General features: G+C 71.3%; 50 protein-coding genes, 9 tRNA genes, 1 other RNA gene and 3 pseudogenes (2 of these 63 running past the window's edge). 34 read left to right on the plus strand and 29 right to left on the minus strand.

The genetic code is table 11. The features are described from left to right. From ACWCQS_RS14655 to ACWCQS_RS14670, 4 genes are all read right to left on the minus strand, one after another. Positions 1 to 2506, minus strand: partial view of an FG-GAP repeat domain-containing protein gene (locus ACWCQS_RS14655; RefSeq protein WP_451004785.1) — the 5' portion only. It extends 272 nt beyond the left edge of the window; only the first 2506 of its 2778 coding nucleotides appear in the window; the start codon lies at positions 2504 to 2506; its stop codon lies off the left edge, out of view. Between the two features lie 213 nt (positions 2507 to 2719). Next, complete coding sequence (locus ACWCQS_RS14660; RefSeq protein ID WP_451004786.1) at positions 2720 to 4915, minus strand: DEAD/DEAH box helicase; 2196 nt, start codon at positions 4913 to 4915, stop codon at positions 2720 to 2722. A gap of 235 nt (positions 4916 to 5150) precedes the next feature. After that, positions 5151 to 5684 (minus strand): hypothetical protein, encoded by a 534-nt coding sequence (locus tag ACWCQS_RS14665; protein WP_451004787.1) that lies wholly within the window; start codon positions 5682 to 5684, stop codon positions 5151 to 5153. 162 nt (positions 5685 to 5846) lie between these two features. Further along, a complete protein-coding gene (locus ACWCQS_RS14670; protein WP_388622413.1) occupies positions 5847 to 6197 on the minus strand; it encodes a metallopeptidase family protein in 351 nt (116 codons plus the stop codon). Between the two features lie 127 nt (positions 6198 to 6324). On the opposite strand from ACWCQS_RS14670, the gene ACWCQS_RS14675 reads away from it, so the two are divergent. The 4 genes from ACWCQS_RS14675 (at position 6325) to ACWCQS_RS14690 (ending at position 8228) form a co-directional block, all read left to right on the plus strand. Further along, a complete protein-coding gene (locus ACWCQS_RS14675; RefSeq protein ID WP_451004788.1) occupies positions 6325 to 7866 on the plus strand; it encodes a metallophosphoesterase family protein in 1542 nt (513 codons plus the stop codon). Between the two features lie 80 nt (positions 7867 to 7946). Further along, a tRNA-Glu gene (locus tag ACWCQS_RS14680) sits at positions 7947 to 8019 on the plus strand. Positions 8020 to 8055: 36 nt separating this feature from the next. After that, positions 8056 to 8130: transfer RNA gene (locus ACWCQS_RS14685), tRNA-Asp, on the plus strand. Positions 8131 to 8154: 24 nt separating this feature from the next. After that, positions 8155 to 8228 (plus strand) — tRNA-Phe (locus ACWCQS_RS14690). Positions 8229 to 8370: 142 nt separating this feature from the next. Here the strand turns inward: ACWCQS_RS14690 and ACWCQS_RS14695 are convergent. Beyond that, positions 8371 to 10290, minus strand: a complete 1920-nt coding sequence (locus ACWCQS_RS14695) for a hypothetical protein (RefSeq protein WP_451004789.1) — start codon at positions 10288 to 10290, stop codon at positions 8371 to 8373. Positions 10291 to 10843: 553 nt separating this feature from the next. Here ACWCQS_RS14695 and ACWCQS_RS14700 point away from each other — a divergent pair. From ACWCQS_RS14700 to ACWCQS_RS14715, 4 genes are all read left to right on the plus strand, one after another. Beyond that, positions 10844 to 11152 carry a hypothetical protein gene (locus tag ACWCQS_RS14700; RefSeq protein ID WP_451004790.1) on the plus strand — a complete coding sequence of 103 codons (309 nt, stop codon included), beginning with the start codon at positions 10844 to 10846 and terminating at the stop codon, positions 11150 to 11152. A gap of 141 nt (positions 11153 to 11293) precedes the next feature. Beyond that, positions 11294 to 15250 (plus strand): ATP-dependent RNA helicase HrpA, encoded by a 3957-nt coding sequence (gene hrpA, locus ACWCQS_RS14705; RefSeq protein WP_451004791.1) that lies wholly within the window; start codon positions 11294 to 11296, stop codon positions 15248 to 15250. A 96-nt stretch (positions 15251 to 15346) separates the two neighbouring features. Beyond that, a tRNA-Asp gene (locus ACWCQS_RS14710) sits at positions 15347 to 15421 on the plus strand. A 494-nt stretch (positions 15422 to 15915) separates the two neighbouring features. Further along, entirely contained in the window at positions 15916 to 16107 is a 192-nt protein-coding gene (locus ACWCQS_RS14715; protein ID WP_450984711.1) for a DUF6274 family protein, read from the plus strand. Positions 16108 to 16567: 460 nt separating this feature from the next. Here the strand turns inward: ACWCQS_RS14715 and bldC are convergent, their stop codons facing one another. Together bldC and ACWCQS_RS14725 are read right to left on the minus strand one after the other, a co-directional pair. Beyond that, positions 16568 to 16774: a developmental transcriptional regulator BldC gene (gene bldC, locus ACWCQS_RS14720; protein ID WP_003949541.1), complete on the minus strand. Its 207-nt coding sequence runs from the start codon at positions 16772 to 16774 to the stop codon at positions 16568 to 16570. Positions 16775 to 17313: 539 nt separating this feature from the next. Next, positions 17314 to 18156 carry a hypothetical protein gene (locus ACWCQS_RS14725; protein ID WP_451004792.1) on the minus strand — a complete coding sequence of 281 codons (843 nt, stop codon included), beginning with the start codon at positions 18154 to 18156 and terminating at the stop codon, positions 17314 to 17316. Between the two features lie 200 nt (positions 18157 to 18356). Between ACWCQS_RS14725 and ACWCQS_RS14730 the strand changes: the two genes are divergently transcribed. After that, positions 18357 to 19463, plus strand: coding sequence for a Leu/Phe/Val dehydrogenase (locus tag ACWCQS_RS14730; RefSeq protein ID WP_451004793.1), 1107 nt, complete (start codon positions 18357 to 18359; stop codon positions 19461 to 19463). Positions 19464 to 19753: 290 nt separating this feature from the next. Beyond that, entirely contained in the window at positions 19754 to 20008 is a 255-nt protein-coding gene (locus tag ACWCQS_RS14735) for a DUF3073 domain-containing protein (protein ID WP_388622429.1), read from the plus strand. 206 nt (positions 20009 to 20214) lie between these two features. Here ACWCQS_RS14735 and purM read toward each other — a convergent pair whose 3' ends face one another. The 7 genes from purM to purS form a co-directional block, all read right to left on the minus strand. Next, positions 20215 to 21282 carry a phosphoribosylformylglycinamidine cyclo-ligase gene (gene purM / locus ACWCQS_RS14740; RefSeq protein WP_451004794.1) on the minus strand — a complete coding sequence of 356 codons (1068 nt, stop codon included), beginning with the start codon at positions 21280 to 21282 and terminating at the stop codon, positions 20215 to 20217. A 32-nt stretch (positions 21283 to 21314) separates the two neighbouring features. Then, positions 21315 to 22844 (minus strand): amidophosphoribosyltransferase, encoded by a 1530-nt coding sequence (purF, locus tag ACWCQS_RS14745; RefSeq protein WP_450984715.1) that lies wholly within the window; start codon positions 22842 to 22844, stop codon positions 21315 to 21317. A 200-nt stretch (positions 22845 to 23044) separates the two neighbouring features. Continuing rightward, complete coding sequence (locus ACWCQS_RS14750) at positions 23045 to 23503, minus strand: META domain-containing protein (RefSeq protein ID WP_451004795.1); 459 nt, start codon at positions 23501 to 23503, stop codon at positions 23045 to 23047. A gap of 35 nt (positions 23504 to 23538) precedes the next feature. Further along, positions 23539 to 24336: a sterol carrier family protein gene (locus ACWCQS_RS14755; protein ID WP_451004796.1), complete on the minus strand. Its 798-nt coding sequence runs from the start codon at positions 24334 to 24336 to the stop codon at positions 23539 to 23541. 105 nt (positions 24337 to 24441) lie between these two features. Next, positions 24442 to 26718 carry a phosphoribosylformylglycinamidine synthase subunit PurL gene (gene purL, locus ACWCQS_RS14760; protein WP_451004797.1) on the minus strand — a complete coding sequence of 759 codons (2277 nt, stop codon included), beginning with the start codon at positions 26716 to 26718 and terminating at the stop codon, positions 24442 to 24444. Next, complete coding sequence (gene purQ, locus ACWCQS_RS14765) at positions 26715 to 27395, minus strand: phosphoribosylformylglycinamidine synthase subunit PurQ (RefSeq protein ID WP_451004798.1); 681 nt, start codon at positions 27393 to 27395, stop codon at positions 26715 to 26717. The genes purL and purQ overlap by 4 nt, the downstream gene beginning before the upstream one ends. Further along, positions 27392 to 27664 carry a phosphoribosylformylglycinamidine synthase subunit PurS gene (purS, locus tag ACWCQS_RS14770; protein ID WP_351600702.1) on the minus strand — a complete coding sequence of 91 codons (273 nt, stop codon included), beginning with the start codon at positions 27662 to 27664 and terminating at the stop codon, positions 27392 to 27394. Before purS ends, purQ begins: the two co-directional genes overlap by 4 nt. 310 nt (positions 27665 to 27974) lie before the next feature. Between purS and ACWCQS_RS14775 the strand changes: the two genes are divergently transcribed. The 8 genes from ACWCQS_RS14775 to ACWCQS_RS14810 all read left to right on the plus strand — a co-directional run bounded on the left by ACWCQS_RS14775 (position 27975) and on the right by ACWCQS_RS14810 (position 32658). Continuing rightward, positions 27975 to 28292: a histone-like nucleoid-structuring protein Lsr2 gene (locus ACWCQS_RS14775; protein ID WP_031164632.1), complete on the plus strand. Its 318-nt coding sequence runs from the start codon at positions 27975 to 27977 to the stop codon at positions 28290 to 28292. 204 nt (positions 28293 to 28496) lie between these two features. Then, positions 28497 to 28568, plus strand: a tRNA-Gly gene (locus ACWCQS_RS14780). 82 nt (positions 28569 to 28650) lie between these two features. Further along, positions 28651 to 28723 (plus strand) — tRNA-Gly (locus tag ACWCQS_RS14785). 127 nt (positions 28724 to 28850) lie between these two features. Further along, positions 28851 to 29789, plus strand: a complete 939-nt coding sequence (locus tag ACWCQS_RS14790; protein WP_451004799.1) for an ABC transporter ATP-binding protein — start codon at positions 28851 to 28853, stop codon at positions 29787 to 29789. Positions 29790 to 29944: 155 nt separating this feature from the next. After that, positions 29945 to 30688 carry an ABC transporter permease gene (locus ACWCQS_RS14795; protein ID WP_451005072.1) on the plus strand — a complete coding sequence of 248 codons (744 nt, stop codon included), beginning with the start codon at positions 29945 to 29947 and terminating at the stop codon, positions 30686 to 30688. Positions 30689 to 30706: 18 nt separating this feature from the next. Continuing rightward, positions 30707 to 31951: a sensor histidine kinase gene (locus ACWCQS_RS14800; RefSeq protein WP_451004800.1), complete on the plus strand. Its 1245-nt coding sequence runs from the start codon at positions 30707 to 30709 to the stop codon at positions 31949 to 31951. Further along, positions 31948 to 32562, plus strand: a complete 615-nt coding sequence (locus ACWCQS_RS14805) for a response regulator (RefSeq protein ID WP_451004801.1) — start codon at positions 31948 to 31950, stop codon at positions 32560 to 32562. Before ACWCQS_RS14800 ends, ACWCQS_RS14805 begins: the two co-directional genes overlap by 4 nt. A gap of 23 nt (positions 32563 to 32585) precedes the next feature. Further along, positions 32586 to 32658 (plus strand) — tRNA-Gly (locus ACWCQS_RS14810). A 45-nt stretch (positions 32659 to 32703) separates the two neighbouring features. Here ACWCQS_RS14810 and ACWCQS_RS14815 read toward each other — a convergent pair. From ACWCQS_RS14815 to ffs, 6 genes are all read right to left on the minus strand, one after another. Next, positions 32704 to 33603: a phosphoribosylaminoimidazolesuccinocarboxamide synthase gene (locus tag ACWCQS_RS14815; RefSeq protein WP_388622446.1), complete on the minus strand. Its 900-nt coding sequence runs from the start codon at positions 33601 to 33603 to the stop codon at positions 32704 to 32706. Between the two features lie 93 nt (positions 33604 to 33696). After that, on the minus strand, positions 33697 to 35178 hold the full coding sequence (locus ACWCQS_RS14820; RefSeq protein ID WP_451004802.1) for a N,N-dimethylformamidase beta subunit family domain-containing protein: 1482 nt from the start codon (positions 35176 to 35178) through the stop codon (positions 33697 to 33699). Positions 35179 to 35402: 224 nt separating this feature from the next. Further along, positions 35403 to 37373, minus strand: coding sequence for a hypothetical protein (locus ACWCQS_RS14825; protein ID WP_451004803.1), 1971 nt, complete (start codon positions 37371 to 37373; stop codon positions 35403 to 35405). Positions 37374 to 37636: 263 nt separating this feature from the next. After that, a complete protein-coding gene (gene purD, locus ACWCQS_RS14830; protein ID WP_451004804.1) occupies positions 37637 to 38905 on the minus strand; it encodes a phosphoribosylamine--glycine ligase in 1269 nt (422 codons plus the stop codon). Positions 38906 to 39024: 119 nt separating this feature from the next. Further along, positions 39025 to 41343, minus strand: a complete 2319-nt coding sequence (locus ACWCQS_RS14835; protein WP_451004805.1) for a DNA polymerase III subunit gamma and tau — start codon at positions 41341 to 41343, stop codon at positions 39025 to 39027. 79 nt (positions 41344 to 41422) lie between these two features. Continuing rightward, positions 41423 to 41517: signal recognition particle sRNA small type (ffs, locus tag ACWCQS_RS14840), an RNA gene on the minus strand. Between the two features lie 121 nt (positions 41518 to 41638). Between ffs and ACWCQS_RS14845 the strand changes: the two genes are divergently transcribed. Further along, positions 41639 to 41726 (plus strand) — tRNA-Ser (locus tag ACWCQS_RS14845). 64 nt (positions 41727 to 41790) lie between these two features. Here the strand turns inward: ACWCQS_RS14845 and ACWCQS_RS14850 are convergent. After that, positions 41791 to 42050 (minus strand): annotated as a pseudogene (locus tag ACWCQS_RS14850) (site-specific integrase); the annotation flags it as partial. A 272-nt stretch (positions 42051 to 42322) separates the two neighbouring features. Between ACWCQS_RS14850 and ACWCQS_RS14855 the strand changes: the two are divergent. Beyond that, positions 42323 to 42574 carry a hypothetical protein gene (locus ACWCQS_RS14855; RefSeq protein WP_451004806.1) on the plus strand — a complete coding sequence of 84 codons (252 nt, stop codon included), beginning with the start codon at positions 42323 to 42325 and terminating at the stop codon, positions 42572 to 42574. Between the two features lie 43 nt (positions 42575 to 42617). Here the strand turns inward: ACWCQS_RS14855 and ACWCQS_RS14860 are convergent, their stop codons facing one another. The 7 genes and pseudogenes from ACWCQS_RS14860 to ACWCQS_RS14890 form a co-directional block, all read right to left on the minus strand. Further along, positions 42618 to 43676 (minus strand): zinc-dependent alcohol dehydrogenase family protein, encoded by a 1059-nt coding sequence (locus tag ACWCQS_RS14860; RefSeq protein WP_451004807.1) that lies wholly within the window; start codon positions 43674 to 43676, stop codon positions 42618 to 42620. 167 nt (positions 43677 to 43843) lie between these two features. Beyond that, the gene (locus ACWCQS_RS14865) at positions 43844 to 45625 is read right to left on the minus strand and encodes a copper resistance CopC/CopD family protein (protein WP_451004808.1); all 1782 of its coding nucleotides are present in this window, start codon (positions 45623 to 45625) and stop codon (positions 43844 to 43846) included. Between the two features lie 92 nt (positions 45626 to 45717). Next, positions 45718 to 46494 (minus strand): SDR family NAD(P)-dependent oxidoreductase, encoded by a 777-nt coding sequence (locus ACWCQS_RS14870; RefSeq protein ID WP_451004809.1) that lies wholly within the window; start codon positions 46492 to 46494, stop codon positions 45718 to 45720. Continuing rightward, complete coding sequence (locus ACWCQS_RS14875; RefSeq protein WP_451005073.1) at positions 46491 to 46964, minus strand: cupin domain-containing protein; 474 nt, start codon at positions 46962 to 46964, stop codon at positions 46491 to 46493. Before ACWCQS_RS14875 ends, ACWCQS_RS14870 begins: the two co-directional genes overlap by 4 nt. A gap of 2 nt (positions 46965 to 46966) precedes the next feature. Then, a pseudogene (locus tag ACWCQS_RS14880) lies at positions 46967 to 47233 on the minus strand (GNAT family N-acetyltransferase); the annotation flags it as partial. Then, positions 47188 to 47337: a hypothetical protein gene (locus ACWCQS_RS14885; RefSeq protein ID WP_451004810.1), complete on the minus strand. Its 150-nt coding sequence runs from the start codon at positions 47335 to 47337 to the stop codon at positions 47188 to 47190. The gene ACWCQS_RS14885 and the pseudogene ACWCQS_RS14880, both read right to left, overlap by 46 nt. Before the next feature lie 71 nt (positions 47338 to 47408). Then, positions 47409 to 47619, minus strand: a pseudogene (locus ACWCQS_RS14890) (penicillin acylase family protein); the annotation flags it as partial. Between the two features lie 53 nt (positions 47620 to 47672). On the opposite strand from ACWCQS_RS14890, the gene ACWCQS_RS14895 reads away from it, so the two are divergent. The 6 genes from ACWCQS_RS14895 to ACWCQS_RS14920 all read left to right on the plus strand — a co-directional run bounded on the left by ACWCQS_RS14895 (position 47673) and on the right by ACWCQS_RS14920 (position 50984). Beyond that, a complete protein-coding gene (locus ACWCQS_RS14895) occupies positions 47673 to 48275 on the plus strand; it encodes an HhH-GPD-type base excision DNA repair protein (RefSeq protein WP_451004811.1) in 603 nt (200 codons plus the stop codon). 78 nt (positions 48276 to 48353) lie between these two features. Beyond that, positions 48354 to 49022, plus strand: a complete 669-nt coding sequence (locus tag ACWCQS_RS14900) for an HdeD family acid-resistance protein (RefSeq protein ID WP_451004812.1) — start codon at positions 48354 to 48356, stop codon at positions 49020 to 49022. Between the two features lie 97 nt (positions 49023 to 49119). Next, positions 49120 to 49440 (plus strand): hypothetical protein, encoded by a 321-nt coding sequence (locus ACWCQS_RS14905; RefSeq protein WP_451004813.1) that lies wholly within the window; start codon positions 49120 to 49122, stop codon positions 49438 to 49440. 73 nt (positions 49441 to 49513) lie between these two features. After that, positions 49514 to 49642, plus strand: a complete 129-nt coding sequence (locus tag ACWCQS_RS14910) for a hypothetical protein (protein WP_451004814.1) — start codon at positions 49514 to 49516, stop codon at positions 49640 to 49642. A gap of 312 nt (positions 49643 to 49954) precedes the next feature. Further along, a complete protein-coding gene (locus tag ACWCQS_RS14915; RefSeq protein WP_004943146.1) occupies positions 49955 to 50251 on the plus strand; it encodes a type II toxin-antitoxin system VapB family antitoxin in 297 nt (98 codons plus the stop codon). A 97-nt stretch (positions 50252 to 50348) separates the two neighbouring features. Next, a complete protein-coding gene (locus ACWCQS_RS14920) occupies positions 50349 to 50984 on the plus strand; it encodes a LytR C-terminal domain-containing protein (protein WP_451004815.1) in 636 nt (211 codons plus the stop codon). A gap of 54 nt (positions 50985 to 51038) precedes the next feature. On the opposite strand, the gene upp is transcribed toward ACWCQS_RS14920, so the two are convergent. Then, a complete protein-coding gene (gene upp, locus ACWCQS_RS14925; RefSeq protein ID WP_399172964.1) occupies positions 51039 to 51674 on the minus strand; it encodes a uracil phosphoribosyltransferase in 636 nt (211 codons plus the stop codon). 159 nt (positions 51675 to 51833) lie between these two features. Here upp and ACWCQS_RS14930 point away from each other — a divergent pair, with 159 nt between their 5' ends. The 8 genes from ACWCQS_RS14930 to ACWCQS_RS14965 all read left to right on the plus strand — a co-directional run. Beyond that, positions 51834 to 52049: a hypothetical protein gene (locus ACWCQS_RS14930; protein ID WP_451005074.1), complete on the plus strand. Its 216-nt coding sequence runs from the start codon at positions 51834 to 51836 to the stop codon at positions 52047 to 52049. A gap of 312 nt (positions 52050 to 52361) precedes the next feature. Then, positions 52362 to 52898: a tRNA adenosine deaminase-associated protein gene (locus ACWCQS_RS14935; protein ID WP_451005075.1), complete on the plus strand. Its 537-nt coding sequence runs from the start codon at positions 52362 to 52364 to the stop codon at positions 52896 to 52898. 56 nt (positions 52899 to 52954) lie between these two features. Further along, positions 52955 to 53386, plus strand: coding sequence for a tRNA adenosine(34) deaminase TadA (gene tadA, locus ACWCQS_RS14940; RefSeq protein WP_388622481.1), 432 nt, complete (start codon positions 52955 to 52957; stop codon positions 53384 to 53386). 45 nt (positions 53387 to 53431) lie between these two features. Next, positions 53432 to 53516: transfer RNA gene (locus tag ACWCQS_RS14945), tRNA-Ser, on the plus strand. A 163-nt stretch (positions 53517 to 53679) separates the two neighbouring features. Beyond that, positions 53680 to 53859 carry a hypothetical protein gene (locus ACWCQS_RS14950; protein WP_055708362.1) on the plus strand — a complete coding sequence of 60 codons (180 nt, stop codon included), beginning with the start codon at positions 53680 to 53682 and terminating at the stop codon, positions 53857 to 53859. Between the two features lie 10 nt (positions 53860 to 53869). Next, positions 53870 to 54163 (plus strand): Dabb family protein, encoded by a 294-nt coding sequence (locus ACWCQS_RS14955; protein WP_451004816.1) that lies wholly within the window; start codon positions 53870 to 53872, stop codon positions 54161 to 54163. A gap of 132 nt (positions 54164 to 54295) precedes the next feature. Continuing rightward, a complete protein-coding gene (locus ACWCQS_RS14960; RefSeq protein ID WP_451004817.1) occupies positions 54296 to 55186 on the plus strand; it encodes an RNA polymerase sigma factor SigF in 891 nt (296 codons plus the stop codon). Between the two features lie 327 nt (positions 55187 to 55513). Next, positions 55514 to 55894: the 5' portion of an RNA polymerase sigma factor SigF gene (locus ACWCQS_RS14965; protein ID WP_451004818.1), read on the plus strand. Its footprint extends 558 nt past the window's final position; 381 of the gene's 939 nt are visible here — the first part of the coding sequence; the start codon lies at positions 55514 to 55516; the stop codon falls past the right edge of the window.

Raw genomic sequence — 55894 nt, forward strand, 5'->3', positions numbered from 1 at the left:
CTCCGATCCCGTCGCCGTTCAGGTCCCCGGCACCGACGATCTTCGTGTAGCCCTGCCAGGCCGAGGCGATCTTCTTCCCGGCCGCGAGCGTGCCGTCGCTCTTCGCGGCGAACAGGTACACATCCCCGGTGGACGCCTTGCGCGCCAGCAGGTCGGCCCGCCCGTCGCCGGTGAGGTCGCCCGGCGAGGTGAGCACGTTGTACGCGTTCCAGCCGGTGCCGAGCTTCGTGTACGGCGTGGACGTGCCCGGCGCCGCGCCGCAGGGGACCTTGTAGCCGCGCAACGAACCGTCGGTCATGCGCACCAGCACGTCGTTGCAGCGGTCCCCGTTCAGGTCGCCGAAGGGCACCGCGACCGCCTTCGTCGACCAGCCCCCGGCCGAGACCTTCCCGGTGAATCCGCCCTTGCCGTCGCCCTGCTGGAAGGTCAGGGTGCCGGAGGAGCCGAGGGTGAGGAGGTCGGCGAGGCCGTCCCGCCCGACGTGGTCCCGCCGCACCGGCGCGGCGAGGGTTCCGGCGGGCAGGATGTGGATGCGTTCGGCCGCGTCCACGTACGCCACCCGGTTCCCGTTCGCTTCGAGCGTCCAGCGGATGCCCCGGTCGGAGGCGACGCGCCCGTCCAGGTTCGGCGTCGCGGGCAGGTCGGCCACGTCGGCGGTGACCGCCTTGCCGGAGCGGACATCGGTGCGGACCAGCTTGCCGCGGGCGGTGTCGTGCCGGATCAGGAAGCCGTCGGCCAGCAGGGCGTCACCGGTCGGCACGGCCACCGAGCGGCCCCGGGAGCGGTCGAACACACCGGCCGTCCCCCGCGCCGTACAGGCCCAGTAGACCCAGCGGCCGACGGCCTGCACCTCGTCGGGCACACAGCCCGAGCCGACGTTGACGTCCACGGCCGGGTTGCTCGTCCCGAGCCGGGTCAGGGTCAGGTGGCCGGCGGTGGACGCGGTGGTCCACAGCTGGCCGGCCCAGACGGTGGCGGCCGTCGCCGTACGCGTCGCGACGACCTTCATCTGCGTCCAGTCGTAGACGTACTGCTTGGTGTCGTCGGACACGACCGTGTACCGGCCGTCCGCCGCCACCACGTGGGAGTAGGGCCCGCCGACCGTCACGGTGTCCACCAGGCCGGAGGGCCGGCGACGGTAGAACGCTCCGCCGGTGCCTCCCGGGGTGTCGTCGTACACGACGGAGCCGTCCCCGAGGCCGAAGAGACGCACACAGGCCCACTGCGTGGGGCACGGCTTGACCCAGCCGCCGCCCTGACGCACCGGGCCGACCTGCGCCGGTGAACCCGCCGAGACCGTACGGGAGTTCCACATGACGTCGTACGACGGAGGTGCGGTCTGGTCGGTGTAGGTGAGCGTGCCGCCCGCGAGGGACACCCCGTCGACGGGCGCCGGCACCGGTGGAAGGTCGACGATCTTCGTGACCGTCAGCTCGCCCCCGGACGACTGGGCCAACCGCCGCACGCCCCAGTCCTCCGGTCCCGAGCCGCCCTCGACGACGGCCGACCCGTCCGGCGCCGCCTGGAGGGAGATCTGCGCCCGGGGCACCAGCTGCTGCCAGTCGCCCCCGCTCAGAGGCATCGTCAGCAGCGCACGGGTGCTGTCGTCGACGGCGACCAGGTGGTCCCCGACGACGGTCAGCGCGATCTTTCCGGCCGTGGCGGACGCCGGGATCTCGACGGCCGGTCCCTGCGGGTCGTCCCGGCGGACCAGCCGGGCGCCCAGGCTGGGCTTCCACCAGCCCACGTAGTCGTGGGTGAGCAGCGGATTCCAGGCCAGACTCGGCTTGTACGGCTCGAAGACGGGGGTGACCGTCGCGTTCCGGACGTCGACGAGGGCGAGTTGGGTGAGGAAGATGTTCGGGTCGTCCGTGGGCACGCGGTAGTGCAGCAGCAGCGAACGCGCGTCCCGCGGACCCGGCGTCTGGATCTTCGCGCCCTCGGGGAAGCCGCTCACGACCGTGTCGGACGTGCCGCCGTCGGCCGTGGGTCTGAGCACGTGCACCGCACGCATGTCCAAGAGGCCGCTGCCCTCGTAACCGACGACCGCCACGCCCGCCACTCCGGCCGAGTGCAGGGTGCCGGGCAGGGTGACCGTGCCCCGGTCCGCGCCGGTGGCAATGTCCCGGAACCGGGCGGCGTACGGGCTCCGCCCCAGCACCTCGACCGCCGTGTCGGACTGCGCCAGACCGAGCTGCCCCTGCGTCCCGTCCCAGCGCGAGAACTCGGTCAGGTCCCGCGACTGGCCCGTCGCGTAGTCGGTCCACTGCTGATGGGCCACGCCCTCCGGCTGCGACAGCAGCCCGGTGTCGCCGTACCCCTCCAGCCCCGCATAGCGCGGGGCGGTCCTGACCCCGGCGGGCAGCATGGTCTCGCCCACCGCACCGGCGGCCGTCGCCGCCCCAGCTGCCCCGACAACCCCTGGTGAACCCACGGCAAGCGCGAGAACGGCGGCCATCGCCGCGCCCCCGAGCAGCCGCCGTCGTACGAACGTGCGGCCCTTCACGGAACCCCCCGGTCCCTCGACCCGTGACTGTGAATGAAATGTGCATGTCCTAAGTGGGCGACGGGAGCGTATCAGTGAGTGGTCCTGGTGCCCGCCGGGGATTTCGGAACACGCCGAAGTCCCGGGCCGGCCGGGTTTCCGGGGCATGCGAAAGGGCCCGTACGAACGGTGTCGTACGGGCCCTTGTCAGGTCATGCAGGGTGAGGCGTGGCGTCAGCCGTTGCGCTTCCAGCGCGGCTTGTCCTCGCGGCGGCCGAAGGAGGAGCCGTTGCCGCGGTGGTCGTCACGGCGGCCGTAGGGACGCTCGTGGCCGCCGGTGCGGAAGCCCGGACGGTCGTCGCGGCGGTCACGGTTGAACGGACGGTCGCTGCCCCGGTGCCCACCGCGCTCGTCGCGGCGGAAGCCGCCACGGTCGTCACGACGCTCGAAACCACGGCCACCCCGGTCGTCACGGCGCTCGAAGCCACGGTCGGCGCGGTCGTCGCGACGGTCACGGTCGAACGGACGACGGTCGTCGCGACGCTCGGCGCGGTCGCGGTCGAAGCCACGGCCGCCACGGTCGTCACGGCGCTCGAAGCCACGGCCACCGCGGTCGTCACGGCGGTCACGGTCGAACGGACGACGGTCGTCGCGACGCTCGAAGCCACGGCCGCCACGGTCGTCACGACGCTCGAAGCCACGGTCGTCACGGCGGTCACGGTCGAAGGGGCGGCGGTCGTCACGACGGTCGCGGTCGAAGCCACGGCCGCCACGGTCCTCACGACGCTCGAAGCCTCGGTCGCCGCGCTGCTCACCCCGGTCCCGGTCGAAGCCGCGCCGCTCCCGGCGCTCGTACGGCGCCGAAGCCGCCGGACGCTCCTCGCGCTCGGTCTCCCGCTGCGCCGGCACCTCGGCCACGGCCGCGAGTTCCTCCGCCGCCGTCGCCTGAGCCTCGGCCACCGCGGCCTCCGGGTCCTCGCCGCGCTCGCGGGCGACCCGGGCGACCAGCCGGTCGGCCTCCTCGCGCAGCTCGGTCGCACGGCGCTGGGCGCGCTCCAGCTGCTTGGTGAGCTGGGCGACCTCGCGCTCGGCCTGCTGGGCGGCGTTGGCGGCGGACTCGGCCTGGACCTCGGTCATGGAGCGGGCGCCGGTGATCTCGGCGACCTCCGGGTCGAAGGCGGCGCCGCCCTGGATGATGTGGCGGGCCGCGTCGACGCCGGCGTCCTCCATCAGGCGGAAGATCTGGCGCCGCTGGTGCGGCAGGGAGAGGGAGACGACCGTGCCGGTGCGGCCCGCGCGGGCCGTACGGCCGGCGCGGTGCAGGTAGTCCTTGTGGTCGCCCGCCGGGTCGACGTTCAGGACGAGGTCGATGCCGTCGACGTGGATGCCGCGGGCGGCGACGTCGGTGGCGACCAGGACGTTGACGTACCCGTCCTTGAAGTCGGCCAGGGTGCGGGTGCGGGCGCCCTGGGTCATGCCGCCGTGCAGCGCGTCGGCCTTCACGCCCGCCTCGCGCAGCTGCTCGGCGACGCGGTCGGCGCCCAGCTGGGTGCGGACGAAGATGATCGTGCGGCCCTTGCGGGAGGCGATCGCGGCCGTGACCGGCGCCTTGTCCTTGGGCTTCACGATGAGGATGTGGTGCGACATGGTCGTCACCGCGCCCTGGGCCGCGTCCACCTCGTGGGAGACGGGGCTGTTCAGGTAACGGTCGACCAGGGTCTGGATCTCGTTCTCCATGGTGGCGGAGAAGAGCATGCGCTGGCCGCCGGCCGGGACCTGGTCGAGCAGCTCGGTGACCTCGGGCAGGAAGCCCAGGTCGGACATCTGGTCGGCCTCGTCGAGGACGGCGATCTGGACGTCCTGGAGGGAGCAGGCGCCGCGGTTGATGATGTCGCGCAGGCGGCCCGGGGTGGCGACCAGGATGTCGACGCCGCGCTCCAGGGCGTAGATCTGGTTGCCCATCGAGGTGCCGCCGCAGACGACCTTCATCTTCAGGCCGACGACGTCGCCGTACGGCTGGAGGGCGTCGGCGACCTGCATGGCCAGCTCGCGGGTCGGGGTGAGGATGACGGCGCGGGGCCGCTTCTTCTCGGTGCGGCCGCCGGCCAGCTGGGCCAGGGTCGGCAGACCGAAGGAGAGGGTCTTGCCGGAGCCGGTGCGGCCACGGCCGAGGATGTCCTTGCCGGCCAGGGCGTCCGGGATGGTCGCGGCCTGGATCGGGAAGGGGGTCGTCACGCCGTTCTGCGCGAGCTTGCGCACAACGCCCTCGGGCAGGCCGAGGTCGGCGAAGGTGGTCTGGGGGGTGGTGTCAGCGGCCTCGGGGGCCTCGGTGATCTCGGCCGTCGCGTCGGTGAGCTCCTTGTCGAGCTCATCGAGCTCGTTGAGCTCGTTCTCGGACACGACGAACTGATCAGTACTGGACACGGACATGCGAATGCGAAACCTTCCGGAGTCTCGTCGGCACGCGCCCGTCAACTCCGTGATTCGCTCACGACCGCCTCGATGCGGTCCGCCACGGCAAAGGAGAGTACGCGCCACACGGCGCGCTCTGTGGTGGCGCCGGGCAAATGGGATCAAACGATCTGCCACCATACGCACTCACTGCCCCTGATGGCAAACCGGCTCCATATCCGCAGGTGAGCCGCACCTTTGGTGCGTCCGGAGATCACGCCGCGACGTTCGCCCCGGGCTCCGGTGCCGGTTCGCGCTCGACGAGCTGTGTCCCCGGCCCCTCATGGGCCGAGGAGGACGGCTCGGCCGACGGGGGCTCGGAGGTCGCCGGTGGCGGGGTGGAGGCGGGCGGCGGGGGCGGGGCGGAGGTGACCGGAGGCGTCGGCGGGGCGTTGGTCGGCGCCGGGCCGCCGGGGTCGGCGGTCCCGCCGGGCTTGCCGGGCTTCGCCGGGACCGCGGGCGAGCTGCCCTCGCCGGACGAGGCGGTGGCCGACGAAGAGGCCGATTCCTCTCCCGGCTTCTTCTTGCCGCCGTGCTCGTGCTCGCCGTCACCCCTCGCGCCGTCGTGCCCGCCGGGGCCGCCGGCGTCGTCCACCGGGCCGCCGTCGGACCCCCCGCCCCCGTGCCGCCCCACGGAGTGCGAGGGCCTGGTCCGGCCCGCGTCGTCGCCCACGTTCACACAGCCGGCGGCAGCGGCGAGGGTCAGCACCGTGACGGTGAGCCGGACGGGTACGGACAAGGGGCGCACGGCGGCCACCTCCGGAGGCAAGGAAAGGAGTCAACCTCCCCAACTCCCGCCGCCCACAAGAGGACACGCGCCCCGCACGCATCCCCGCGCGACCACACGCCCCTCACGGCCGCCCGGCCGCGCCCGCGTCACCCCCGGCGCCCACCGATACCCGGGGCTGTCTCACCCATACCCAAGGGTGTGCAGCCGGGCATCGTCGATGCCGAAGTGGTGGGCGATCTCGTGCACCACGGTCACCTCGGTCTCCACGACGACGTCCTCGCGCGACTCGCACATCCGCAGCGTCGGCCCGCGGTAGATGGTGATCCGGTCGGGCAGCACCCCCGCGTACCACTCGCCCCGGTCGGTCAGCGGCGTGCCCTCGTACAGTCCGAGCAGCCCGGGGTCGTCGGCGGGCGGTTCGTCCTCCACGAACACCGCCACGTTGTCCATGAGCCGCATCAGCTCCGGCGGGATCCGGTCGAGCGCCTCGGCGACCAGTTCCTCGAACTCCTCGCGCGTCATCTCCAGCACAGGGTCATTGTCCGGTACGAGGGCCCGTACGAGAGCGGTGCGCCACCGCATATCCGCCCGGGTACATGGGCATACGGCACCAATGGTCCGCGTCTCCGTCGCAGCCCTCCGCACGATGACGAACCGCATGCGCAGCACGACCATCCCGCTGCGCCCCCACCGCCGCGGCACCCACCGGCTCCCCGCGCTGGAACTCGCCGCCCGCCCCCGCCCCTGGCTCCGCGCGCTCGGCCTCACGGCTGTCGTCCTCGTCGGCGCCTGGCTGGGCCTGCTGATCGTCGGAAACGTACGGGCCCCGGTCGGCCCGATGAACACGACGATGGCGCTGCGCCCCTCGCTCACCGGCGGTACGAAGATCAACGTCTCGCCGCTGGGCGCGCTCACCCTGGACAGCCATGTGGCCCCGCTCCGCCTGGACGTCAACGTGGACCAGCTGGATCCGCTCCGCGCGCAGGCCCTCGTCGACCACCCCGAACGGATCTCCGGCCTCCAGGACGAGGTCGCCAGGGACGTCGAGCACGACACGCTGGACCTGGCCCTGCGCTCTTGTGTCGCCGTGGTGGCCGGCGCCTCGGCCCTCGGGCTCGCCGTCTACCGCAGCCCCCGCCGCGCCCTGGCCGCGGGCGGCCTCGCCCTGGCCCTGCTGGCCGCGTCCGGGGCGAGCGCGTACGCCACCTGGAACCCGAAGTCGGTCCTGGAACCGAAGTTCTCCGGGCTGCTCACCTCGGCACCGGCGGTGGTCGGCAACGCGCGCAGCATCGTCACCGAGTTCGATGTCTACCAGAAGGAGCTGGCCCGCCTGGTGACGAATGTGACGAAGCTCTACGACGTCACCTCCACACTCCCGGCCTACCAGCCGGACCCCTCCACCATCCGGGTCCTGCATGTGTCGGACATCCACCTCAACCCGGCGAGCTGGAAGATCATCGCCTCGCTGGTGGAGCAGTACAAGGTGAGCGTGATCGTCGACTCCGGCGACACGATGGACCACGGTACGGCGGCGGAGAACGGCTTCCTGGACCCGATCCGGGACCTGGGAGCGCCGTACGTCTGGGTGCGGGGCAACCACGACTCCCGGACCACCCAGCGCTATCTGGAGCGGATGAAGAACGTGCACGTTCTGGACGACGGCCGGGCGCAGACGGTCGCGGGCCTGCGTTTCGCGGGCATCGGGGACCCGCAGTTCACCCCCGACCGCTCGGTGGTGCCCGGCGGCAACGCGGCCGAGCAACTGGCCGGCGACCGGCTGGCCAGCGCCCTGCGCGACCAGCGGGTGGCCGGCACCCCGGTCGATGTCGCGATCGCCCATGAGCCGTCGGCGGCCCGTGAGACGGACGGCGCGGTGCCCCTGGTGCTGTGCGGCCATCTGCACCACGAGGGGGACGAGATGCTGCCCTACGGCACCCGGCTGCGCATGGAGGGTTCCACGGGCGGAAGCGGGCTGCGGGCGCTGGAGCGCACGTACCCCGCGCCCATCGAGGCCTCGATCCTCTATTTCGACCGCGACAGCCACCGTCTCCAGGCCTGGGACGCGATCAAACTGGGCGGGCTGGGCGAGACGACGGCCGAGGTCAGCCGCCATCTGGCGGACGAGAACCGACCGAGGACCACACCTTCCCCGGGCACCCCGTCCCCCTCCTCCCCCGCCTCGTCGGCCCCCTCGCCGTAAACCGTTTTGGCGATACTCCCCGCCATCCCATATGCTTCTCACGTCCCCGACGCGCTGAGAAGCGCCCAGGCGGGCCGATAGCCCTCATCGTCTAGCGGCCTAGGACGCCGCCCTTTCAAGGCGGTAGCACGGGTTCGAATCCCGTTGGGGGCACGCAATACCGTGTGCGACACTGTTGCACGCAAGCTTGGTCCTGTGGAGCAGTTTGGAGTGCTCGCCACCCTGTCAAGGTGGAGGCCGCGGGTTCAAATCCCGTCAGGACCGCTGGTGTTTCACGTGAAACACCGTGGCTGGGTAGCTCAGTTGGTACGAGCGTCCGCCTGAAAAGCGGAAGGTCGCCGGTTCGACCCCGGCCCCAGCCACAACCGCCCTGACCAGGGCTTGAGCCCCTCCCCGATTCCACCGGGGAGGGGCTCTTTCGTGTCGCCCACCACCTAGGGGGCGAGCCAAGCGGCGATGACCTGGGCTTTCCCAGGTCATCGCCGTTTTTTCAAGAACGTACGCTCAGGGCACGTACGACCGAGTGTTGCTGGCCCACAGGGCGCCGCCCTTACCGGGACCGCCGGTGCTCGTGTAGACGACGAAGTTGCCGTCCGTCTGCAGCAGGGCGTACGCGCCGCTGTGGCCGTTGGTGTGGGTGGACCAAAGCGCGCTGCCGGTGCTCGAGTAGACGACGAGGTTGCCGTCGGTCTGCATGTAGGCGTAGGCGCCGGAGTGGCCGGAAGTGCCGGTGGACCAGATCGCCTTGCCGTCGTGCTTGCGGTAGATCACGAAGTTGCCGTCCGGCTGCATCACCAGGCGGGTGTACTGAGTCTGGGCCCACCAGCCGCCCTGGAGCTTCTGACCCGAGCCGATCTTCGTCGACCGCGTGTAGGTGCCGTCCGACCACAGCGAGCCGCCGGTGCCGGGCCCACCGCCGGAGCCGTAGACCACCATGTTGCCGTCGTCCTGCACCAGGAAGTAGGCGCCGCTGTGGCCGTTGGTGTGGGTGGACCAGAGCGCGCTGCCGGTGCTCGAGTAGACGACGAGGTTGCCGTCGGTCTGCATGTAGGCGTAGGCGCCGGAGTGGCCGGAGGTGTGGCTGGACCAGATCGCCGGGCCACTGCTACTCGTTCCGTTCGTCTTGAGGTAGGCGACCAGGTTGCCGTCGCTGCCCATCGCAAGCGTGATGTTCGCGCTGCTCAGACGGTGGCCGGTGGTGAGCTTCTGGCCTGGCTGCAGCGAGTTGACCGTGCCCGCGCCGCCGGCGAAGGCGGTGGTGCCGTTGGGGGTGCCGAGGCCGGTCGGGCCGTCGTAGCCGTTGCCGGCGGTGCACAGGTAGCTCGGTGAGCAGGTGCCGTCGCTGCCCGAGGTGACGTCGTTCAGCGCCGACGTGTGGCCGTAGAGGTACGAGGACGGGTAGCTGTTCGCGGTCGGGGTGCCGGCGAGCGCGTAGGTGGCCGCGATGAGGGGCGAGGAGGCGCTGGTGCCGCCGTAGACGTCCCAGCCGGAGGCGCCGTAGGTGTCGTAGACGGCGACGCCGGTGGCCGGGTCGGCAACCGCGGAGACGTCGGCGACGGTGCGCTTGCTGCAGCCGGTGTCGGACTGCCAGGTGGGCTTGGCCTCGTCGGCGGAGCAGCCGGATCCGGTGCCGTCGGTGCTGTCGCTGGACCAGACCGACTCGCTCCACCCGCGGGTGTTGCTCGCGCGGCTGAGGGAGGTGCCGCCGACGGCCGTGACATACGGGGAGGAGGCCGGGTACTCGGCGCCGTAGCCGTTGTCTCCGGCGCTGACGGTGATGGCGACGCCGGGATGGTTGAAGTACTGGACGTCAGCGGTGGTCTCGGTCGGATCCTCGGGGCCGCCGAAGGAGTTGGAGACGTACTTCGCGCCGAGGGCGACGGCCTCGTTCTCGGCCTTGCCGATGTCGGTCATGTCGGTGGAGGAGGCCTCGACGAGCAGGATGTGGCACTGCGGGCAGGCGGCGCTGACCATGTCGAGGTCGAGCGAGATCTCGCCGGCCCAGCCGGAGTCCGCGCTCGGGTAGGTGGTGCCGCCGGTCTGGTTCACCTTCTTGAAGCAGCCGTTGGCCGTGGTGCAGGCGGAAAGGCCGTACTGGGACCGGTAGGCGGCGAGGTCGGACTCGGCGTTGGGGTCGTCCATGGCGTCGACGACCGCGACGGTGCGGCCCGAACCGGCGGTGGCGGACGGCAGGTTGTAGGCGCTCTGCAGGTCCGAGGGGCCGTAACCGGACGGAGTGGTGTTCGGGCTGACGCTCAGGTGCTGGACGACGTCGGTGCGAGCCTCGGCGAGGCACGCCACGTGGCCCGGCGTGGTGGCGTGGGCGCACAGGTGTTTGACGTGGGACGCCCCGGTGGCCGACGGTGCGGCGGACGCGGTAGCCGTGAGCCATCCGGTCGATATGAGTGCCGTGGTGGACAGCAAGGCGGCGGTGGATGCCGCCCGACGTCTCCTTGAGAGCAAGGAAATGCCCTTCTTGTGGTGGTGACGATGGGGACCGAGTGGTCTGCCCATGCCAATCGGATGCCGCCGATCAATGCCGATGCGAGATCCGCAGGTGGGGGCGCAGGAACGCTAGCCACACGGCCGACCACGAACAACGCGGAACAGGTAAATCCTTGATCTGAGTTGCCTACGCAGCCGACGGGGTTCAGCCCTATGATCAAGGCGCGCCCCACCTGGACGCGGCCCGAAAAGCGGAAGGTCGCCGGTTCGACCCCGGCCCCAGCCACAGCCGGAAGGCCTCGTTCGGCGAACGGGGCCTTCGTCGTAGGGGGACATTCATGGCAGGCGATTTCCGGGGCTTCGACATCGCTCGGCGTGGTTACGGCCGTGCCCAGGTGGGCGCCTATCTGACCCGGCTGGCCGAAGGCACGGCACGCGGAGCGCCGCCACTGTTCGACATCGTCCGGCGTGGGTATGACCGGGCTCAGGTGGACGCACGGGTCACAGAGCTGCTGAATGGAGGAACGGGGAGATGAGCCAGGACCAGGCCGCCGCCGTGACGGGGGACACCCAGCTGGAGAAGGTCCGGGCGCGGTACGGACTGCTCGCGATCGTCATCAGCAATCTCGCGATCGTCACAGTCGCGATCATCGGGGTGTGGCGGCTCGACGGGGACAAGTCCGTGATCGTCGGCATCCTGACCGCCGCGTTCACCGCCGTGAGCAGCATGACGACCGCCTACCTGGGCATCAAGGCCATCTCCAACACGGCGAAGTCGATCGCGCTGGGCCAGCAGAGCGGTGCGCAGGCCTCCGCGCCGCCGGCCCAGCGCACGTCCTAGGGAAACCGGCCCAGCGCACGCCCTGGGGAAAGCGCCGGCTTCTCGCCGCGGGGGTGTCCCGCACCCCTTCGGGGCGCTCCCCCGTACCCCGCGTCAAATCGTTCGCGTGTTTTTCGGACGGGATGAGATCCTGGACCGCGTATGTCTACGCATCCCGCCCCCGCTCTCGGCACCCTCGCCCCCCGCCTGACCGAGCTGTCGCTGCGCGACGCACAGCGGCTCGGTCGGCGGCTCGAGGGCGCGCGCAAGATCCGTAAGCCGGAGGCCCGCGCCGCCGTCCTCGCCGAGATCGAGGCGGAGGTCGGCAAGGCCGAGGCCCGCATGGCCGAGCGGCGCTCCCGCGTGCCCGCCGTCGGCTACCCGGAGCAGCTGCCGGTCAGCCAGAAGAAGGACGAGATCGCGGCGGCCATCCGCGATCACCAGGTCGTCATCGTGGCCGGTGAGACCGGTTCCGGCAAGACCACGCAGATCCCGAAGATCTGTCTGGAGCTGGGGCGCGGGGTGCGCGGCATGATCGGGCACACCCAGCCCCGTCGTATCGCCGCCCGTACCGTCGCCGAGCGCGTGGCGGAGGAGCTGAGGACGCCCCTCGGCGAGTCCGTCGGCTGGAAGGTGCGTTTCACCGACCAGGTCAGCCCGGACGCCACCTTCATCAAGCTGATGACGGACGGCATCCTGCTCGCCGAGATCCAGACCGACCGCGAGCTGCGCGCCTACGACACGATCATCATCGACGAGGCCCACGAGCGGTCCCTCAACATCGACTTCCTGCTCGGCTACCTGGCCCAGCTGCTGCCCAGGCGGCCGGATCTCAAGGTCGTCATCACCTCGGCGACCATCGACCCCGAGCGCTTCTCCCGGCACTTCGACGATGCCCCGATCGTCGAGGTCAGCGGCCGGACGTACCCGGTCGAGGTGCGCTACCGCCCGCTCCTCGAACAGGACTCGGACGACACCGACCGGGACCAGATCACCGCGATCTGCGATGCGGTCGAGGAGCTGCAAGGCGAAGGCCAGGGCGACATCCTCGTCTTCCTCTCCGGTGAGCGGGAGATCCGGGACACCGCCGACGCACTGGAGAAGAAGAAGTATCGGTTCACGGAGATCCTGCCCCTCTACGCCCGGCTCTCGCACGCCGAGCAGCACCGGGTCTTCCAGCCGCACACCGGGCGCAGGATCGTTCTGGCCACGAACGTCGCCGAGACGTCCCTGACCGTCCCCGGCATCAAGTACGTCATCGACCCCGGCTTCGCCCGGATCAGCCGCTACAGCCACCGCACCAAGGTCCAGCGGCTGCCCATCGAGCCGATCTCCCAGGCCAGCGCCAACCAGCGCAAGGGCCGCTGCGGCCGTACGAGCGACGGTATCTGCATCCGGCTGTACTCCGAGGACGACTTCCTCGCCCGCCCGGAGTTCACGGACGCGGAGATCCTCCGTACCAACCTGGCCTCCGTCATCCTGCAGATGACCGCGGCGGGCCTCGGCGACATCGAGAAGTTCCCCTTCATCGACCCGCCGGACCACCGCAACATCCGTGACGGCGTACAGCTGCTGCAGGAGCTGGGCGCGCTCGACGCCGCCCAGAAGGACCCGCGCAAGCGCCTCACCGACACCGGCCGCAAGCTGGCCCAGCTGCCCGTCGACCCGCGTCTGGCCCGCATGGTCCTGGAGGCCGACAAGAACGGCTGTGTCCGCGAGGTCATGGTCATCGCGGCCGCGCTGTCCATCCAGGACCCGCGCGAGCGCCCCGCCGACAAGCAGGCGCAGGCCGACCAGCAGCACGCCCGCTTCAAGGACGAGACCAGCGACTTCCTCGCCTACCTCAACCTGTGGCGGTACATCCGCGAGCAGCAGAAGGAGCGGGGATCGAGCTCCTTCCGGCGGATGTGCAAGCAGGAGTACCTGAACTTCCTGCGCATCCGCGAATGGCAGGACATCTACACCCAGCTGCGCACGGTCGCCAAGCAGATGGGCATGCACCTCGAGGAGCCTGCGGCGGGTACCGACGCCCCCGCCGACCGCATCCACACCTCCCTGCTCGCCGGCCTGCTCTCCCACATCGGGATGAAGGACGTACGCGACGGCAACAAGAACGAGTACCTGGGCGCCCGCAACGCCAAGTTCGCGATCTTCCCGGGCTCGGCGCTGTTCAAGAAGCAGCCGAAGTTCGTGATGTCGGCCGAGCTGGTGGAGACGAGCCGGCTCTGGGCGCGGGTCAACGCCAAGATCGAGCCCGAGTGGGTCGAACCGCTCGCCGGACACCTTCTGAAGCGGACGTACAGCGAGCCGCACTGGGAGAAGGACCAGGCGGCCGTGATGGCGTACGAGAAGGTCACGCTGTACGGCGTCCCGATCGTCGCCCAGCGCAAGGTGAACTACGGCCGCATCGACCCGGAGACGAGCCGCGAGCTGTTCATCCGCAACGCGCTGGTGGAGGGCGACTGGCGCACGCACCACAAGTTCTACGCCGACAACCGCAAACTCCTCAGCGAGGTCGAGGAACTGGAGCACCGGGCGCGGCGCCGCGACATCGTCGTCGACGACGAGACGCTCTTCGACTTCTACGACCAGCGGGTGCCCGAACACGTCGTGTCCGGCGCGCACTTCGACTCCTGGTGGAAGCGGAAGCGGCACGAGCAGCCCGACTTCCTGGACTTCGAGCGGGAGATGCTCATCCGGGAGTCGGCGGAGGCGGTCACCAAGGCCGACTATCCGGACTCCTGGCGGCAGGGGCAGCTGAAGTTCCGGGTGACGTACCAGTTCGAGCCGGGCGCGGACGCGGACGGCGTCACGGTGCACATCCCGCTCCAGGTCCTCAACCAGGTCACGGACGAGGGCTTCGACTGGCAGATCCCGGGTCTGCGCGAGGAGGTCGTGACGGAGCTGATCCGCTCGCTCCCGAAGCCGATCCGCCGTCACTACGTACCGGCGCCGAACTACGCGAAGGCCTTTCTGGAGAGGGCGGTGCCCCTGCAGGAGCCGCTGACGGTGACGATGGCCCGCGAGCTGAAGCGGATGGTCGGCGTCCCGTTCGAGGCGGACGACTTCGACTGGTCCAAGGTCCCCGACCACCTCAGGATCACCTTCCGGATCGTCGACGAGCGGCGCCGGAAGCTGGCCGAGGACAAGGACCTGGAGGCGCTGAAGCTCAGGCTGAAACCGAAGGCGAGGAAGGCGCTGTCGCAGGCGGCGGCAGCGACCGCGTCCCGGGAGGGCGGCGAGTCACTGGAGCGCAAGGGGCTGACGGACTGGACGATCGGAAGCCTCACCCGGGTCTTCGAGACCCGCCGGGCCGGCCACCCGGTGAAGGCGTACCCGGCACTGGTGGACGACGGCGACACGGTCTCGGTGCGGCTCTTCGACACGGAGGCCGAGCAGGCCGAGGCCATGTGGCAGGGCACCCGGCGGCTGATCCTGCGCAACATCCCGGTGAACCCGGCGAAGTTCGCGTCCGAGAAGCTGACGAACGCCCAGAAGCTGGCGCTCTCCGCGAATCCGCACGGATCCATCCAGGCATTGTTCGACGACTGCGCGATGGCGGCGGCGGACAAGCTGATCGCGGACTTCGGGGGGCCGGTCTGGGACGAGGAGTCGTACCGGAAGCTGTACGACAAGGTGCGCGCGGAGATCGTCGACACGACGGTCCGCACGGTCGCCCAGGTCCAGCAGGTCCTCGCCGCCTGGCAGGCCTGTGAGCGCCGTCTGAAGGCCGTGAGCAGCCCCGCGCTGCTGGCGAACCTGACGGACGTACGCAAGCAGCTGGACGCCCTCGTGAAGCCGGGATTCGTCACCTGGGCCGGCATACGGCGCCTGCCCGACCTGATGCGCTACCTGGTGGCCGCGGACCGGCGCCTGCAGCAGATGCCGACGAACGTCCAGCGGGACACCACGCGCATGGAGAAGGTCCACGAGATGCAGGACGAGTACGCCTGGCTCCTGGAACAGCTCCCGAAGGGCCGCCCGGTGCCCTCCTCGGTCCTGGACATCCGCTGGATGATCGAGGAGCTGCGGGTCAGCTACTTCGCCCACGCCCTCGGCACGGCGTACCCCGTCTCCGACAAGCGGATCGTGAAGGCGATCGACGCGGCCGCGCCGTAACCGCTCGGGCACAGGGGGTGAGTTCGACCAGGCGGCCCCACCTCCTGTACAGTCTCTTCTCGCAGCGCAGTGCACAAGCCGAGCGCCGCGAAACCTGGTCCTGTGGAGCAGTTTGGAGTGCTCGCCACCCTGTCAAGGTGGAGGCCGCGGGTTCAAATCCCGTCAGGACCGCATCGAAGAAGGGCCCGCATCCATCAAGGAAGCGGGCCCTTCGGCTTGCCAGGAGGCCGTGCCCGCACCTGAGCCGCAATCGGCCAGGGCACATCCCGCCAGGACCACCCCCGAAAGCCCCACACCCACCACAGAACCGGGCCCAACACCCCCCACCGAAGCCGCACCCACGGCACAGCCGCAGTCAGACAGGGCACATCCCGCCAGGACCGCGAGCCCGCACCGGCTACGGACGCGGGCCCTTCCGTATGCCGGCACATCCCGTTGGCCTCTTGGTGCCGGTCCGTGTCCAGCCCGTCCGGCGATTGAGGACGAGACCCGTTCAGGGCCGTGGCGGGGGTCCGGGGGCGCAGCCCCAGGGCGGCCCGGTCGAGGGGACCCCCGGGAAGCGGCTGAACCGGCGCAGCCACCCCGTGCCCTTGACGACGTCACATTCCGCCGGTACCCAGAAGACAGGGCCCGCGTGCCTCTACGGGGGCCCCTGGAGGTGGGGTATGGCGGCTTCGGGCAGGCATGAGACGCGGGCGCTGCTCAGGGCCCATCTGGCGGCCGCCTCGTCCTACCGGCATCTGACCCGCCACTGCCCCGTCTGCCATCACCTGCTGCGGCTCGCACTGGACGCCGGCCCCCGGTACCAGGAGACGGGCGAGGAGGCCGTCGCGGACGAACGTCCTCGTACCGCGTGACCAGCTGCGGCCCCAACACCCGTACGTGCGTGGGACCCTGGAACACAGGCTTCCACTAGCGCACACACGCCGGGGGCAACAAGCATCCCGGCATGTGACGGGAGTCACCGCATGAGTTTTTGAAAGGGCGGTACTTACCCCCTTCCTACAACTGGTCAATTTAATATGTGCAATTGCACCACCCTCAGGGCTCACGCACAGCCGTTCCGACAGCCCTGCCCACACTCCGACAAGGCCGCGCACAGAGACCCGTCCGCACCCCGACCAGCGCACAAAAAAGATCGCGCTGGACCCGGCGGAGTCCAGCGCGATCTACGACGCACCCTGTGTCGCTGCCTACAACGTTCTCTTCGGCTTGGGCGAGGGCCCTGTTGGGGCAGGTCCCGCGTCGCTTGGAGCTAGGGTTTCGGGCGCCTCGGCCGGTTGGGGGACCTGCCGGTTTGCCCGGTTATTCGGTTGTTCAGGCCTCGCTGCGCTGCTGCGGGATGCCCGCGAGCAGTGCGCGGACCTCGGCCTCGCGGTAGCGGCGGTGCCCGCCGAGCGTGCGAATGGACGTAAGCTTGCCGGCCTTCGCCCACCGCGTGACCGTCTTCGGGTCGACGCGGAACATCGTGGCGACCTCAGCCGGGGTCAGCAGCGGCTCGGCATCAGGGGTGCGAGCGGTCATGAGCGGCCTCCTCGGGAGAACCGAACCTTCTCGGTTCTTTCCTCTAAATTCTGCACCTTGACCCGCGTTGCCCGAAATGGCGGACGCGAGTCGAGTCGGTTATAGGACGAACGGCTTGTCCTCGGCACTACAACTACACCATCTGTCCAGCCGCGTCGGCCAAACCGATGGAATTGCCCTCCCAGGTGTTCATCAGCGACGGAAGCCGATGGACCATGCCATAGCGGACAGTCACGCCACTGTGACGATCAGTCACAGGACGATCAGGAGTCACCAGACCCCCCAAAGCGTGCAATGCTGAGATTCCGCCCACAATGGAGCACAGGTGGACGGACGGAGCCTTCCCCGGACTCCTTGTCCTATTTTGGCATGAGGAGCGGCAAGCGGCGCAAGGGCCGTGTAAGTGCCGTCCATCACCCTTGGGGCAAAAGTCCGGATCGGGACCAACGTCCCGTCACAGGGTCAAGTGGCCTAGACCGTACGTCGTTCGACGCCGTTTGGGCCGTGACGTAGGTCACTCTTCGAGCGTTTTCGGAACTTCAGTTCGCCGAACGCCGGTCCCGGACCGCCCGCCACCGCTCCACGAGCCGCACATAGGCTTCGCCGGCCGCCGCGCCGTCGCCCATGCGCAACGCCTCGATGCCCTCGGCCACGTCCGCCGCCGAGTGGTCGCCCTCCAGCTCACCGGCCGGCAGCACATGGACCAGGCCGCCGTAGTCCAGCTCCACCAGCGAGCGCGGGTGGAACTCCTCCAGCCAGCGGCCGACGTCCACCAGACCGTCGATCAGCGGGCCCTCCTCGACGGCATCCTTCAGCGTGCGCAGCGCCCGCGCCACCCGCCGCCGGGCCTGCACCATGGGCGTGCGGTAGCGCAGCAGCGGCGGCACCTCGGCGGTGCCCTTCTCGTAGCACCGCTCCTCGTCGGAGACCAGCACGAACCAGTTCAGCGGCACCTGCCAGGTCGCCGTACGGATCCACGGGCGGGCGTCGGGATTGCGGGCCAGCCAGCGCTCGTAGTCCTGGGCCGCCTGGCGCCGCACGACCGGCGGCAGCACCGCGTCCAGCACCGGCGCGGGCAGCTCCTCCGCCAGCTCGCCGAGCGCCTGCCAGCCGCGCAGCCGGGTCCGCCAGGGGCAGACGCAGACCACGCCGTCGACCTCCAGCACGAAGGCGTCGCTGCTCTCGTGCACCGGCACCGCGACCGGCGGGGTGGGCAGCAAGTCGGCCAGGGAACGGCGCAGTTCGTCCTGGTAGGAGGGGCGGTCGGGGCGGCGGGCGTAGCGCGTCCAGTGGCCGCGCTCCGGCTCCGGGAAGGCGCCCAGCGGCTCGTACACGCGCAGGTACGCGGCATAGGGGACGACCACGGAGGACACCTTCGGCACGCCTGCTCCCTCCCCATCGGGCCCGGCTCGAAACCACTGCAAATCGTGCCATGGTCATGCGTGCGGACGAGGCGCGGGAGAGTGATCCTGAACACTGCACGGATGGTGGTCGCGCCAAGGCTCTACGCTCATGCCACGGCACCCCGCCACCCGTACGGGGTCCGACCCCACTCGCCGCTATTTACACAGGAGTCACCACAGTGACCGACGTAACCGGCGCGTCTGCTGATGTCCTGCACACCCTGTTCCACTCGGACCAGGGCGGCCATGAGCAGGTCGTGCTCTGCCAGGACCGCGCCACCGGCCTCAAGGCCGTGATCGCCATCCACTCCACCGCCCTGGGCCCCGCCCTCGGCGGCACGCGCTTCTACCCCTACGCGACCGAGGCCGAGGCCGTCGCCGACGCCCTCAACCTCGCGCGCGGCATGTCGTACAAGAACGCCATGGCCGGCCTCGACCACGGCGGCGGGAAGGCCGTGATCATCGGCGACCCGGAGCGCGACAAGACCGAGGAGCTGCTCCTCGCCTACGGCCGTATGGTCGCCTCGCTCGGCGGGCGCTATGTCACCGCGTGCGACGTCGGCACGTACGTCGCCGACATGGACGTCGTGGCCCGCGAGTGCCGCTGGACCACCGGCCGCTCCCCGGAGAACGGCGGGGCCGGTGACTCCTCCGTGCTCACCGCCTTCGGCGTCTACCAGGGCATGCGCGCCTCCGCCCAGCACCTGTGGGGCGACCCCTCGCTGCGCGGCCGCAAGGTCGGCATCGCCGGCGTCGGCAAGGTCGGCCACCACTTGGTGAAGCACCTGCGGGACGAGGGCGCCGAGGTCGTCATCACGGACGTGCGCGCGGACGCCGTCCGGCGGATCGTCGACCAGTACCCGGAGGGCGTGACGGCGGTCGCCGACACCGAGGAGCTGATCCGGGTCGAGGGGCTCGACATCTACGCCCCCTGCGCGCTCGGCGGCGCCCTGAACGACGCCAGCGTGCCGGTGCTCACCGCAAAGGTGGTGTGCGGCGCGGCCAACAACCAGCTCGCGCACCCGGGCGTGGAGAAGGACCTCGCGGACCGCGGCATCCTCTACGCGCCGGACTACGTGGTGAACGCCGGCGGAGTGATCCAGGTGGCCGACGAGCTGCACGGGTTCGACTTCGACCGGTGCAAGGCCAAGGCGGCGAAGATCTTCGACACCACCCTGGCAATCTTCGCACGTGCGAAGGAAGACGGGATTCCGCCGGCCGCCGCGGCCGACCGGATCGCCGAGCAGCGGATGGCCGACGCGCGCGGCGGCCACGCCGCGCACTGAGTCCGTCGCACAGGTGAGCGGTACCCGCCGGTGGGGACTTGGAGAGAACTCTCACTTCCATCGGCGGGTCGTTCCCCGATAAGTGGTTAAAATCGCCACTGACCAGCGAGGACGGGGCGCCTCGAAGGTCCAGGGCACACGCGCGTGCTGCGGGCGACGTACCGTATGGGCGCGGGCTCAGGTACCGTGGAAGCCCTACGGACCGGCCTCTCCACGGAGAGTCCGTTCCGGATCATGAACGCGTGTCAGACTCTGGGGCCGTCGAGCCCCGTCGTTGAGGGGGTCGAGCCATGGGGCGCGGCCGGGCCAAGGCCAAGCAGACGAAGGTCGCCCGCCAGCTGAAGTACAACAGCGGTGGGACGGACCTCTCACGCCTGGCCGAGGAGCTGGGCGCATCGACGTCGAACCAGTCGCCGAACGGCGACCGCTTCGAGGACGCCGATGAGCATGACGACGACGACCTGTACTCCCGTTACGCCGACCTCTACGAGGACGACGACGAGGACGAGGACGAAGGTCCCGCACAGCACCGTCGAGGCGCTTGACCTTGCACTGAGCATCAGTCCGGTCGGTGGCACAGCCACCGACCGGCTTCTGTGCTGTCTGCAGGATCATCGCAGCCGACCGGATCACCACGGTCCGCGGGATCACCACGGTCCGCGGGATCGCCGCCGTCCGCGGGATCGCCGCCGTCCGCGGGATCACCGGCGGCCAGAGGACCGCCGGCGTCCCCGGATCGCCGGCGCCCGGATCAGGCGGCGTAGTCCCCCACCAGCTCCGCGCCCGTCTCCTTGTCGCCGCGGTCGGTGATCTCGCCGGCCACCCAGGCGTCGACGCCGCGGTCGGCCAGGGTCGCGAGCGCCACCTCGGTGGACTCCGCGGGGACGATCGCCATCATGCCGACACCCATGTTGAGGGTCTTCTCCAGCTCCAGGCGCTCGACGTTCCCGGTCTTGCCGACCAGGTCGAAGATCGCGCCCGGGGTCCAGGTGGAGCGGTCCACGCGCGCGTGCAGCGCGTCGGGGATCACCCGGGCCAGGTTGGCCGCGAGTCCGCCGCCGGTGATGTGCGAGAACGCGTGCACGTCCGTGGTGCGGGTCAGCGCCAGGCAGTCCAGCGAGTAGATCTTGGTGGGCTCCAGCAGCTCCTCGCCGAGGGTGCGGCCGAGCTCCGCCACTTCCGCCTCCAGGGCCAGGCCGGCCGTGTTCAGCAGGACGTGGCGGACCAGGGAGTACCCGTTCGAGTGAAGCCCGGAGGACGCCATGGCGATCACTGCGTCGCCCTTACGGATGCGATCCGCGCCGAGCAGCCGGTCGGCCTCCACGACGCCCGTACCGGCCCCGGCGACGTCGAAGTCGTCCGCACCCAGCAGCCCCGGGTGTTCGGCCGTCTCGCCGCCCACCAGGGCGCATCCGGCGAGCACACAGCCCTCCGCGATGCCCTTCACGATCGCCGCGACGCGCTCGGGGTGGACCTTGCCGACGCAGATGTAGTCCGTCATGAACAGCGGCTCGGCGCCGCACACCACGATGTCGTCCATGACCATGGCGACCAGGTCGTGGCCGATGGTGTCGTAGACGCCCATGCGGCGCGCGACGTCCACCTTCGTGCCGACGCCGTCCGTGGCGGAGGCGAGCAGCGGGCGCTCGTAGCGCTTGAGGGCGGAGGCGTCGAAGAGGCCGGCGAAGCCGCCGAGGCCGCCGAGGACCTCGGGGCGCTGGGTCTTCTTCACCCACTCCTTCATCAGCTCGACCGCGCGGTCGCCCGCCTCGATGTCGACGCCCGCCGCTGCGTAGCTGGCACCAGTTGTCTCAGACATGACTGTGAGAGCTTTCGTGTCGTACTGCGGTGTTACGGGCGACGGATCGCGTCGGCCGCGGCCGTGGCGGCGGGACCGGCCGCCAGCTCGGTCTCCAGGAGCTGCTTGCCGAGCAGCTCGGGGTCCGGCAGCTCCATCGGGTACTCGCCGTCGAAGCAGGCGCGGCACAGGTTCGGCTTGGCGATGGTGGTCGCCTCGATCATGCCGTCGATGGAGATGTAGGCGAGCGAGTCGGCGCCGAGCGAGGTGCCGATCTCTTCGATGGTCATGCCGTTGGCGATCAGCTCCGCGCGCGTGGCGAAGTCGATGCCGAAGAAACAGGGCCACTTCACGGGCGGCGAGGAGATCCGGATGTGGACCTCTGCGGCGCCGGCCTCGCGGAGCATGCGGACCAGGGCCCGCTGGGTGTTGCCGCGCACGATCGAGTCGTCGACGACGACCAGGCGCTTGCCCTTGATGACTTCCTTCAGCGGGTTCAGCTTCAGGCGGATACCGAGCTGGCGGATGGTCTGCGAGGGCTGGATGAAGGTACGGCCGACGTACGCGTTCTTCACCAGGCCCGCGCCGAAGGGGATGCCGGAGGCCTCCGCGTAGCCGATGGCGGCCGGGGTGCCGGACTCCGGGGTCGCTATGACCAGGTCGGCCTCGACGGGCGCTTCCTTGGCCAGCCGGCGGCCCATCTCCACGCGGGACAGGTACACGTTCCGGCCGGCGATGTCGGTGTCCGGGCGGGCCAGGTACACATACTCGAAGACACAGCCCTTGGGCTTCGCTTCTGCGAATCGGGAGCTGCGCAGGCCGTTCTCGTCGATGGCGACGAACTCGCCCGGCTCGATCTCGCGGACGAAGCTGGCACCGCAGATGTCCAGGGCGGCGGACTCGGAGGCGACCACCCAGCCGCGCTCCAGGCGGCCGAGGACCAGCGGGCGGATGCCCTGCGGGTCACGGGCGGCGTAGAGGGTCTGCTCGTCCATGAAGACGAGGGAGAAGGCACCCCGCACCTTCGGGAGGACCTGGTGGGCGGCCTCCTCGATGGTCAGCGGCTTGCCGTCCTCGTCGACCTGGGCGGCGAGCAGCGCCGTCAGCAGGTCGGTGTCGTTGGTGGCCGCGACCCGGCTGGAGCGGCTGTTGTTGTCGTTCGGCAGGTCGGCGACCATCTCGGCGAGCTGCGCCGTGTTGACCAGGTTGCCGTTGTGGCCGAGCGCGATCGAACCGTGCGCCGTGGCCCGGAACGTCGGCTGGGCGTTCTCCCACACGGAGGCGCCGGTGGTCGAGTAGCGGGCGTGTCCGACCGCGATATGACCCTGGAGCGAACCGAGCGAGGTCTCGTCGAAGACCTGGGAGACCAGGCCCATGTCCTTGAAGACGAGGATCTGGGAGCCGTTGCTGACCGCGATTCCCGCGGATTCCTGACCCCGGTGCTGGAGGGCGTAGAGCCCGAAGTACGTGAGCTTTGCGACCTCTTCACCCGGAGCCCAGACACCGAAGACGCCGCAAGCGTCCTGGGGGCCCTTCTCGCCGGGAAGCAGATCGTGATTGAGTCGACCGTCACCACGTGGCACGCCACCGAGTGTAGGCGAGGTCGACCACTGGTCCGAATTGGGGATACGTGCCCTTGACAGACAAGCGCTTCCCGATCACCTTGGCGGTTTCCGCGTTTGCGCAGGTCAACGAGGCGCGCTCGCGGATCTGAGCGTCGGTGGCGGCAGTGCGGGCTTCGGTCGCGGGCCGGTTCGCCGGGGAGCGAGTGAGGTGTCGCACATCATCCGGGCGCGTTGCGGCTGAGGTGGATGCGGTCGCCGTCGCCGTCCGTGAGCGTCAGTTTCGCGTGTTGCGTCTCGGCGACGAGCGTGCCGGTGGTGAGCGCGCGGGCGAGCGCGCGCTCGAAGTCCATCCGGTCCGGGGCGCAGGCCATCCGGGTCGTGCGCAGGTCGCCGAAGGTGAGGTGGTCGCCGTGCACGGTGACCCGCGCACTGAACTGGTTGCAGCCGAGGTTGCCCGCCGCCTTGCCGTCCGCCTCGATGCGCAGGCGGGCCGAGGCGGGCGCGTGCCGGGTCGTACCGCCGACGGTCAGGCTGTCGACCCGCCAGTCGACGCCGGTCACGGGCTGCTGGACGGTCACCGCACCACTGTCCGCCCTCCCATTGCCGCACGCCACTGTGAGGACGGCGAGCACGGCGGCCGCCGGCGCGAGGATCATGCGCTGCTTGTACCGGTTCATAGCGATTCGACGGTAGACCGGCCGGATGGGTTCCGCTACGCCATCAGCGGCAGCAGCCCCCCGATGTCCGCCCGCTCCCCACTGGCGCTCACCTTGGCTTCCTCCAGGGCGTCCTGCCAGCTCAGACGGCCGGTGGCGAGCCGGATCCAGGTCAGCGGGTCGGTCTCCACGACGTTGGGCGGGGTGCCGCGGGTGTGCCGGGGCCCCTCGACGCACTGCACCACGGCGTACGGCGGCACCCGCACCTCCGTGGAGCCGCCGGGCGCCTTCGCGGCGAGGGCGTCGGCGAGCAGCCGGGTGGCGGCGGCCAGGGCCTGGCGGTCGTACGGGATCTCCAGTCCCGGGACGGCGGCGTTGAGGTCGTCGGTGTGGACGACGAGTTCGGCGGCGCGGGTGACCAGGTAGTCGTCCAGGGGCATGGCACCGGCGCTCGTCTGCAGGATCCGGGTGCCGGGGTGCTCGGCGAGCAGGGCGCGCGTCGACCGGTCGACATCCGTGAGGTAGGCGCCGAGGTCGGGGTGTTCCCCGGACAGGTTCCGGGTGAACTCGTCGATGGCGGCGGCGTTGGCCGAGGTGGCGAAGGGCCAGTCGAGCAGGACGGCGTCCGCCTTGGCCGGCTCGGGCAGGGCGAGCGAGCGGTGGACGGCGGTGAGCGCCATGCCGATGTGCACGGCCAGGTCGCGTACGGTCCACTCGCCGAGCCGGGTGGGCAGCGCGAGCTGCTCCCGGGTGAGGCCGCGCACGGCCTCCCTGACGCTTCCGAACTGGGCCAGGACCGCGGCACGGGTCCTGGCGGGGTCATAGCTGCGGGCACGCTTCTTGGCCGGTGGCATGGCGGTGAGCCTATGCCTACACGGCGTTCCCCCTCGCCGTGTGGCCGCATGAGGAAGACCCCGTCCGGGCTCTCCGGACGGGGTCCTCACATGGCCGTACGGCGATTACGCCAGCAGTGTCGGAATGGTCTCCTCGTGAGCCTTCCGCAGCTCCTCCAGGGTGAGCGCGAACTCGCCCTGGACCTCTACCACTGCATGCGGATCAGACGCAGTACCGTCCACGACACCGATCCGGGTGGCCGGCAGGCCCCGCGCACCGCACATGTCGTTGAAGCGGACCTCCTCCGAGCGCGGCACCGCGACGATCGCGCGGCCGGCCGACTCGGAGAACAGGAAGGTGAAGGCGTCCAGGCCGTCCGGCACGACCAACCGAGCGCCCTTGCCGCCGAGCAGCGCGGACTCCACGACCGCCTGCACCAGGCCGCCGTCGGACAGGTCGTGCGCGGAGTCGATCATGCCGTCGCGGGAGGCGGAGATCAGGATCTCGGCCAGCAGGCGCTCGCGCTCCAGGTCGACCTTCGGGGGCAGGCCGCCGAGGTGGTCGTGGACCACCTGGGACCAGGCCGAGCCGCCGAACTCCTCGCGGGTGTCGCCGAGGAGGTAGAGCAGCTGGCCCTCCTCCTGGAAGGCGACCGGCGTGCGGCGCGCGACATCGTCGATCACGCCCAGGACCGCGACCACCGGGGTCGGGTGGATGGCCGCCTCACCCGTCTGGTTGTAGAGCGAGACATTGCCGCCGGTCACCGGGGTGCCCAGCTGCTGACAGGCGTCCGCCAGACCGCGCACGGCCTCCGCGAACTGCCACATCACCGCTGGGTCCTCGGGCGAGCCGAAGTTCAGGCAGTCGGAGACCGCGAGGGGCTTGGCACCGGTGGTGGCCACATTGCGGTAGGCCTCGGCCAGGGCCAGCTGCGCACCCGTGTACGGGTCGAGCTTGGCGTAACGGCCGTTGCCGTCCGTGGCGATGGCGACACCGAGGCCGGTCTCCTCGTCCACGCGGATCATGCCGGAGTCCTCCGGCTGCGCGAGGACGGTGTTGCCCTGCACGAGGTGGTCGTACTGCTGGGTGATCCACCTCTTGGAGGCCTGGTTGGGGGAGGCGACCAGCTTCAGGACCTGGTCCTTCAGCTCCTCGCTCGTCTCCGGCCGCGGCAGCTTGTTCGCGTCGTCGGCCTGCAGGGCGTCCTGCCAGTCCGGGCGGGCGTACGGACGCTCGTACGTCGGGCCCTCGTGGGCGACCGTGCGCGGGTCGACGTCCACGATCTTCTCGCCGTGCCAGAAGATCTCCAGCCGGTCGCCGTCGGTCACCTCACCGATGACGGTGGCGATGACGTCCCACTTCGCGCAGATCTCCAGGAAGCGGTCGACCTTCTCCGGCTCCACGACCGCGCACATGCGTTCCTGCGACTCGCTCATGAGGATCTCCTCGGGCGAGAGCGTGGAGTCGCGCAGCGGGACGTCGTCCAGGGTGACGCTCATGCCGCCGGAGCCGTTCGAGGCCAGCTCGGAGGTGGCGCAGGAGAGACCGGCGGCCCCGAGGTCCTGGATGCCGACGACCAGCTTCTCCTTGAAGGCCTCCAGGGTGCACTCGATGAGCAGCTTCTCCTGGAAGGGGTCGCCGACCTGGACGGCCGGACGCTTCGACGGCTTGGCGTCGTCGAAGGTCTCGGAGGCCAGGATCGACGCGCCGCCGATGCCGTCGCCGCCGGTCCGGGCGCCGTACAGGATGACCTTGTTGCCCGCGCCGGAGGCCTTGGCGAGGTGGATGTCCTCGTGCCGCATCACACCGATGGCACCGGCGTTGACCAGCGGGTTGCCCTGGTAGCAGGCGTCGAAGACGACCTCGCCGCCGATGTTGGGCAGGCCCAGGCAGTTGCCGTAGCCGCCGATGCCCGCGACCACGCCCGGGAGCACCCGCTTGGTGTCCGGGTGGTCCGCCGCGCCGAAGCGCAGGGGGTCGACCACGGCGACCGGGCGGGCGCCCATGGCGATGATGTCGCGGACGATGCCGCCGACGCCCGTGGCCGCGCCCTGGTAGGGCTCGACGTAGGAGGGGTGGTTGTGCGACTCGACCTTGAAGGTCACGGCGTAACCCTGGCCGACGTCCACCACGCCCGCGTTCTCGCCGATGCCGACGAGCAGGGCGTCCGACTGGGGCGCCTTCTCGCCGAACTGGCGGAGGTGGACCTTGGAGGACTTGTACGAGCAGTGCTCGGACCACATGACCGAGTACATGGCGAGTTCGGCGCCGGTCGGGCGGCGGCCGAGGATCTCGACCACACGCTCGTACTCGTCCTTCTTCAGGCCGAGTTCGGCCCAGGGCAGCTCGACGTCGGGGGTCGCGGCCGCGTGCTCGACCGTGTCCAGAGGCGTCCGGCTCATGCGCCCACCAGCTTCTTGAGGATCGAGGTGAAGAACGGGAGCCCGTCGGTACGGCCCGTACCGACCAGCGGCTCGACGGCGTGCTCGGGGTGCGGCATGAGGCCTACGACGTTCCCGGCCTCGTTGGTGATGCCGGCGATGTCCCGCAGCGAGCCGTTCGGGTTGAAGTCGAGGTAACGGAAGACGACGCGGCCCTCCGCCTCCAGCTTGTCCAGCGTGTACTCGTCGGCGACGTACCGGCCGTCCATGTTCTTCAGCGGGATGTGGATCTCCTGGCCGGCGCGGTAGTCGCTGGTCCAGGAGGTCTCCGCGTTCTCCACCCGCAGCTTCTGGTCGCGGCAGATGAAGTGGAGGTGGTCGTTGCCGAGCATCGCGCCCGGGAGGAGGTGGGCCTCGGTGAGGACCTGGAAGCCGTTGCAGATGCCGAGGACCGGAAGTCCGGCCTTCGCCTGCTCGATGACCGTCTCCATCACCGGCGAGAACCGGGAGATGGCACCGGCGCGCAGATAGTCGCCATAGGAGAAACCGCCGGGCAGGACCACGGCGTCGACCTGCTTGAGGTCCTTGTCCTTGTGCCACAGGGCGACCGGTTCGGCGCCCGCGAGGCGGATCGCGCGCTGGGCATCGTGATCGTCGAGGCTGCCCGGGAAAGTGACGACGCCAATACGAGCGGTCACTTGGCCGCCTCCGCGACTTCCGTGGCCTCTTCCACCTTGACGGTGAAGTCCTCGATCACCGTGTTGGCGAGGAAGGATTCCGCAAGATCGTGGATGCGGGCGAGCGCGGCCTCGTCGACCGGCCCGTCAACTTCCAGTTCGAAACGCTTTCCCTGACGTACGTCCGAGATCCCTTCGAATCCCAGGCGCGGCAGCGCACGCTGGACCGCCTGGCCCTGGGGGTCGAGGATCTCCGGCTTGAGCATGACGTCGACTACGACGCGTGCCACTGGCACTCCCGGTGTGTGGTGCTGAGCAGGTCCCTTCAGACTACCCGCACAAAATTTCTACGCGGGTAGAGTTGTAGGAAACTACGTGAGGCGCATCACGATCGGGTGTCGAAGCCGTACTCCCGTGAAAAGTTCTGGGAAAGTTCCCCAGTCCGCCCCGTTCACCTATTGTCTTCGGACACGCGGACGGATTTAGTCGGGCTTCACTTTGCATTGCTGAGCACTGTACAAATGAATTGGCAATAGCCGATACTCGGCACGTCGTCGCCGCTGAGCTGTATCGACGTGCCGCACGAAGGGACCGATATTCGTGGCGCAAAAGGTCGTGGTCACGCTCTTTGACGACATCGACGGCTCGGAAGCGGCGGAAACGATCGCCTTCGGACTCGACGGGAAGTCGTACGAGATCGACCTGAACGAAACCAACGCCAAGAAACTGCGCAAGGCGCTCGCGCCCTACGTCGAGGCCGGCCGCAAGCGGTCGCGGTCCGGCAAGGCGTACAAGCAGACGGAGGTCGCCCCCGACCCGGCGGCCGTCCGCGCCTGGGCCCAGGCCAACAAGATGGACGTCCCCGCCCGCGGACGCATCCCCAAGAAGGTCTACGAGGCGTTCAGCGCCGCACAGTGAGGCATGCCGGGAGCCGTCGCGAGCGGCCGGCCGCATGAGCCCGCGAAGGGGCAGTCCTCAGGGTTCGTCAGCGGACCCTGAGGGCCGCGCACTTGGGCATACCGGGCACCAGGGGAAGTCGACTTGCGTCACCCCCCTGTTGATCAGCTAATGTCTGGAGCACGCCGAGGGGCGAGGCCGGAAGGCCGGAACCCCGAGGAGCGTGCGGGTGTAGTTCAGTAGCAGAACATCCCCCTTCCAGGGGGAAGGCGCAGTGTGCGATTCCTGTCACCCGCTCCGGCACCGGTTGTCACGACCACTCTTGTGGATCAGGTAGGCTGGTGCTCGCACCGATCGGTGGGAGCCGGTCGGGAGCAGTGCGGACGTAGCTCAGTTGGTAGAGCGCAACCTTGCCAAGGTTGAGGTCGCGAGTTCGAGCCTCGTCGTCCGCTCGGGAATGAGACCCCGGTCCACTGGACCGGGGTCTTTTCGTTGTCCGTGATCCGCTCTGACATTTGTCATGCCGGGCGATGACATCGCGCACTGCCGCACCGCTCCGGCCGCCGGGACGCTGGCGTCATGGACTACGACGAACACGAACACGTGATTGAGGTGACCGACCTCAAGCGCGTCTACGGGGGCGGGTTCGAGGCCGTACGCGGAGTCTCCTTCTCCGTCCCGCGTGGGGAGATCTTCGCCCTGCTGGGGACCAACGGCGCCGGCAAGACCTCGACGGTCGAACTGCTGGAGGGGCTGGCCGCACCCGCCGCGGGCCGGGTCCGGGTCCTCGGCCACGATCCGTACCGCGAGCGGGCCGCCGTACGGCCGCGCACCGGTGTGATGCTCCAGGAAGGAGGCTTCCCGGCCGAGCTCACCGTCGCCGAGACGGCCCGGATGTGGGCGGGCTGCACGAGCGGGGCGCGGCCGGAGGCGGAGGCGCTGGAGCTGGTGGGGCTGAGCAGCAGGGCCGGCGTCCGGGTCAAGCAGCTCTCCGGCGGCGAGCGGCGCCGGCTCGACCTGGCGCTCGCCCTGCTCGGCGATGCCGAGGTGCTCTTCCTCGACGAGCCGACGACCGGGCTCGACGCGGAAGGCCGCCGGGACACCTGGGAGTTGGTCCGCGCGCTGCGCGACGCCGGTACGACCGTGCTGCTGACCACGCACTACCTGGAGGAGGCCGAGGGCCTCGCCGACCGGCTCGCCATCCTGCACGAGGGCCGTATCGCCGCCTCCGGCACCCCGGCCGAGGTCACCGCCGGCCGCCCTTCCCGGATCTCCTTCCAGCTGCCCGACGGCTACTTCCTCGGCGATCTGCCCCCGCTGGCCGAGCTCGGCGTGTGCGCGCACGACACCGACGGCAGGGTCGTACGGCTGCGGACGCGGGAGCTGCAGCGCACCGCGACCCGGCTGCTGGCCTGGGCCGAGCAGGCGGGGGTCGAACTGCGCGGACTGGACGTGCGGTCGGCCTCGCTGGAGGAGGCGTTCCTCGGGATCGCACGCGAGCGGGAGACAGTGGCATGAGCGGGATCGGAACGGGCGCGAGGGGGCGAGGAATGCGCGAGGTGGGAGCGCGAGCCGCCGTGGGCCAGGGCGGGACCGCGGCGGAGGCCGAGAGCCGTGGCGTGAACGGCGTGCGCGGGGCGGAACGCGGCGGGTGGACGTCGGCGGGCCGGCGCATGTGGGCGCTGGCGCGGGCCGAACTCACCCTTCTCGGCCGCAACCGGGGGGTCGTCTTCACCGCGCTGGCCGTACCGCTCCTGCTGCCGGTCAGCGTGCGGCCGGCCATGGACCAGCTGGATCTGAAGAAGCAGGGGCTGACCATCGGCACCACCCTGCTGACGGCCGCGATCGGCTTCTCCTTCCTCTTCGCCGTCTACACCTCCCTGGTCAACACCTACGTCGCCCGCCGCGAGGAACTCGTCCTCAAACGGCTGCGCACCGGCGAGCTCTCCGACACGGAGATCCTCACCGGCACCGCCCTGCCCGCGCTCGTCATCGGCCTGGCCCAGGCGCTGGTGCTGTGCGCCGGATGCGCGGCCCTGCTGCACACCGGCGCGCCCAGGGCGCCGTATCTGATCCTGCCCGGGCTGGTGGCCGGTTATCTGGTCAGTGCCGCGCTCGCCGCGCTCACCGCGTCCTTCACCCGGACCGTGGAGAGCGGCCAGGTGACCGCGATGCCGCTGATGTTCCTGTCGATGGCCGGCTCCGGGATCACGATCCCCACGGAGGTCATGCCGGACAAGCTGGCCACCGTCTGCGACCTGCTCCCGCTGTCCCCGGCGATCCGGCTCGTGCGCGGCGGCTGGACGGGCCAGTTGAGCACCGGGGAGGCGCTCGGCGCCCTGGCGACCGCGTTGGCCTGGATCTTCCTGGCGGTGTTTGCTGTACAGCGGCGGTTCCGCTGGGAGCCGCGGCGCTGAGGGGCGGGGGACGCGCGGATGACGGGACGCATACGGCGGTGGCAGCAGCGGCACTGGGGGGAGCGCGGCAAGGCCGAGCGGGTCGAGCTGTTCAGTGTCCTCACCTGGCACGGCACGGTCTGGTTCATCATGGGCTGCTGGGTGCTGCTGCCGCTGCCCGGCGGTCTCGCCCACCGGCCCGTGGCGATCGTCCTCGGCGCCCTCCTCGCCCTCGTGGCGGTCCTGCAGTGCGCGCTCACGAACCGGCTCACCAGGACCGTGCTCGACCACTACCTCGGGCGCGCCGAGCTGCCGGCCGGCACCCACCGCGCACCGGCGGTCCTGCTGGGCCTGGCGCTGGCGCTGATCGTGGCGCTCGCCGGGCTGGACGCGGCGACCCCGATGACGGTCCGGTTCACGATCGGTGGTGTCGTACTGCCCTTCGCGCTGCTGTACGGACTCACGGTCCCGGTCCGGGTGTTCCTGCGTCGGTCGGCGGTGTTCGCGGTCCTGCTCACGGCTGCCGTAGGGCTCGCCGACCGCGACGGCGCCGGGCTGGTGGCGACCGGTGCCATGGCCGTCTTCCAGGCGGTCTTCGCGTTGCTCGCCGGCCGCTGCGGTGCCTGGACCCTGGCCGTGCTGTGGGAGGCGGAGCGGGCCCGCGAGGTGGAGACCCGGCTCGCCGTCGCCGAGGAGCGGCTGCGGTTCGGACGGGACCTGCATGACGTGCTGGGACGGAATCTGTCCGTGATCTCCCTCAAGAGCGAGCTGGCCGTCCAGCTGGCCCGGCGGGGCCGGCCGGAGGCGGTGGAGCAGATGATCGAGGTGCAGCGCATCGCGCAGGAGTCCCAGCGGGAGGTGCGGGCCGTCGTACGCGGGTACCGGGAAGCCGATCTCGGGGCCGAACTGGCGGGTGCGCAGGGCGTGTTGACGGCCGCGGGCATCGCGTGCGAGGTCCGCGCGGAGGCCACGGGGCTGCCCGCCGAGGTGCAGTCCGCGCTTGGCTGGGTGGTGCGCGAGGCCACCACCAATGTGCTGCGGCACGGGGATGCGGACCGGTGTGAGGTGGAACTGCGGGTGCCTGAGGGGCGTGTGGTGCTGACGGTAGAGAACGACGGGGTGACGGAAACCCCCCATGGGGGTGGGGGTTCCGGGCTCGCCGGACTTCGGGAGCGGCTGGCGGTCGTCGGCGGGACTCTGGAGGCCGGGGCGGTCGACGGAGACCGGTTCCGGCTGGTGGCCGAGGTGCCTTTGATGCAGAAAGTGAGTGAAGTTACGTCATGAGCACTCCGGTACGGCTGTTGCTCGCCGATGACGAACACCTGATCCGGGGCGCGCTGGCCGCGCTGCTGTCGCTGGAGGACGATCTGCTGGTCGTCGCGGAGGCGGCCAGCGGGCCCGAGGCGCTGGCGATGGCGCGGGCCCACGCACCCGATGTGGCCGTGCTGGATCTCCAGATGCCGGACGCCGACGGTGTGAAGGTCGCCACATCCCTGCGCGCCGAACTGCCCGGCTGCCAGGTCCTGATCGTCACCGGACACGGCCGCCCCGGCCATCTGAAGCGGGCGCTCGCGGCCGGTGTGCGCGGATTCGTCCCGAAGACCGTCAGCGCGCAGCGGCTCGCCGAGATCATCCGGACCGTGCACGCGGGAAACCGTTACATCGACCCGGAGTTGGCCGCCGACGCGATCTCCGCCGGGGACTCCCCGCTGACCGCGCGGGAGGCCGAGGTACTGGAACTGGCGGCCGATGGGGCGCCGGTCGCGGAGATCGCCGAGCGGGCCGCGCTGTCGCCGGGGACCGTGCGGAACTACCTCTCCTCGGCCGTCACGAAGCTCGGCGCCGAGAACCGACATGCGGCGGTGCGTCTCGCACGGGAGCGAGGTTGGGTATAGTTGCTCTCGCGCCCCGGCGCAACGCGGACGTAGCTCAGTTGGTAGAGCGCAACCTTGCCAAGGTTGAGGTCGCGAGTTCGAGCCTCGTCGTCCGCTCTGGAAGAAGACCCCGGTCCACTGGACCGGGGTCTTTTCGTGCTGCTAGCTCCAGCTCAGGCCGGTGAGGCGCTCGTACGCCTCCACGTACTTCTGCCGGGTCGCCTGCACGACCTCCTCGGGCAGCGGCGGCGGGGGCTGCTCGCTCTTGCGGTCCCAGCCGGAGGCGGCGGAGGTCAGCCAGTCCCGGACGAACTGCTTGTCGTACGACGGCTGGGCGCGGCCCGGCTGCCACCGGTCGGCCGGCCAGAAGCGGGAGGAGTCCGGGGTGAGGACCTCGTCCGCGAGGACCAGGGCGTCGCCGTCGAAGCCGAACTCGAACTTGGTGTCCGCCAGGATGATCCCCCGGTCGCGGGCGATGTCCCGGGCCCGCGAGTACACGGCGAGTGTGGCCTGGCGCAGCTGGGCTGCGGTGTCGGCGCCGACCTGGCGGGCGACCTCCTCGTAGGAGACGTTCTCGTCGTGCTCGCCGACCTCGGCCTTGGTGGCCGGGGTGAAGATCGGGGCGGGGAGCTCCGAGCCGTCCACGAGGCCTTCGGGGAGGGCGAGCCCGCAGACCGTACGGGACTCCTCGTACTCGACCAGGCCGGAGCCGGTGAGATAGCCGCGGGCCACGCACTCCACCGGGACCATCTTCAGCTGTTTGCAGACCAGCGTGCGGCCCGCCCAGTCGGCGGGGGCGCCCTCGGGCACCTCGGTGCTGATCACGTGGTTGGGGGCCAGGTCCCGCAGCTGGTCGAACCACCACAGGGAGAGCTGGGTGAGGACACGGCCCTTGTCGGGGATCTCCGTGGGCAGCACCCAGTCGTACGCGGACATACGGTCGCTGGCGACCATCACGAGGTCGCCCGCCTCGTTCTGGTACAGCTCGCGCACCTTTCCGGTGTGCAGGTGCACCAGGCCCGGAACCTGGATCGGCTCGGGCTTTTCTACGAATCCGGACACGGTTCCTCCCCGTGGTTCTGTCCAAGTGCCTCGATTCTCCCTTATCGGGGGGATCGGTTTCGGCCAGGGGGGTCCTGCGCGGTCCGCCGGCGGTCAGTCGCGTTTGCAGATGCGGTCGAGGAGGTTCGCCGTGGCGCGCTGGATACGGGGGTCCACATGGCCGGGGCGGTCCAGGGCCGGGGACCAGGCGAAGGTGCCGGCGGCGAAGACCCAGGCGCCGGAGGGGGCGCGGTACAGGGAGGTCTCCTGGTGGCGCAGGACGCCGTCGTTGTCGGTGTACGGGGAGTGGGCGAGCAGGATGCGCTCCTCGTGCGTGGGCAGCGGGGTGCGCGGGAAGTACCGGTCGGCCTCGCCGGCGACCAGACCCTCGATCTCGTCGCCCTCGCGCGCGCCGGTCGCCTCCCACAGCCAGTGGTCGGCGTTGCGGACGACCAGCGGATGCGGCTCGGGCACCCGGCCCGCGTACTGGATGCCGACCAGCTGCTGCTCGGGCCGGTCGATCTCGCGCCAGAGGACCGGTTTGCCGGGTCCCTTGCGTTTACGGCAGGTCAGCAGGCGGTCCGGGACGCCGGACGGGGAGGGGCTCAGCTCCACCTGCCAGTACATGGTGTTGGCCGAGAGGAAGACCAGTGAGGTGCCGTGGTCGCGGGCGTCCTCCACGGCCCGGCGCATCGGCACCGACCAGTACTCGTCGTGCCCGGGGAAGACCAGGCCCCGGTAGCGGCCGGGGTCGACGCGGCCGGCGTGCAGATCGCGGGCGTCGGCGTAGGCGAGGTCGTAGCCGTAGCGCTCGGCCCAGCGGATGAAGTCGTAGGCGTGCCCGACGTGCAGGGGCAGGCCCGCGCCCGCATACGGCCGGTCGAAGGAGACCGTGGTCGCGGCGTCGGCCTCGCCGAGCAGCCGGCCCCTGTCGTCCCAGGCGTGGTACAGGCTGGCGCCGGTGCGGCCGTCCTCCGGATACAGGTTGTACGCCTGCCAGGTGATGTCCGGCAGCAGCAGGAGCAGGTCGGCGGGGTGGTCGTCGCGGACCGTGAACGGCACGTGGGAGCGGTAGCCGTCGGTGGTGGTGAGGACGGCCACATAGGCGCCGATGGGCCAGTGGGAGGGCACCTGGAGGCGCCAGGACAGCCACCAGTGGTGACAGGAGACCGTGCGGTCGGCGGTCAGCGGCGGGGGCTGGACGATCCCGGACAGCCGCGGACTGGTGGTGATCTTCGCGGCGCCGTCGCCGCCGTAGTGGCCGATCCGGTAGATGTCGACGCTGAACTCCTGGGGCGGGTCGACCGTGATGTGGAAGTCGATCGCCGCGCCGGGCGTGACCGCGCCGGTCGCGGTGAACCCCTTGATCTGGCGGTGCACGTCGTCGGCCGAGCGCGGTCCGGGCACACGCGGGGCGCGACCGACCCCTTTCAGCGGCTGCGGGCCCGGTTCGACGTACCAGGGCACGACATGGCCCGTGTCGTCGAAGTAGGTCTCACTCCCGCGCAGCCAGGGCACCGGGCCCTGGCCGAAGGGGTCCGTGACGGCGTGCGCGAGCGCTCCCGACTCCCAGCGGCGGATGTGGTCCGAGGCCATCGTCGCTCCCCTCCCTCATGCCCCCCGTGTGGTCCTGTCTCGGTGGTGCTCGCCGTGCTCGGTGGTACGCGCAGTCCTCGGCCGTGCTGTCGTATGTCGCACGCCCTTGCCAGGTGCGTGGTCGCTCCCAGCACATCACATAACGCACGGGCTCGGTCACTAGTCGTTGCGAATTGACCTGAAGTGGAAGACAGAACTCCCGTTTTACGACGCTGCCGGGTCCCCTAGACGAGCCGTACGGGCTTCTCCGGCCGTATCCCGGACGCGGCCAGCCAGTCGCGCAGCGGGCCCGGGTCTCCCTCCTCGACGAGGCTGAGCACCTTGGGGACGAGGTCGGTGGCGCGCTCGCCGCCCAGCACGAGGGAGGGGCCGTCCAGCCAGTCCAGAGCGGGGACCGCGCCCGCGGTGTCGACGGCCGCGCAGCACACCATCGCCGTGACGTGGTCGGTGAGCAGGTCGCGGGCGGTGCGTGGGGGCTGCAGCGGGAAGAGCGGCAGGCCGCCGTCGTCCCACAGGGCGCTCTCGGGGGTCCGGCCGGTGGCGGTCGCCCCGGACCTCGGGGCGCCGGCCTCCTCGCGGGCCAGCGCGGCGCTCAGGCCTGCGGCGAGGGTGGCGCTGCGTTCCGTGCCGGGGTCTTCGGGCGGCGGTCCCGCCTCAGCTTCGCGGATCGCCTGCGGCGCCTCGGCGGCATGGGACACGTCCGCCTCGTCTTCACCCTCGGCGGGATTCTGGTTCCCACTCGCACCACCCGTGCGGCTTTCGTCGTCGGGTGCGGGTGGCCCCTGTCGGGCGTCCTCGCCGCCGGCGGCTTGCGGAGCCGGTGGGGCTGCGGGGCCGTACTCGCCGTGGGTGGCCTGCGGGGCTGTGGGGCCGTGCTCGGCGTCGGGGGATTTCGGTATCGCCGCTGCCGAGGGGGGTTCGGTGAGGTGGTCCAGGACTCGGGCCAGGGTGGGGCCGCCGGGGTCGGGGGTCGCGGGGTCGAGGGAGGGGCGGACGCCCAGGGAGTCCAGGACGCGGTGCAGGCGGGCCGCGTCGGCGCGCCAGGTGCGGTCCACGACCTCCTCCGGATACGCCTGCCAGTCCACCGGCGCCCAGTCCGGGCCGGGCTCCGCAGGGCCGCCGTGGAAGAGGCGGGCGGCGAGGAGGGACGCGGCCTCGTCCACGGCACCCGGCTCCTCCAGGAGGTCGCACGCGGGCCGCTCGCCGAGCCGGGAGGTGAAGCCCTCCGCCAGGCGGTCGCGCCGGGACAGCTCGGTGAGCGCCGCCACCACGCCCGCGTCCAGCCGCGAGGGCCAGCGGCCCATGCGCCAGGCGGGCACCGCGACCCTGGTCAGCAGCCGGTCCCAGCCGGCGTAGGCGAGGCCCACCTGCTCCTGGGCGACGATCCGCAGGCCGTAGTCGACGGCCTGGGCCCGCTCGGCCGCCGCCGCGGCGACCCCGCGCTCCATCTGCGTCGCGTGCTCCCGGCAGCCGCGCAACAGCAGCCGGGCCACCCAGCCGAGGGCCGCGCACACACCGCGCGTCGCCGGGCAGCGGCCCGGTGTCGAGGCGACAGCGACCGCCGCGTCCAGGCCACGCACGAAGCGCCGGGCTGCGGCTATGTCCGGGTGCGCCGAAGGGCCCGTACCGGCGATGACCGGGGCGAGGACCGCGCGCAGCTCGCCGACCCGCATCCACCACAGGAACGGGGAGCCGATGACGAGCACCGGGGCGACCGGCGCGCGGCGGCGGCCCGGGCCCGCCAGCTCGTCCTCGTCGGGCGTGGAGCGCTGCGGCGGGCCGTGGGCCGAGTGCGTGCGGTCCTCCAGCCAGCTGTCGCAGTCCGGGGTGAGCGCTATGGCCGAAGGGGCCGGCACGTCCAGCCGGTCGGCGAGGTCGCGCACCATCCGGTACAGATCCGGGGCGGACCCCTCCGGGATCGGCACCGTCGGGCTGACGGCGGGGCGGGCCCGGGCCACGACCAGGGCGATACCGGTGGCGGCCAGCAGCACCAGCACGGCGAGCAGGCCCACGACCCAGCGGGTCACGTCCCAGCCCCCGCCGACGAAGTGGCCGGTGGAGCCGCCGGTCAGCAGGATCACCGCGGCGGCCGCGGGCAGCACGGCCACGGCCAGCGCCCGGCCCCGGACCCGCAGTACGGCGAGGGCCCGGGAGCGCGCGGCCTGCGCGCCCATCTCCGCACCGATTCCGGTCACGTCCCGCCCTCACCCCCTCGCCGCCGATGCCGTGCTTGCCTGGTGGTGCTCACTCCCCCACTGTGGCACCCGCCACCGACATCGCAATGCCGGTGGGCCAAGTGCCGGAACGCATGCGCGGCACCCTAGTTGGGGCCCCGGCCCCCGTCAGCCGTATGGACGATTGCTCACTCGATGGAATGGCTTTGGTCAGAGGTGAGTGACAGACAGCAAAGATCAGGCCCCGGATTGTGGGTCCGGGGCCTTCATCAGGAGGGGGCAGGTCAGGCGGTTGCCGCCGGTGCGGCCTGGGCCGCCTTCGCGGCGATGTCCGTGCGGTGCTGGGAGCCTTCCAGACGGATCCGGCCCACCGCCCGGTACGCCCGCTCGCGCGCCTCGGTCAGGTCCTTGCCGGTGGCGGTGACGGACAGCACCCGGCCGCCCGCGCTGACGACGGTGTCGCCGTCCCGCCTGGTCCCGGCGTGCAGCACGTACGCGTGCGGGGCGTCCTCGGCGGCCACCTCGTCCAGACCGGTGATCGGGTCGCCGGTGCGGGGGGTGGCGGGGTAGTTGTGCGAGGCGACGACGACCGTGACGGCCGCGTCCTCGCTCCAGCGCAGGGGCGGCAGATCGGCGAGGTTGCCGGTGGCGGCGGCCATCAGGAGGCCGGCCGGCGGGGTCTTCAGCCGGGCCAGCACGACCTGGGTCTCGGGGTCGCCGAAGCGGGCGTTGAACTCGATCACCCGGACACCCCGGCTGGTGATCGCCAGGCCCGCGTACAGCAGCCCGGAGAAGGGGGTGCCGCGGCGGTGCAGCTCGTCCACGGTGGGCTGCAGAACCGTCTCCAGCACCTCGTCGACCAGCTTCGGCTCGGCCCACGGCAGCGGCGAGTACGCGCCCATGCCGCCGGTGTTCGGGCCCTCGTCGCCGTCCAGGGCGCGCTTGAAGTCCTGGGCGGGCTGGAGCGGTACGACCGACTCCCCGTCGGTGATCGCGAAGAGGGACACCTCGGGGCCGTCGAGGAACTCCTCGATGACCACGCGCTCACAGGCGGCGGCGTGGGCCTTGGCGGCCGCCAGGTCGTCGGTGACGACCACGCCCTTGCCGGCGGCGAGGCCGTCGTCCTTGACGACGTAGGGGGCGCCGAAGGCGTCGAGGGCCTCGGCGACCTCGTCGGCCGTCGTGCACACGTAGGAGCGGGCGGTCGGCACGCCGGCCGCCGCCATGACGTCCTTGGCGAAGGCCTTGGAGCCCTCCAGCTGCGCGGCCTCCTTGGACGGGCCGAACACCGGGATGCCCGCCGCGCGGACGGCGTCGGCCACGCCGGCGACCAGCGGGGCCTCCGGGCCGACGACGACCAGGTCGGCACCGAGGCCGGCCGCCAGCTCGGCGACCGCCTTGCCGTCGAGCGCGTCGACCGGGTGCAGCTCGGCGACCTCGGCGATGCCGGCGTTGCCTGGGGCGCAGTGCAGCGCGGTGACGTCGGGGTCGAGGGACAGGGAGCGGCACAGGGCGTGTTCGCGGGCGCCGTTACCGATGACGAGGACCTTCACGGGGTCAGCCTAATGGCAAGGTTGCCGAAGGTCGGGGCGCGGGTTTGTTGGGGTTTCCTCCAAAGAGGGGTTGCTCGCGGAAAGTGGGGCCACTCGCGCGTCCTCGCCGTTCCGGTCGGCTACTCGTTCGAGAACTCCTCCACCACCGTCGCGCCCAGTTCCCGCACGATCAGTTCGTGGCCGGAGAGGGCCGACTCGTCCAGGTCCGGGTCGTCGTCCTCGGGGATGTCGTCCTCGGGGGCGACCGGGGGCGGCTCGGGCGCGGCGGCGGGCCGGGGGGCAGGCGTGGGTGCCGCCGTGGCGGAGCTGGGGCCGGCCTGGGGTGCCGCGGGAGCCTGCGGGGTCGGCTGGGGGACCGTGGGGCGGGGTGCGGCCGGGGTGCCGTAGCCACCGCCGCCCCCGGCGGGAGCGCCGTAGCCGGCTCCGCCGCCCAAGCCCGAGCCCCCGGCGGGCGCCGGTGCGGAACCGCCGCCGGACGGGTCGACGACCGCCTCGATCTTCCACTGCACGTTGAACTGCTCGGCCAGTGCCGCCCGCAGCACGTCCTCGCTGCCGCTGCCGGCGAAGTTGTCGCGGGCACCGGCGTTGACGAAACCGAGCTGGAGGGTGGTGCCGTCGAAGCCGGTCACCTGCGCGTTCTGGCTGAGCAGGATCCAGGTGAAGCGGCGGCGGTTCTTGACGGCCTCCAGGATGTTCGGCCAGAGCATGCGGGGGTCGAGGCCACCGCTCGGGGCGGCCGGGGGCGCCGCCGGGGCTGCGGGGGCCGCCGGAGCTGCCGGGGCTGCCGGGGGCTGTTGCTGGGCCGGGGCACGGCCGGGGGCCTGGCCCTGGGGTGCGCCGCCCGCCGGTGCCGCTGCCGTGGGCCAGCCACCGGGGCGTCGGCCGCTTCCGGCGGATGCGGCGGTGGGCCAGGCACCGGGAGCGGCGGGAGCCGGGGTGGGAGCACCGGCCGGGGCCTGGGCAGCGGGGGGTTCGGAAGGCGATGCCGGGGCCTGGGTGGCGGGGGCAGCCGCTGCGGGGGGTGCCGTGGGAGCGGGGGCGGCCGGGGCCGGACCGCCGGCACCAGGGCCGCCGTCACCGGGACCAGCAGCTCCAGGCGCACCCACACCCGGCCCACCGACACCGGTGCCACCCGCCCCCGGCCCACCAGCCGCTCGTACCGCCGCGCGGGCCGCTGCCGGGCCGCTGCCGGGCGGTACCGAGGGCAGGGGGGCGCCGGTGCCGTGGGCCTCGGGGCCGGGGACGTAACCCATGGCGGGCATGCCGCCGCCCGAGAAGTGGACGCCGCGTTCGAGACGGTCGAGGCGGGCCATCAGCGACCGGTCGTCGCCGTAGGCGGCGGGCAGCAGCACGCGCGCGCAGATCAGTTCCAGCTGGAGGCGGGGCGAGGTGGCGCCGCGCATCTCCGTCAGGCCCGCGTTGACGAGGTCGGCGGCGCGGCTCAGCTCGGCGGCGCCGAAGGTGGAGGCCTGGGCCTGCATGCGCTCCAGGACGTCGGCCGGGGCGTCGAGCAGCCCCTTCTCCACGGCGTCCGGCACGGCGGCGAGGATCACCAGGTCCCGGAGCCGCTCCAGCAGGTCGGCGACGAAACGGCGCGGGTCGTTGCCGCCCTCGATGACACGGTCGACGACCTCGAAGGCGGCGGCCCCGTCACCGGTGGCGAAGGCCTCGACGACGGAGTCGAGAAGCGAGCCGTCGGTGTAGCCGAGGAGAGAGGTGGCCATGGCATACGTCACACCCTCCTCGCCGGCGCCGGCGAGGAGCTGGTCCATGACGGACATGGAGTCACGCACGGAACCCGCGCCGGCCCGCACGACGAGGGGCAGCACGCCGTCCTCGACCGGGATGTCCTCCTTCTGGCACACCTGGGCGAGGTAGTCCCGCAGGGTGCCGGGCGGCACCAGCCGGAAGGGGTAGTGATGGGTCCGCGACCGGATGGTGCCGATGACCTTCTCGGGCTCGGTGGTCGCGAAGATGAACTTGAGGTGCTCCGGCGGCTCCTCGACGACCTTCAGCAGCGCGTTGAAGCCGGCCGACGTGACCATGTGGGCCTCGTCGATGATGTAGATCTTGTACCTGCTGCTCGCGGGGCCGAAGAACGCCTTCTCGCGCAACTCACGGGCGTCGTCCACACCACCGTGAGAGGCCGCGTCGATCTCGATGACGTCGATCGAGCCCGGGCCGTTGCGCGCCAGGTCCCGGCACGACTGGCACTCGCCGCACGGGGTCGGAGTGGGACCTTGCTCACAGTTCAGACAGCGGGCGAGGATGCGTGCGCTCGTCGTCTTGCCGCAGCCGCGCGGACCGCTGAACAGGTACGCGTGATTGACCCGGTTGTTCCGCAGCGCCTGCTGCAGCGGGTCGGTGACATGCTCCTGCCCGATGACCTCGGCAAAGGTCTCCGGGCGATAGCGGCGGTACAGCGCGAGAGACGACACGCATACGAGGTTATAGGCGCCCACTGACAACCGGTCCCGGCCGCGGGCGCCCCGGCGAGGTCCGGACCGACCCGGGAACGCAAGGGCCCCCCACGCACCCGCCAGAGCCGACCTACCCTTGCTGCCTTCCGGCCCTGGGGGAGTTCAGTCAGATAGCGCCGCGTGAGGGGCTGCGCCCCACATTACCCGATCGCGGCCCACGGTCCGTACCCGATCACGACCCACGGCCGCACCCGATGCGGGCCTGCGGGAACGAGTTCGCGAGCACTCCCCTCGGTCATGTAATGTTTCCGGCGGAGGATTCGCCTAGAGGCCTAGGGCGCACGCTTGGAAAGCGTGTTGGGGGCAACCCCTCACGAGTTCGAATCTCGTATCCTCCGCCAGCCCAGAGGGCCGGGTCACGAAAGTGGCCCGGCCCTCTGGCGTTCGTCCGTCTCGGTTTCCGTCTCAGTCACTTTCCCGGCCCGCTCCGGGCGGCGCCCAGAGGGCGTCTCCGACCTGCTGAGCGACTTTCCGGAGCATGACTCCCGTCACATGCATGCGCGTCGATCACGACATCCTGGACGCCGAGGATCAGAAGCACGGTCGCGGTGGTGTGCCGAGCGTCGTGAAGCCGCCCGTCCCGACCGCAGGAGCCACTTCCATAAGTGATGGTCGGTGTCGGGGCTGAGAGGCTCGCCGACCGGCGAGGCGAAGACGTAGCCCTTTCCCTCCCGGTCGGCTGTTCACGGAGCTGACGGCGGGTGTCCTCGGACCTCGCTGCCCACACACCTCGCCTACGCCGACTGCCGTCACCGCGCGTTCGACGAGGAACCCCACGACCGCACCGACGAGGACCAGCAGGCAGCCGAGCGCACAACCATGCTCCAAGGACGAGCCCGGTCCGCTCCCGGAAGGGATCTCTTGGGAGGCCATCGACTGCCGGGACGTGTGCGTCCAGCCTGCGGTTCCTCCACTGGAGCGGCGATACAGTCCGCGCATGAAGCCGACGGACGCCGACCCCACACAGCAGCCAGGCAGGTTCACCGGGTTCCTGCGCCACCTTGCTCGGCACCCTTTGCTGCTCGCCTGGTTCGTGGCCCTGGCAGCCCTCTCGGTCGCGCTTCAGTCCGAGATCCCTCAGCCGTGGTCCGGCTTGGTCTACCTGGCGGTCATACCTGCTGGTGTGATCCCAGCCACGCGCAGCTTCGAACGCGCTCGCCCCGAACGAGAAGATCCCTCCAACACCTGACGCGGCGCCCCTTGCATGCCCGGACACCGCCGGGCACCGCGTTCTAGCCGTCGTCTTCGTCCCGGTCGTCTTCGAAGACGAAGAGCGGTTTGGCGCCGTGCGCGGGTGTTTCGGCGAACGAGACGGCTTCGGTGAATCGTTCGAGCGGGAACGGCCGGCCTTGGGGGATGCTCAGCACTTCATCAGCGACGAGGCTGCGAACCTCGGACAGCGCGCGCAGCGCATCCGTGGGTGAGGCGGTGCCGAACCAGCGGTTCAGCCAGAAGCCGCGCACCGCTTTGGTCTCGTAGATGATCGAGCGCGCCGACAGCGGAATGGTCAGCGCCACCGGGTCGGTCTGCCGGTGGGTGGAGAGCGCGCCGTAGACCACGACCTCTCCGCCGGGAGCCAATGCCTGGGACACCTGGGCACCCACGTGGCCCGCGACGCAGTCGACGGCCTTGCGCACGCCGTCCGGTCCTGCGATCTCGGTCACCCGCCGCACCAGGTCCTCGTCCTCGGTGCAGACGACCTCGTCGCCACCAAGCGCCTTGATCTCCGCAACGGCATCGCGCCGCCGCACCACGTTGATCGTGCGGACACCCAGATGCCCGGCCAGCTGAATGACGAGCCGGCCGACGGTGGAGCCCGCCGCCGTCTGCAACAGCCATTCGCCCGGCTGTACGTGGAGTTCGCGAGTCACCAGGAGCAGCGCGGTCAACGGGTTGACGGCGAGTTGGCAGGCGCTGGAGTCGCTCAGACGATCGGGGACCGGCAGCAGCCTGTGTGTATCGGCGACAAGGTATTCCTGCCAGGTGCCGGTCACCCGCGGCCCGGGTACGGCCGGGACGGCGACGGCCACCACACGCTCGCCGATCTTCAGTCCCTCGGTGTCCGGACCCAGGGCCGCAACACGGCCCACGCATTCCATGTGCCCGCCGACAGTGGGAAACTCGGGGGCGAAACCGTAGCGACCGCGCAACACGTGCAGATCGCTGGCGTGAATCGGAGTCGCCTTCACGCGGATCAACGCCTGGCCGGCTTCTGGCGTGGGGACAGGCCGGGATTCCAGCCGCAGGACGTCGTTCGGCTCGCCGACCTCTCCGGCCACGAGCGCGCGCATGGATCGCGGCATGAGCGACCTTTCGTCTGATCGCCAGAAGTCACCCCCCTCCACTCCACCTTGCGCTCCTTCGCGAGCGCTGTCATGTCCACCTGGCGCTCCTGCCCGGGACGAGTGGCCGGCCACCAGCTGCCCCGCCCAGAAGATCGACCGCGTCCGGGACTGGCCTACCGCGTCACCCGCACCCGTGCCGACACCGTCACCTGGTCCAGGTCCGACACCCGGACCGTCGCCTTCATCGTCCAGGTGCCGGGGAGGGGGAGGTCGAAGGAGTCGGTGGACCAGTAGCCGCCGCGGTCGGTGATGCGGGTGTCGAGGGGGCCCAGGTGCCGGGCGGGCAGGGTGAGGGTGACGCGGAGTTCGGGGACCGTGGACAGGCCGCCGTCGGGGCCGTAGACCACCGCCTGCACGGAGGTGCGGCCGATCCGGCCCGGGTCCAGGGTGATCTGGACCTTGCCGTGGCCGCCGGGGGTGCCGACGTCGAAGGGGATCGTGGTGACGGAGGCCGTGGGGATGCCGGTCGTCGCGGTTGCGGACTGTGCGGCCTCCTCGGCCGCACGGCCGGGGACCGTGCTCGTCAGCAGGGTCGTCAGGGCCAGGACCAGCACGCCGACGGCCGCCTCCGCCAGCACCGAGCGGCGCAGGGTGTGGAAGGGCGGGGGTGGGGGCGGGGCGGCGGGTTCCGGTGGGAGCGGGGGGCCCGTGGCCGGTTCGGGGACACGGGCGACGGCCACCCGGGGCTCCCGGGCCAGGCGGGTGGTCCAGGTGCGGGAGCAGGCCGCCGCCAGCAGCAGCGCGGTGACCGCCGCCAGTTTGGCCAGCAGCGTGCGGCCGTACGTCGTGTCCGTGAGTGCCTGCCAGGAGCCGAGGCCGCGCCAGGACTGGTACACGCCGGTCAGGACCAGGACCGTCACCGAGGCGGAGGCCAGGCGGGAGAAGCGGGCCACGGTGGCCGGGGAGGTGCGCCGCAGGGTGCGCAGGAGGGCCGTCAGACCGCCCAGCCAGGCCGCCATGGCCAGCAGGTGGAGGGTGGCGGAGGTGATGGCCAGGGGGACCTGGATGCCGGCCGCGGCGTGGTCGGCCGCCGTCCAGGTGAGGGCGAGGGGGAGGGAGACGGCCCCGGCCACGGCGAGCGTCGTACGGCGCGGGAGTCCTCTGCGGCGGGCCCGCAGGAGCGCCACACCGGCGCCGGCCAGGAGCAGCAGCGTCAGGCGGACGAGCAGGAGGGCGCCGGGGCGGGTCGTGGCCGTGTGGGTCAGGGAGCCCAGGGAGACGCCGGGTGAGGTGCCCTCCTCGTAGGGGGCGCGCAGGAGGTACAGGGCGGCCGTCGTGGCGAGGAGGGTCCAGGCGGCGGTCAGCACCGGGGTGCGCAGCGGGGCCGCCGTCGGCGGGCGGCAGTACGCCACGAACGCCGCGGCGCCGAGCAGGAGGGCCACGGAGAGGTAGGCGAGGTAGCGGGCGATGTTGTACAGGGCCGCCGTGGCGGGGTTCTCCGCGTCGTCGGGGGCCGGGCTCGCGGCCGTCGCCGTGCGGTTGCCGACCGAGAAGGTGAGCGCTCCGGACACCGGGTGGCTGTCCGCGGACACCACCCGCCAGGCGACCGTGTAGGTGCCGGTGGCGAGCTTCGCGGGGAGGGCGACGCGGGCCATGTCCGAGCGGCCGGGGGCGTGCTCGGCGGGGCCCGTGCGCAGCCGGCGGTTGGTGGGGTCGTAGACGCGGAAGGAGTCGGTGAGCAGGCCGACCGATTCGGAGAAGGTCAGGGTGACGTGCCGGGGGGCCGTGCGCAGGAGGGTTCCGTCGGCGGGGTCGGACGTGCGCAGGGCCGCGTGGGCGGACGCGGGGGCCGCCGTGCCGAGCAGCAGCACGAAGAGGCCCGCGCAGAGCAGGCCCAGCCGTCGTGCCCTTCGACGCCGGTCGTGCAGCAGCACTCGTCCCCTCCCTCGCCGCATTCCTCTTAGGAGCACGCCTCGCCGCCCGTCCTCCGTATGAGTACGCAGAGACCGGCCGGAGCGCTCACCCCGCGAGCGATCGGCCGCAACGCTCACCAGGTCGGCCGGGCCGAGATGCCGCCGTCCACGGTCAGGTCGTGGCCGGTGATCCAGCTCGCGAGCGACGAGGCCAGGAACACACAGGCGTCGGCCACGTCCTCGGGACGGCCGAGCCGGCCGGTGGGGACGGCGGCAAGCCAGCGGCGTACGCCGTCCGGCCAGGCCTGCGCCAGGCCCTCCCGGTCGATCAGGCCGGGCGACACGGCGTTGACCCGGATGCCGTCGGGCCCGTATTCCAGAGCCGCCGCGCGGGCGTGCATGACCACTGCCGCCTTGGCTGCGCTGTAGTGGGCGTGGCCGGGCGCGGGACGGGAGGCCTCGATGGAGGCGATGTGGGTGATGCTGCCGCCGCCGTGGGCCCGCATATGGGCGGCGGCGGCCTGGGTGCAGGCGAAGACGCTGGTGAGGTCGGTGTCGACGACCGTGCGCCACTCGGCCGCCGTCATGCCGGGCAGGGGCTGGATGGGCTGGACGGCCGCGTTGTTGACGAGGGCGGTGAGCCGGCCGCCGGACCAGTCCGCCGCCTCCCGGACCAGTCGGTGGCAGGCGTCCTCGTCCGTCAGGTCCGCCCGGAGTACGACGGCCTCGCCGCCCGACTCCCGGATCCGGGCCGCCACTTCGCCGGCCGCGTCCACCGCCGTACGGCAGTGCACGGCCACCGCCGCGCCCTCCTCGGCGAAGCGCAGCGCGATGGCGCGGCCGATGCCGCCGCCCGCGCCGGTCACCAGGGCGGTCTGTCCGTCGAGCAGGTTCAGCGGGCTCCTGTTCATGGGCGGCACAGTTCCGCGATCCGGGCGGCCTCGGACGGGTAACGCGCCGTCAGGTCGGCCGCGCTCCCGTGTTCGTAGTCCGGATAGGTGAATCCGGGCGCCATGGTGCAGCCGAAGAACGCCCACGCGCCGCCCGGTGCCACCCGCGCGCCCATCCAGGTGCGCGCGGGCACGGTGAGCTGGAGGTGCTGGCCGGACAGCGGGGCGGGGCCGAGGACGGCGGTGCGGGTGCTGCCGTCGGGGGCGAGCAGCAGGAGGTCGAGCGGGTCGCCGAGGTAGAAGTGCCAGATCTCGTCGGTGGGCAGGCGGTGCAGGGCGCAGAAGTCGTCGGCGGTGAGCAGGGCGACGATGGCGGAGCCCTCGGGCCGGCCGTCGCGGCGCTCCGGCCCCTCCCAGGTACGCCGGAACAGGCCGCCCTCGCGGGGGATGGGTTCGAGGCCGTAGTGCGCGATCAGATCGTCCGGCGTCAACGTCACCCGGGGAAGGCTATCGCGCGCTCCAGGAAGGCCAGTTGGGCATGCTTCTCCGGCCGGTACACACCGGTACACAGCGGGGAGGTCCCCTCGGGCAGGACGACCGCCGGGCCGCGCACCAAGCCCTGGCGTTCGAAGCGGGCGATCGCCCTGGTGTCGCGTACGTCCGGGTCGACCACGAGCCGGCGCCGGTCCGGGGCCCGCAGCGCGTACGTCGTCATCACGGCCGGCAGCGCCGAAGTCCAGCCGGGGCGCGGGCCGTAGGGGCCGGCCGGGCCGAGGAGGACGTGGACGCCGAGGTCGCCGGGTCGCGGGGGCGGATGCGGACGGTGCCGAAGCCATCGACGTGCTGTTCATAGAGGTCGGTCATGGGGTTTCCTCGTCGGGTTCCAGCGAGGTCAGCGGAGTCCGGTCGGTGACGACGGGGACCAGTTACCCCTTGTGGGTGGCGAGCCAGGCGCCGGGCGGGGTCCGGGCTGCCAGGGGGTGGGGGTGAGTCCGGTGCAGGCGCATTCGGGCGCCCGGCGGGCATCGGCCGGCGGACCCTCGTTGACGCCGTCGACGTACGCCCGGACGCAGTCGGCCGTCTCCGGCTCCCGGCGTTCGGCGCGACGAAGCAGCAGCGGGCCGTGTCGTCGAGGCGTGCCCTGCGGCCGTCGGACCACCCCGGCTGCGTCGCGCGCGCCGTCGGGCCACCATCGACGCATGGACGTCACCCTGCACCTCGCCCAGGACCCCGACGCCGACGCGCTCCTCGGGCGGTCCGCGCTCGCCGCACTCACCGGCATGCTGCTCGACCAGCAGGTCCCGATGGAGTGGGCGTTCAAAGGTCCCCGGACCATCGCCGACCGGCTCGGCGTCGAAGCGGCCGGGGATCTCGACGCGCACGACATCGCCGCGATGGACCCGGAGGCCTTCGCCGCGCTGCTCGCCGAGAAGCCGGCCGTGCACCGCTACCCGGGCTCGATGGCCAAGCGCATCCAGCAGCTGTGCCAGTACCTCGTCGAGCACTACGACGGGGACGCGGAGGCGGTCTGGCGGGGCGTGCCGACCGGTTCCGAACTGCTGAAACGGCTGGAGGACCTGCCCGGGTTCGGCAAACAGAAGGCCCAGATCTTCCTCGCCCTGCTCGGCAAGCAGCTCGGCGTCACGCCCGAGGGCTGGCGGGAGGCCGCGGGGGCGTACGGCGAGCGCGAGTCCTTCCGCTCCGTCGCCGACATCACCGGGCCGGAGTCACTGGCCAAGGTGCGCGCGCACAAGCAGGAGATGAAGGCGGCGGCGAAGGCCTCCGGCAAGCCGGGCCGATAGACGTGGAGTGGCCGCGGGCCCTCACTCGACCGGCCCACCCCGATGGCAGCCCCGACCCCGCCGTCCACAGCATGAACCATGACCGAGATACCGCACACCGGTCCGGAGTGGGGCCGTGAGTACGACGACCGGAATGTGCACGCGGGCGCGCCGCCGGGCGACCGGCGTGAGCCCGAGCCGCCGTTCGAGGGGCCCCTGCACGCCCTGTCCCAGGCCGCCTGGCAGGTGGTCATGGTCACCGGGACCGCCTCACTGGTCCTCGGCGTCCTGGTGCTCGTCTGGCCCGGCCCCTCCCTGCTCGTCGCCGGCGTGCTGTTCGGGCTCTACCTCTTGGCCAGCGGCGTCTTCCAACTGGTCGCCGCGTTCGGCACGCACCGGGCGACCTCGCTGCGGGTGCTGGCGTTCATCAGCGGCGCGCTGTCGATCCTGCTCGGCCTGCTCTGCTTCCGCGGGCCCATGCAGTCGATCCTGCTGCTCGCCCTGTGGATCGGCATCGGCTGGCTGATCCGCGGGATCACCCAGACCATCGCCGCCGCGCAGGACTCCCGGATGCCCGGCCGGGGCTGGCAGATCCTCCTGGGGGTCCTCACCTTCGTCGCCGGGATCGTGCTCATCGACGCGCCGTTCCGGTCGGTCGCCGTGCTGACCCTCGTCGCCGGCGTCTGGCTGCTCGTCGTGGGGATCGTGGAGATCGTCACCGCGTTCAGCATCCGCGGCCGGGCGAAGGCGATCCCGCGCACGGTGTGAGCGGCGGCGTCAACCGCGGGCCCCGCGCCTACGCCGAGCGGGCGAATCTCGGGCCCCGCGTGCTGCACACCCCGCACGCCCCGGGGACATACCCGACGTGAGCAGGACCGCGAGTGTCCCCCGGAGCCGTACCTGGCTGCGGGCGCTCGTGCTGCTCCTCGCCCTGTGGGTGCCCGCCGCCCATGCGCAGGCCCAGGCGGCCCACGCGCTGGGCGCGTCCGCCGAGACCTTCGAGCACGATGTGCTCGACACGCTCCTGCGGCCGCCCGCTCCCGCCGTCCACCGGGCGGGCGTACCCGAGCGCCCCGCGCCCCTCCCCGACCCGGCACCCGCCCGGCCGGCGGTACGCGCCTGCCCCGGCACGCCCCGGGCGCCGTACGCCCCGCCCCTGCTCCGCACGGTGGTCCTGCGCTGCTGACGGACCCGCGTCCCCGCGAAAGGCCGGCCGAAGGCCGGTCACAGGTCAGTCAGACGCAAGGAGCAGCACAGTCATGCCCATGGATACCTACGCCGTCCTGCGCGCCCTGCTGCGCGCGGAGGCCCGGCGCGCGACGAAACCGAAGCCGGAGCAGAAGCACAAGGAAGAGCCGCAGCGGCCGTCCGAGGAACGGCAACGCTGAACCGGTACCGGCGAAGGCGGGCCACCGCCTTCGCCGGGCCGTGCCATACCGAACAGGGGGCGGGGGGATCTCGCGGCCGGCCTGGTGCCCGGCTTCTCGGGGGCCGGCTCGCGATCCACAGCCTGTGCACAACGCCCGTGGAGCGGGGAGCCGCACACCGCCCGCTCCGGTACGGTCCCGCCCGTCCCGACCCCTGTGCCCGGTGATCTCGTCCCGTTAACGGCACATATGACCCCTCTACGAAATCTTTTCAGGCGCCGCACTCCGCCGCCATGGCTGCGCCCGGAACGTCTTGACCGGTAGGCTTTCCGTGTGATCTTCAAGCGCATCGGAAACGGCCGGCCGTACCCCGACCACGGCCGGGAAAGCACCCGGCAGTGGGCGGACGTCGCGCCGCGCCCGGTCCGCCTCGATCAGCTCGTGACCACCAAGCAGCAGCTCGACCTGGAGACCCTGTTGGCGGAGGACTCGACGTTCTACGGCGACCTCTTCGCACACGTCGTGAAGTGGCAGGGCGACCTCTATCTGGAGGACGGGCTGCACCGCGCGGTCCGCGCCGCCCTCCAGCAGCGCCAGGTGCTGCACGCGCGCGTGCTCGAACTCGACTGACCGGCGCGACACCCCCCTTGACCCTTTCGGGTTCCCCTGAGCGGCATCGACTGATCATCTAATAGGCAGCGCCGCTCGGGCGCACTACGCTGCGCCCATGAGCATGCTCACTCCCCCTGGCATGGGCGGCCGGTACCGGATCACGGGGGACAAATACCCTCGGATGCGTCCGCCGCGCCGACGCGCCAGGCTCGTGGCCGCCGTGGTTGCGTCCGTCGCCGTGCTCGGCCTGATCGGCTGGGGCACCCTGCAGCTCATCGACGTCTTCACCGGCGGCAAGAAGGCCTCGGCGGCCGGCCCGAAGACCGACTGCCGTCCCAAGGCCGATACGGCCGCACAGGTGAAGGCCCTGCCGAAGCCGGGCCAGATCACCGTGAACGTCTACAACGCCACCGCGCGCACCGGGCTCGCCAAGTCCACCGCCGACGAGCTGAAGAAGCGGGGCTTCAGGATCGGTGACGTGGGCAACGCGCCCGGGCAGTACGACAAGAAGGTGAAGAGCGCCGGGATACTGCTCGGTCCCGCGGCCGCCCAGAACACCTCGCTGCCGGTGCTCGCCGCCCAGCTCACCGGCGCCGAACAACGGGCCGACACCCGCAAGGGCACCGATGTCGACCTCATCCTGGGCGACGCCTTCAAGGGCCTGGTGAAGCCGACGGAGGCGGACCAGACCCTGGCCAGGCTGACCGCGCCCGCATCGACGTCGGCGCCTTCCATCAAGAAGGGGTGCTGAACCCGGGGGCGATCACTCAGCACCCCCCGATCAGCACCCCGGTCGGCGCGGAAACTACTCGGCCGCCCCGTAGAGACGATCCCCCGCGTCCCCCAGCCCCGGCACGATGTACCCGTGCTCGTTGAGGTGGTCGTCCACGGCCGCCGTGACCACCGTCACCGGCGTCCCCGCCAGCTCCCGCTCCATCACCTCGACGCCCTCGGGAGCGGCGAGCAGCACCACCGCCGTCACATCATCCGCACCGCGCTTGATCAGCTCCCGGATCGCTGCGACCAGCGTGCCGCCCGTCGCCAGCATCGGGTCCAGGACGTACACCTGACGGCCGGAGAGGTCCTCCGGCATGCGCGAGGCGTAGGTGGAGGCCTGCAGCGTCTCCTCGTTGCGGATCATGCCCAGGAAGCCCACCTCGGCGGTCGGCAGCAGCCGGACCATGCCGTCCAGCATGCCGAGGCCGGCGCGCAGGATCGGCACCACCAGCGGGCGGGGGCGGGCGAGCTTGACTCCGGTCGTCTGCGCGACCGGGGTCCGGATGTCGACGGCTTCGGTGCGCACGTCCCGCGTGGCCTCGTAGGCGAGCAGGGTGACCAGTTCGTCGGCGAGCCGCCGGAAGGTCGCGGAGTCGGTGCGCTGGTCGCGCAGCGTGGTGAGCTTGTGGGCGACCAGGGGGTGGTCGACGACATGGAGACGCATGCCCCTAACGGTACCCGCGCCGCGGCCCCCGCCCGTTCCGGCGTACCCCCCACCGGGACCCCGGCCCGGACCCCGGCCGACACCCCTCCGGCCCTGGCTCGAAGCGGCCGTACGGGGGAAAGTGGGAGGGAGGAACTGGGGTGGTGTGACGTGCCCGACCTGCCTGGCCTTCCGGAGAACGCACCCGAGGGCGCCGACGAGCCCGCGATACGCGCCGCGGCCGTACCGGAGACGGACGCCGAGCGCCGGCGCCGCCGCGCCCGGTTCCTGCGTGACCTCGCCGAGGCCCGTGAGCTGCGCGCCCGGGTCCAGCCACGACGCGCCAAGGCCGCGCGGCTGCGCCACGCGCTGCGCATGCGGACGTTCCGCTGGTAGACCGACTGCGGGAGGGACACGCTTGGGAATCCTCGTGGGAATCCTCTGGGGCAGGACCCGGTAAGGAAGTTCTGGGTCAGGAAGATCCGCGCACACACCGGCGTTTGCGAGGTGGGTGTGCGTGACCGGCCGGAAAAGCCGCGTACGATCCGCAGGTGGCTGCAAGACACAGGGCGCCGAAGACGTCCCCTGAACGCCTTGTTTCTGCCACGATTCCGAGTGGGTGGGGCTCGGAGCCCAGCTCTCTCCGCCCAAGTACCTCCGCCGGGGGGACCCCCAACCGGCACGCCTATGACCAGTGGGAGAGTCACGGTGTACTTCGCCGCACTGCTCGCGCGCACCGAAGACGGGTGGGAAGCGAGCGACACAGAGCTCGACGATGTGGAGACCCTGTCGGATCTTGCCGACCTGGCCCGTGAAGCCTCTCCCGAGGAGGACACGGTGCTCGTGCTGATCGAGCAGGAGGACTCCTGGTTCGGCGTCGTCCGCGTGGACGGCGAGGACGACCCTCGCATCTACGTCTCGGACGCGGCCGCCGCCCAGCGCAGCGCGTACGGCGAGCTGCTGCTCACCGACGAGCTGCTCGGCCGGGAGCCAGGTGCCGACGACGGCCCCGATCTGGACTCCCTCGACCTCGACGGCACCGAGGACGGCGAGTCCGAGTCCGCCGAGGACGACGAGGAGGGCGCCGCCGCCGACGCCGTTCCGCACAGCCCCGTGGGCGACAGCCAGATCCTCGACGACCTGGGCATCAGCGAGAAGGAACTGCGCTCGCTGGACGCCGAGGACGCGCTGGGCGCGATCGCCGAGGCCCTGGGCGCCTCGGAGGTGCTGGAGACCGTCCGCTGACCGTCGAGCACCCGGCCGCCGCTCCGGACCCGGTGCGCGACCGCTGGCGGGCCGCGATGCGACTCGCCCTGGCCGAGGCCGAACGGGCCGTCCGGGGCGGGGACGTCCCCGTCGGCGCCGTCGTGCTGTCCCCGGACGGTACGACGGTGCTCGCCGTCGGGCACAACGAGCGCGAGGCCACCGGCGATCCCACGGCCCACGCGGAGGTCCTCGCGATCCGGCGGGCCGCCGCCCTGCTCGGGGAGTGGCGGCTGGCCGGCTGCACGCTCGTGGTCACCCTGGAGCCGTGCACGATGTGCGCGGGCGCGATCGTCCAGTCCCGCGTCGACCGGGTCGTCTACGGCGCCCGGGACGACAAGGCGGGCGCGGCGGGCTCGCTGTGGGACGTGATCCGCGACCGGCGGCTCAATCACCGCCCGGAGGTCGTCGAGGGCGTCCTCGCGGCGGACTGCGCCCGCCTGCTCACCGAGTTTTTCCGGGACCGGTGAAAACCGATTTCGGAGCACGCCCCGGTGTGCTGTAAGGTCTCCCTCGGTAGCGTGTCCGAGCGGCCGAAGGAGCTCGCCTCGAAAGCGAGTGTGGCGCAAGTCACCGAGGGTTCAAATCCCTCCGCTACCGCTTGAAGAAGGGCCCTGTCGAAAGACGGGGCCCTTCGTGCGTCCCGGGGACGGGACGCAAAAGACCTCGGGCGACGGACCGTTGGTCCCCTGAAAAGGGCGCGAAGGTTACACTCGCCGCCGGCAACAGGGGCTCACAAGGCGCACGCACAGGGGAGGCCGCGGTGGCGGTGAACGCCAAGAAGATCGCCGTATACGTGCTCGTGGTCTTCGCACTGTATGTGATCATCACGGACCCGCCCAAGGCGGCCCATTACGTACAGATAGTCTTCGAGGGCATATCGGACGCGGCCAAGGCCGTGGGCGACTTCATGACGTGGGTCGCCAACGGAGGAAAGAGCTGAGGTACATCCCATGATCCGCCACCTGGTCCTCTTCAAGCTCAACGAGGGCGTCGAGCGCGACGATCCGCGGGTCGTGGCGGGCGTGGAGGCCTTCAGGGCCCTCGGCGGCCAGATCGAGGAGCTGCGCTTCTGGGAGTGTGGCTGGAACATCAGCGACCGGCCGGTCGCCTACGACTTCGCGATCAACTCGGCGGTCGAGGACACCGACGCCCTCCAGCGCTATCTGGAGCATCCGGCCCACCAGGCGGGCGTCGCGATGTGGCGCGAGTTCGCCACGTGGGTGATCGCCGACTACGAATTCTGACCACTTCCGCCCGGGAGCCCCCCGCCGCAACGGCGGGGGGCTTTGGTGCGTCTTAATCCCCAACTTGTTGGAGTTTGAACACAACACGGGGTAATGCGGTGCTTGCACACAGTGCACATGTCTTGTGATGCTATGACCGCTTTTGACCGATCATTGAGCGACGAAGAGGTGGCGTTGACCGTGTCGGCCAGTACTGCGCCGCCTCAGGAGGAGGCGGCCCCGCCCGCCCCCGCCACCGCTCCCGCGGGCCCCGAGAAGCGGCGCGGTTCCGACACGCGAGCTCTCACCCAGGTGCTCTTCGCCGAGCTGAAGGAGCTCTCCCCGGGCACGCCGGAGCACCACCGCGTGCGCGGGGCGTTGATCGAGGCGAACCTCCCGCTCGTGCGCTACGCCGCCGCCCGCTTCCGCTCCCGCAACGAGCCCATGGAGGACGTGGTCCAGGTCGGCACCATCGGTCTGATCAACGCCATCGACCGGTTCGACCCGGACCGGGGCGTGCAGTTCCCCACCTTCGCCATGCCGACCGTGGTCGGCGAGATCAAGCGCTACTTCCGGGACAACGTCCGCACCGTCCACGTGCCGCGCCGGCTGCACGAGCTGTGGGTCCAGGTCAACAGCGCCACCGAGGACCTCACCACGCTCTACGGCCGCTCCCCGTCCACCGCCGAGATCGCCGATCGGCTCAGGATCAGCGAGGAGGAGGTGCTGAGCTGCATCGAGGCGGGACGCTCGTACCACGCCACCTCGCTGGAGGCCGCCCAGGAGGGCGACGGACTGCCCGGACTGCTGGACCGCATCGGCTACGAGGACCCGGCCCTGGACGGCGTCGAACACCGCGACCTGGTCCGCCATCTCCTCGTCCAACTCCCGGAACGAGAACAGCGAATCCTTCTCCTGCGCTACTACAGCAATCTCACCCAGTCGCAGATCAGCGCGGAACTCGGCGTCTCCCAGATGCACGTCTCCCGGCTTCTCGCCCGCAGCTTCCAGCGGCTGCGCTCGGCGAATCGCATCGACGCGTAGAAGCCCCCGGGGCGGAGCACAGCAGGCGCACGGAAGCACGCACGGGATCATCCCCTGCATCGCAAACCCGATCGATGCATCACCACCGAGAGCGAATCGCTCACCAGCGCAGATGCCGACAGTTGGGCCCCCGAAAAGCGTCAGACCCCGTCTTTCCAGGGCCGATTCACTTCTCACATGTCGACATGTCACTACAGCGTGTTGCCGACATGTGACATTCTGCGGGAGACGCGTTTGCCGGGCCTTCGGCGCCGGTATTCAGGTGAAGGCTGCGCTGCTCGCAAGAACGGCGCCGCCACGACCGTCCCGCGACCCAAAGGGGGTGGCATGTCCGCAGACCAGGGCAGCTCGAAGGTGCTGACGCCCGCGACGAGCGAGGCAGCGCCCAAGGAGCTCGACGCTCTCGACGTCCTCGACGGCATCGAGGGCGTCACGGCCCTCGACGCCGCGCCGTCCCCGACCGCCCCGGCGGCCGCCGACCTCCCGGCTCCGCCGGCCGCGGGGGACATCGACACCCGCACCCTGTCCCGTTCCCTGTTCCTGCGGCTCGCCGCACTCGGCGAGGACAGCCCCGAACGGGCCTACGTCCGGGACACCCTGATCGAGCTGAATCTGCCGCTGGTCCGCTATGCGGCCGCGCGCTTCCGCTCCCGCAACGAGCCGATGGAGGACATCGTCCAGGTCGGCACGATCGGCCTGATCAAGGCG

This window comes from Streptomyces sp. NPDC002076 (assembly GCF_053593835.1).

Bases quoted from the DNA above. Each gene is read 5' to 3' on its own strand.
- ACWCQS_RS14660 (WP_451004786.1), bottom strand. From the start codon at position 4,915: ATGTCCGTGTCCAGTACTGATCAGTTCGTCGTGTCCGAGAACGAGCTC.
- ACWCQS_RS14675 (WP_451004788.1), top strand. From the start codon at position 6,325: ATGCGCAGCACGACCATCCCGCTGCGCCCCCACCGCCGCGGCACCCAC.
- ACWCQS_RS14700 (WP_451004790.1), top strand. From the start codon at position 10,844: ATGAGCCAGGACCAGGCCGCCGCCGTGACGGGGGACACCCAGCTGGAG.
- hrpA (WP_451004791.1), top strand. From the start codon at position 11,294: ATGTCTACGCATCCCGCCCCCGCTCTCGGCACCCTCGCCCCCCGCCTG.
- ACWCQS_RS14715 (WP_450984711.1), top strand. From the start codon at position 15,916: ATGGCGGCTTCGGGCAGGCATGAGACGCGGGCGCTGCTCAGGGCCCAT.
- bldC (WP_003949541.1), bottom strand. From the start codon at position 16,774: ATGACCGCTCGCACCCCTGATGCCGAGCCGCTGCTGACCCCGGCTGAG.
- ACWCQS_RS14735 (WP_388622429.1), top strand. From the start codon at position 19,754: ATGGGGCGCGGCCGGGCCAAGGCCAAGCAGACGAAGGTCGCCCGCCAG.
- purM (WP_451004794.1), bottom strand. From the start codon at position 21,282: ATGTCTGAGACAACTGGTGCCAGCTACGCAGCGGCGGGCGTCGACATC.
- ACWCQS_RS14750 (WP_451004795.1), bottom strand. From the start codon at position 23,503: ATGAACCGGTACAAGCAGCGCATGATCCTCGCGCCGGCGGCCGCCGTG.
- ACWCQS_RS14755 (WP_451004796.1), bottom strand. From the start codon at position 24,336: ATGCCACCGGCCAAGAAGCGTGCCCGCAGCTATGACCCCGCCAGGACC.
- purL (WP_451004797.1), bottom strand. From the start codon at position 26,718: ATGAGCCGGACGCCTCTGGACACGGTCGAGCACGCGGCCGCGACCCCC.
- ACWCQS_RS14790 (WP_451004799.1), top strand. From the start codon at position 28,851: ATGGACTACGACGAACACGAACACGTGATTGAGGTGACCGACCTCAAG.
- ACWCQS_RS14795 (WP_451005072.1), top strand. From the start codon at position 29,945: ATGTGGGCGCTGGCGCGGGCCGAACTCACCCTTCTCGGCCGCAACCGG.
- ACWCQS_RS14800 (WP_451004800.1), top strand. From the start codon at position 30,707: ATGACGGGACGCATACGGCGGTGGCAGCAGCGGCACTGGGGGGAGCGC.
- ACWCQS_RS14805 (WP_451004801.1), top strand. From the start codon at position 31,948: ATGAGCACTCCGGTACGGCTGTTGCTCGCCGATGACGAACACCTGATC.
- ACWCQS_RS14820 (WP_451004802.1), bottom strand. From the start codon at position 35,178: ATGGCCTCGGACCACATCCGCCGCTGGGAGTCGGGAGCGCTCGCGCAC.
- ACWCQS_RS14855 (WP_451004806.1), top strand. From the start codon at position 42,323: ATGAAGCCGACGGACGCCGACCCCACACAGCAGCCAGGCAGGTTCACC.
- ACWCQS_RS14860 (WP_451004807.1), bottom strand. From the start codon at position 43,676: ATGCGCGCGCTCGTGGCCGGAGAGGTCGGCGAGCCGAACGACGTCCTG.
- ACWCQS_RS14865 (WP_451004808.1), bottom strand. From the start codon at position 45,625: ATGCGGCGAGGGAGGGGACGAGTGCTGCTGCACGACCGGCGTCGAAGG.
- ACWCQS_RS14870 (WP_451004809.1), bottom strand. From the start codon at position 46,494: ATGAACAGGAGCCCGCTGAACCTGCTCGACGGACAGACCGCCCTGGTG.
- ACWCQS_RS14885 (WP_451004810.1), bottom strand. From the start codon at position 47,337: ATGACCGACCTCTATGAACAGCACGTCGATGGCTTCGGCACCGTCCGC.
- ACWCQS_RS14895 (WP_451004811.1), top strand. From the start codon at position 47,673: ATGGACGTCACCCTGCACCTCGCCCAGGACCCCGACGCCGACGCGCTC.
- ACWCQS_RS14900 (WP_451004812.1), top strand. From the start codon at position 48,354: ATGACCGAGATACCGCACACCGGTCCGGAGTGGGGCCGTGAGTACGAC.
- ACWCQS_RS14910 (WP_451004814.1), top strand. From the start codon at position 49,514: ATGCCCATGGATACCTACGCCGTCCTGCGCGCCCTGCTGCGCGCGGAG.
- ACWCQS_RS14920 (WP_451004815.1), top strand. From the start codon at position 50,349: ATGAGCATGCTCACTCCCCCTGGCATGGGCGGCCGGTACCGGATCACG.
- upp (WP_399172964.1), bottom strand. From the start codon at position 51,674: ATGCGTCTCCATGTCGTCGACCACCCCCTGGTCGCCCACAAGCTCACC.
- tadA (WP_388622481.1), top strand. From the start codon at position 52,955: ATGCGACTCGCCCTGGCCGAGGCCGAACGGGCCGTCCGGGGCGGGGAC.
- ACWCQS_RS14955 (WP_451004816.1), top strand. From the start codon at position 53,870: ATGATCCGCCACCTGGTCCTCTTCAAGCTCAACGAGGGCGTCGAGCGC.
- ACWCQS_RS14960 (WP_451004817.1), top strand. From the start codon at position 54,296: ATGACCGCTTTTGACCGATCATTGAGCGACGAAGAGGTGGCGTTGACC.